General features: G+C 62.4%; 55 protein-coding genes and 2 tRNA genes (1 of these 57 only partly in view). 25 read left to right on the top strand and 32 right to left on the bottom strand.

Going from position 1 to position 55635, the window contains the following annotated elements; all coding sequences use genetic code 11:
• The 3 genes in view from BM136_RS02415 to BM136_RS02405 are tightly spaced (at most 22 nt apart) and all read right to left on the bottom strand, a layout consistent with a single transcriptional unit that may run on beyond the window.
• Window positions 1–184: the 5' portion of a 3-hydroxybutyrate dehydrogenase gene (locus BM136_RS02415; protein WP_092969967.1), read on the bottom strand. The gene continues 596 nt to the left of window position 1, outside the view; the window shows 184 of its 780 coding nt (coding positions 1–184); its start codon is at window positions 182–184; its stop codon lies beyond the left edge, outside the window.
• A gap of 22 nt (window positions 185–206) precedes the next feature.
• Entirely contained in the window at window positions 207–842 is a 636-nt protein-coding gene (locus tag BM136_RS02410; protein ID WP_024975498.1) for a 3-oxoacid CoA-transferase subunit B, read from the bottom strand.
• A 10-nt stretch (window positions 843–852) separates the two neighbouring features.
• Window positions 853–1554, bottom strand: coding sequence for a CoA transferase subunit A (locus BM136_RS02405; protein ID WP_092969965.1), 702 nt, complete (start codon window positions 1552–1554; stop codon window positions 853–855).
• Window positions 1555–1707: 153 nt separating this feature from the next.
• On the opposite strand from BM136_RS02405, the gene BM136_RS02400 reads away from it, so the two are divergent.
• Complete coding sequence (locus tag BM136_RS02400) at window positions 1708–2253, top strand: LuxR C-terminal-related transcriptional regulator (RefSeq protein ID WP_004636022.1); 546 nt, start codon at window positions 1708–1710, stop codon at window positions 2251–2253.
• Window positions 2254–2264: 11 nt separating this feature from the next.
• Here the strand turns inward: BM136_RS02400 and BM136_RS02395 are convergent, their stop codons facing one another.
• Window positions 2265–3050, bottom strand: a complete 786-nt coding sequence (locus tag BM136_RS02395; protein ID WP_045203199.1) for an SDR family oxidoreductase — start codon at window positions 3048–3050, stop codon at window positions 2265–2267.
• 210 nt (window positions 3051–3260) lie between these two features.
• Here BM136_RS02395 and BM136_RS02390 point away from each other — a divergent pair, with 210 nt between their 5' ends.
• Complete coding sequence (locus BM136_RS02390; RefSeq protein ID WP_092969963.1) at window positions 3261–4946, top strand: electron transfer flavoprotein-ubiquinone oxidoreductase; 1686 nt, start codon at window positions 3261–3263, stop codon at window positions 4944–4946.
• A 68-nt stretch (window positions 4947–5014) separates the two neighbouring features.
• Here the strand turns inward: BM136_RS02390 and aroC are convergent, their stop codons facing one another.
• The 4 genes from aroC to BM136_RS02370 all read right to left on the bottom strand — a co-directional run bounded on the left by aroC (window position 5015) and on the right by BM136_RS02370 (window position 9153).
• On the bottom strand, window positions 5015–6115 hold the full coding sequence (aroC, locus tag BM136_RS02385) for a chorismate synthase (RefSeq protein ID WP_092969962.1): 1101 nt from the start codon (window positions 6113–6115) through the stop codon (window positions 5015–5017).
• An 85-nt stretch (window positions 6116–6200) separates the two neighbouring features.
• Window positions 6201–6614, bottom strand: coding sequence for an FKBP-type peptidyl-prolyl cis-trans isomerase (locus BM136_RS02380; RefSeq protein WP_092969960.1), 414 nt, complete (start codon window positions 6612–6614; stop codon window positions 6201–6203).
• A gap of 92 nt (window positions 6615–6706) precedes the next feature.
• Window positions 6707–8614: an MFS transporter gene (locus BM136_RS02375; RefSeq protein WP_092969958.1), complete on the bottom strand. Its 1908-nt coding sequence runs from the start codon at window positions 8612–8614 to the stop codon at window positions 6707–6709.
• Between the two features lie 83 nt (window positions 8615–8697).
• Window positions 8698–9153, bottom strand: a complete 456-nt coding sequence (locus BM136_RS02370; protein WP_009240853.1) for a CBS domain-containing protein — start codon at window positions 9151–9153, stop codon at window positions 8698–8700.
• Between the two features lie 239 nt (window positions 9154–9392).
• Here BM136_RS02370 and BM136_RS02365 point away from each other — a divergent pair, with 239 nt between their 5' ends.
• From BM136_RS02365 to BM136_RS02355, 3 genes are read left to right on the top strand one after another with little or no spacing between them, the layout of a single operon-like run.
• Complete coding sequence (locus tag BM136_RS02365; RefSeq protein ID WP_092969956.1) at window positions 9393–10727, top strand: O-acetylhomoserine aminocarboxypropyltransferase; 1335 nt, start codon at window positions 9393–9395, stop codon at window positions 10725–10727.
• A complete protein-coding gene (locus BM136_RS02360; protein ID WP_092969954.1) occupies window positions 10727–11551 on the top strand; it encodes an alpha/beta fold hydrolase in 825 nt (274 codons plus the stop codon). Before BM136_RS02365 ends, BM136_RS02360 begins: the two co-directional genes overlap by 1 nt.
• 21 nt (window positions 11552–11572) lie before the next feature.
• Window positions 11573–11890 carry an Mpo1-like protein gene (locus tag BM136_RS02355; RefSeq protein ID WP_092969952.1) on the top strand — a complete coding sequence of 106 codons (318 nt, stop codon included), beginning with the start codon at window positions 11573–11575 and terminating at the stop codon, window positions 11888–11890.
• A gap of 4 nt (window positions 11891–11894) precedes the next feature.
• On the opposite strand, the gene BM136_RS02350 is transcribed toward BM136_RS02355, so the two are convergent.
• Window positions 11895–13220, bottom strand: a complete 1326-nt coding sequence (locus BM136_RS02350) for a YihY family inner membrane protein (RefSeq protein WP_092969950.1) — start codon at window positions 13218–13220, stop codon at window positions 11895–11897.
• Window positions 13221–13288: 68 nt separating this feature from the next.
• Here BM136_RS02350 and wrbA point away from each other — a divergent pair, with 68 nt between their 5' ends.
• Genes wrbA through BM136_RS02335 form a run of 3 tightly spaced genes read left to right on the top strand, consistent with a single transcriptional unit; the run spans window position 13289 to window position 15690 of the window.
• A complete protein-coding gene (gene wrbA / locus BM136_RS02345; RefSeq protein ID WP_045203206.1) occupies window positions 13289–13882 on the top strand; it encodes an NAD(P)H:quinone oxidoreductase in 594 nt (197 codons plus the stop codon).
• Window positions 13879–14271, top strand: coding sequence for a DUF2069 domain-containing protein (locus BM136_RS02340; protein WP_092969949.1), 393 nt, complete (start codon window positions 13879–13881; stop codon window positions 14269–14271). Before wrbA ends, BM136_RS02340 begins: the two co-directional genes overlap by 4 nt.
• Window positions 14272–14277: 6 nt before the next feature.
• Complete coding sequence (locus BM136_RS02335; RefSeq protein WP_092969947.1) at window positions 14278–15690, top strand: FAD-binding oxidoreductase; 1413 nt, start codon at window positions 14278–14280, stop codon at window positions 15688–15690.
• Window positions 15691–15707: 17 nt separating this feature from the next.
• On the opposite strand, the gene BM136_RS02330 is transcribed toward BM136_RS02335, so the two are convergent.
• Window positions 15708–15911, bottom strand: a complete 204-nt coding sequence (locus BM136_RS02330; protein WP_092969945.1) for a hypothetical protein — start codon at window positions 15909–15911, stop codon at window positions 15708–15710.
• 663 nt (window positions 15912–16574) lie between these two features.
• Between BM136_RS02330 and BM136_RS02320 the strand changes: the two genes are divergently transcribed.
• Window positions 16575–16651 (top strand) — tRNA-Arg (locus BM136_RS02320).
• Window positions 16652–17526: 875 nt separating this feature from the next.
• Here the strand turns inward: BM136_RS02320 and BM136_RS02315 are convergent.
• Window positions 17527–18441: a M48 family metalloprotease gene (locus tag BM136_RS02315; protein WP_139219334.1), complete on the bottom strand. Its 915-nt coding sequence runs from the start codon at window positions 18439–18441 to the stop codon at window positions 17527–17529.
• Between the two features lie 268 nt (window positions 18442–18709).
• Here BM136_RS02315 and BM136_RS02310 point away from each other — a divergent pair, with 268 nt between their 5' ends.
• Both BM136_RS02310 and BM136_RS02305 read left to right on the top strand, forming a co-directional pair.
• Complete coding sequence (locus BM136_RS02310) at window positions 18710–19291, top strand: hypothetical protein (RefSeq protein ID WP_254775598.1); 582 nt, start codon at window positions 18710–18712, stop codon at window positions 19289–19291.
• Window positions 19292–19617: 326 nt separating this feature from the next.
• On the top strand, window positions 19618–20763 hold the full coding sequence (locus tag BM136_RS02305) for a GGDEF domain-containing protein (RefSeq protein WP_254775597.1): 1146 nt from the start codon (window positions 19618–19620) through the stop codon (window positions 20761–20763).
• Window positions 20764–20815: 52 nt separating this feature from the next.
• Here the strand turns inward: BM136_RS02305 and BM136_RS02300 are convergent, their stop codons facing one another.
• Complete coding sequence (locus BM136_RS02300; protein ID WP_024975461.1) at window positions 20816–21286, bottom strand: Lrp/AsnC family transcriptional regulator; 471 nt, start codon at window positions 21284–21286, stop codon at window positions 20816–20818.
• A gap of 145 nt (window positions 21287–21431) precedes the next feature.
• Between BM136_RS02300 and BM136_RS02295 the strand changes: the two genes are divergently transcribed.
• Entirely contained in the window at window positions 21432–22931 is a 1500-nt protein-coding gene (locus BM136_RS02295) for an aminotransferase class V-fold PLP-dependent enzyme (protein WP_092969937.1), read from the top strand.
• On the opposite strand, the gene BM136_RS02290 is transcribed toward BM136_RS02295, so the two are convergent.
• Window positions 22928–23449 carry an Lrp/AsnC family transcriptional regulator gene (locus BM136_RS02290; protein WP_175537059.1) on the bottom strand — a complete coding sequence of 174 codons (522 nt, stop codon included), beginning with the start codon at window positions 23447–23449 and terminating at the stop codon, window positions 22928–22930. The genes BM136_RS02295 and BM136_RS02290 overlap by 4 nt on opposite strands.
• Window positions 23450–23594: 145 nt before the next feature.
• Here BM136_RS02290 and BM136_RS02285 point away from each other — a divergent pair, with 145 nt between their 5' ends.
• From BM136_RS02285 to BM136_RS02275, 3 genes are all read left to right on the top strand, one after another.
• The gene (locus tag BM136_RS02285; RefSeq protein WP_027681185.1) at window positions 23595–24611 is read left to right on the top strand and encodes a 1-aminocyclopropane-1-carboxylate deaminase; all 1017 of its coding nucleotides are present in this window, start codon (window positions 23595–23597) and stop codon (window positions 24609–24611) included.
• Between the two features lie 91 nt (window positions 24612–24702).
• Window positions 24703–27402: an alpha-ketoglutarate dehydrogenase gene (gene mdeB / locus BM136_RS02280; protein ID WP_092969935.1), complete on the top strand. Its 2700-nt coding sequence runs from the start codon at window positions 24703–24705 to the stop codon at window positions 27400–27402.
• A 471-nt stretch (window positions 27403–27873) separates the two neighbouring features.
• Entirely contained in the window at window positions 27874–28293 is a 420-nt protein-coding gene (locus tag BM136_RS02275) for a hypothetical protein (protein ID WP_092969934.1), read from the top strand.
• 4 nt (window positions 28294–28297) lie between these two features.
• Here BM136_RS02275 and BM136_RS02270 read toward each other — a convergent pair whose 3' ends face one another.
• The gene (locus BM136_RS02270) at window positions 28298–29131 is read right to left on the bottom strand and encodes an aldo/keto reductase (protein ID WP_027681182.1); all 834 of its coding nucleotides are present in this window, start codon (window positions 29129–29131) and stop codon (window positions 28298–28300) included.
• An 89-nt stretch (window positions 29132–29220) separates the two neighbouring features.
• On the bottom strand, window positions 29221–30456 hold the full coding sequence (locus tag BM136_RS02265; RefSeq protein ID WP_092969932.1) for an NADH:flavin oxidoreductase/NADH oxidase family protein: 1236 nt from the start codon (window positions 30454–30456) through the stop codon (window positions 29221–29223).
• A gap of 88 nt (window positions 30457–30544) precedes the next feature.
• Here BM136_RS02265 and BM136_RS02260 point away from each other — a divergent pair, with 88 nt between their 5' ends.
• Window positions 30545–31003, top strand: a complete 459-nt coding sequence (locus tag BM136_RS02260) for a MerR family transcriptional regulator (protein ID WP_092969930.1) — start codon at window positions 30545–30547, stop codon at window positions 31001–31003.
• Between the two features lie 9 nt (window positions 31004–31012).
• Here BM136_RS02260 and BM136_RS02255 read toward each other — a convergent pair whose 3' ends face one another.
• Window positions 31013–31363, bottom strand: a complete 351-nt coding sequence (locus tag BM136_RS02255; protein ID WP_092969928.1) for an avidin/streptavidin family protein — start codon at window positions 31361–31363, stop codon at window positions 31013–31015.
• Between the two features lie 301 nt (window positions 31364–31664).
• On the opposite strand from BM136_RS02255, the gene BM136_RS02250 reads away from it, so the two are divergent.
• Entirely contained in the window at window positions 31665–31898 is a 234-nt protein-coding gene (locus tag BM136_RS02250) for a hypothetical protein (protein WP_092969926.1), read from the top strand.
• An 11-nt stretch (window positions 31899–31909) separates the two neighbouring features.
• Here the strand turns inward: BM136_RS02250 and BM136_RS02245 are convergent, their stop codons facing one another.
• Window positions 31910–32551 (bottom strand): LysE/ArgO family amino acid transporter, encoded by a 642-nt coding sequence (locus BM136_RS02245; RefSeq protein WP_092969924.1) that lies wholly within the window; start codon window positions 32549–32551, stop codon window positions 31910–31912.
• A 74-nt stretch (window positions 32552–32625) separates the two neighbouring features.
• Here BM136_RS02245 and BM136_RS02240 point away from each other — a divergent pair, with 74 nt between their 5' ends.
• Window positions 32626–33522, top strand: coding sequence for a LysR family transcriptional regulator ArgP (locus BM136_RS02240; protein ID WP_092969922.1), 897 nt, complete (start codon window positions 32626–32628; stop codon window positions 33520–33522).
• Window positions 33523–33525: 3 nt separating this feature from the next.
• Here the strand turns inward: BM136_RS02240 and BM136_RS02235 are convergent, their stop codons facing one another.
• Window positions 33526–34386 carry an MBL fold metallo-hydrolase gene (locus BM136_RS02235; RefSeq protein WP_092969920.1) on the bottom strand — a complete coding sequence of 287 codons (861 nt, stop codon included), beginning with the start codon at window positions 34384–34386 and terminating at the stop codon, window positions 33526–33528.
• Between the two features lie 100 nt (window positions 34387–34486).
• On the opposite strand from BM136_RS02235, the gene BM136_RS02230 reads away from it, so the two are divergent.
• The 5 genes from BM136_RS02230 (at window position 34487) to BM136_RS02205 (ending at window position 37768) form a co-directional block, all read left to right on the top strand.
• On the top strand, window positions 34487–34852 hold the full coding sequence (locus BM136_RS02230; RefSeq protein ID WP_092969918.1) for an ArsR/SmtB family transcription factor: 366 nt from the start codon (window positions 34487–34489) through the stop codon (window positions 34850–34852).
• A 2-nt stretch (window positions 34853–34854) separates the two neighbouring features.
• Window positions 34855–35676 carry a sulfite exporter TauE/SafE family protein gene (locus BM136_RS02225; protein ID WP_092969916.1) on the top strand — a complete coding sequence of 274 codons (822 nt, stop codon included), beginning with the start codon at window positions 34855–34857 and terminating at the stop codon, window positions 35674–35676.
• A gap of 35 nt (window positions 35677–35711) precedes the next feature.
• Window positions 35712–35788, top strand: a tRNA-Pro gene (locus BM136_RS02220).
• 544 nt (window positions 35789–36332) lie between these two features.
• Complete coding sequence (gene sixA / locus BM136_RS02210) at window positions 36333–36806, top strand: phosphohistidine phosphatase SixA (RefSeq protein WP_092969912.1); 474 nt, start codon at window positions 36333–36335, stop codon at window positions 36804–36806.
• Window positions 36807–36934: 128 nt separating this feature from the next.
• Window positions 36935–37768: a GNAT family N-acetyltransferase gene (locus tag BM136_RS02205; protein WP_092969910.1), complete on the top strand. Its 834-nt coding sequence runs from the start codon at window positions 36935–36937 to the stop codon at window positions 37766–37768.
• A gap of 80 nt (window positions 37769–37848) precedes the next feature.
• Here BM136_RS02205 and ppx read toward each other — a convergent pair whose 3' ends face one another.
• Window positions 37849–39372, bottom strand: coding sequence for an exopolyphosphatase (ppx, locus tag BM136_RS02200; protein ID WP_092969908.1), 1524 nt, complete (start codon window positions 39370–39372; stop codon window positions 37849–37851).
• Between the two features lie 169 nt (window positions 39373–39541).
• Here ppx and ppk1 point away from each other — a divergent pair, with 169 nt between their 5' ends.
• Window positions 39542–41713 carry a polyphosphate kinase 1 gene (gene ppk1 / locus BM136_RS02195; protein WP_092969906.1) on the top strand — a complete coding sequence of 724 codons (2172 nt, stop codon included), beginning with the start codon at window positions 39542–39544 and terminating at the stop codon, window positions 41711–41713.
• A gap of 80 nt (window positions 41714–41793) precedes the next feature.
• Here ppk1 and phoR read toward each other — a convergent pair whose 3' ends face one another.
• From phoR to BM136_RS02140, 11 genes are all read right to left on the bottom strand, one after another.
• Window positions 41794–43122, bottom strand: a complete 1329-nt coding sequence (gene phoR, locus BM136_RS02190) for a phosphate regulon sensor histidine kinase PhoR (RefSeq protein ID WP_092969904.1) — start codon at window positions 43120–43122, stop codon at window positions 41794–41796.
• Between the two features lie 84 nt (window positions 43123–43206).
• Window positions 43207–43920 carry a phosphate regulon transcriptional regulator PhoB gene (phoB, locus tag BM136_RS02185; RefSeq protein WP_045203227.1) on the bottom strand — a complete coding sequence of 238 codons (714 nt, stop codon included), beginning with the start codon at window positions 43918–43920 and terminating at the stop codon, window positions 43207–43209.
• Window positions 43921–43943: 23 nt separating this feature from the next.
• Window positions 43944–44657 (bottom strand): phosphate signaling complex protein PhoU, encoded by a 714-nt coding sequence (gene phoU / locus BM136_RS02180; protein WP_092969902.1) that lies wholly within the window; start codon window positions 44655–44657, stop codon window positions 43944–43946.
• 40 nt (window positions 44658–44697) lie between these two features.
• Window positions 44698–45483: a phosphate ABC transporter ATP-binding protein PstB gene (pstB, locus tag BM136_RS02175; RefSeq protein ID WP_024541705.1), complete on the bottom strand. Its 786-nt coding sequence runs from the start codon at window positions 45481–45483 to the stop codon at window positions 44698–44700.
• 2 nt (window positions 45484–45485) lie between these two features.
• Window positions 45486–46370, bottom strand: a complete 885-nt coding sequence (gene pstA, locus BM136_RS02170; RefSeq protein WP_092969900.1) for a phosphate ABC transporter permease PstA — start codon at window positions 46368–46370, stop codon at window positions 45486–45488.
• A gap of 38 nt (window positions 46371–46408) precedes the next feature.
• The gene (pstC, locus tag BM136_RS02165; RefSeq protein WP_092969898.1) at window positions 46409–47383 is read right to left on the bottom strand and encodes a phosphate ABC transporter permease PstC; all 975 of its coding nucleotides are present in this window, start codon (window positions 47381–47383) and stop codon (window positions 46409–46411) included.
• Window positions 47384–47500: 117 nt separating this feature from the next.
• Window positions 47501–48535 carry a phosphate ABC transporter substrate-binding protein PstS gene (pstS, locus tag BM136_RS02160; RefSeq protein ID WP_092969896.1) on the bottom strand — a complete coding sequence of 345 codons (1035 nt, stop codon included), beginning with the start codon at window positions 48533–48535 and terminating at the stop codon, window positions 47501–47503.
• Between the two features lie 191 nt (window positions 48536–48726).
• Window positions 48727–50070 (bottom strand): phosphoglucosamine mutase, encoded by a 1344-nt coding sequence (glmM, locus tag BM136_RS02155; protein ID WP_092969894.1) that lies wholly within the window; start codon window positions 50068–50070, stop codon window positions 48727–48729.
• Window positions 50071–50178: 108 nt separating this feature from the next.
• Window positions 50179–51042 (bottom strand): dihydropteroate synthase, encoded by an 864-nt coding sequence (gene folP / locus BM136_RS02150; RefSeq protein ID WP_139219345.1) that lies wholly within the window; start codon window positions 51040–51042, stop codon window positions 50179–50181.
• Window positions 51043–51187: 145 nt separating this feature from the next.
• Window positions 51188–53074 (bottom strand): ATP-dependent zinc metalloprotease FtsH, encoded by a 1887-nt coding sequence (gene ftsH / locus BM136_RS02145; RefSeq protein ID WP_092969891.1) that lies wholly within the window; start codon window positions 53072–53074, stop codon window positions 51188–51190.
• A 130-nt stretch (window positions 53075–53204) separates the two neighbouring features.
• Entirely contained in the window at window positions 53205–53870 is a 666-nt protein-coding gene (locus BM136_RS02140; RefSeq protein WP_092970705.1) for an RlmE family RNA methyltransferase, read from the bottom strand.
• 108 nt (window positions 53871–53978) lie between these two features.
• Between BM136_RS02140 and BM136_RS02135 the strand changes: the two genes are divergently transcribed.
• Window positions 53979–54479: a YhbY family RNA-binding protein gene (locus tag BM136_RS02135; RefSeq protein ID WP_092969889.1), complete on the top strand. Its 501-nt coding sequence runs from the start codon at window positions 53979–53981 to the stop codon at window positions 54477–54479.
• Between the two features lie 66 nt (window positions 54480–54545).
• Here BM136_RS02135 and BM136_RS02130 read toward each other — a convergent pair whose 3' ends face one another.
• Window positions 54546–55004: a DUF4149 domain-containing protein gene (locus BM136_RS02130; protein WP_092969887.1), complete on the bottom strand. Its 459-nt coding sequence runs from the start codon at window positions 55002–55004 to the stop codon at window positions 54546–54548.
• 20 nt (window positions 55005–55024) lie between these two features.
• Window positions 55025–55501 carry a transcription elongation factor GreA gene (gene greA / locus BM136_RS02125; protein ID WP_024975432.1) on the bottom strand — a complete coding sequence of 159 codons (477 nt, stop codon included), beginning with the start codon at window positions 55499–55501 and terminating at the stop codon, window positions 55025–55027.
• Window positions 55502–55635: the final 134 nt, after the last annotated feature.

The following is a 55635-nucleotide window of genomic DNA, read 5'->3' as shown; positions in this document are numbered from 1 at the left end:
CGGCGCCGTGGTATCCGATACGGATGGCGTTCTTGCCTGCCGCCGCGATCTGCGCCTTGGGCGCTTCCACATCGCCAAAGCCGTTCATGATGATGTTGGCGCCCTGCGCGGCCAGCGAACAGGCGATACCCAGACCGATCCCGCTGGTCGAGCCCGTAACGAGGGCAGTTTTTCCTTGCAGCATGCGTGTCTCCGAAGGTCAGCGATTACAGCAGGTTGACGCCAGTCTTGGCTTGGATCTCTTCACGCGAAACGCCCGGCGCGGTTTCAACCAACTTCAGGCCCTGCTCGGTCACGTCGATCACGCCGAGGTCCGTAATGATGCGATCGACGACACCCACGCCCGTCAGCGGCAGAGTGCACTTGGGCAGCAGCTTCAGGTCTTCGGTGCCATCCTTCTTCTTGGCGGTATGTTCCATCAGCACGATCACGCGCTTGACGCCGGCCACGAGGTCCATCGCACCGCCCATACCCTTGACCATCTTGCCGGGGATCATCCAGTTGGCGAGGTCGCCCGTCTCACTCACCTGCATCGCGCCGAGAATCGACAGGTTGATCTTGCCGCCGCGAATCATCGCAAAGCTCTGGTCGCTGCCGAAGATGGCGCTGCCGGGCAGCGTGGTCACGGTCTGCTTGCCCGCGTTGATCAGGTCGGCGTCAACTTCGTCTTCCGTGGGGAACGGGCCGATACCGAGCATGCCGTTTTCGCTTTGCAGCCAGACTTCCTTGTCGCCGGTGTGGTTGGCTACCAGCGTCGGGATGCCGATGCCGAGGTTGACGTAGAAACCGTCTTGCAACTCCTGGGCAGCGCGCGCCGCCATTTGGTCTTGTGTCCAGGCCATGTCGGTCTCCTTAGTTGGCTGCTCGGATGGTGCGCTTTTCGATGCGCTTCTCGGGCGTGGCATTAAGCACGATGCGGTGCACGTAAATGCCAGGCAGATGAATGTCGTCCGGTGCCAAATCGCCCACTTCAACAATCTCTTCGACTTCAACGATGCAGATCTTGCCGGCGGTGGCCGCAGCCGGATTGAAGTTGCGTGCGGTCAGGTTGAAACGCAGGTTGCCGGACTTGTCGGCCACCTGCGCCTTCACCAGCGCCACATCGGGCACCAGCGAGCGCTCCATGACGTACGTCTCGCCGTCAAACTCGCGCAGCTCCTTGCCCTCGGCTACCAGCGTACCGACGCCGGTCTTGGTGAAGAATGCCGGGATGCCGGCTCCGCCGGCGCGTAGCTTTTCGGCCAGCGTGCCTTGCGGCGTGAATTCCAGCTCGAGTTCGCCAGCCAGGTACTGGCGCTCAAACTCCTTGTTCTCGCCCACATAGGACGAAATCATTTTCTTGATCTGGCGCGTTTCCAGCAGCAGGCCCAGGCCAAAGCCGTCAACGCCCGCGTTGTTGGAGATGCATGTCAGGCCCTTGACGCCCGAGTCGCGCAGTGCGGCAATCAGCGCTTCCGGAATGCCGCACAGGCCGAAGCCGCCCACGGCAATGGTCTGGCCGTCCTTGACGACGCCCGCGAGCGCCTCGCTCGCGTTGGCGAAGATTTTGTTCATGCGTGCTCCTTCCTTGGTGGTCCAACAAATCCGGCAGGGTTTTGACCGATCACACAGTTGGGGTTTGTGCGATGCAGCGCCGGAAAATAGTAACGATACAATCTGGCGAGAATACGCAAGCGTCGCGCGACGCAGCAATACGTACGAATACATATGCCCGCCCTCGACTACCAAACTGCGTTCCAGCTTGCCCCTGTCGGCATGGTGATGTCCCGCGAGCGGGTGATGCTCGACGTCAACGACGAAGCCGCCCGCATCTTCGGCCACGCGCGCACGACGATGATCGGGCAGTCGTTCGAGCTGCTCTATCCGACGCACGACGAATACGAGCGCACCGGCGCGCGCATCATTCCCGTCATGAACGCACGCGGCAGCTATTCCGACGAACGCATCATGAAGCGCGCCAATGGCGAACTGTTCTGGTGCCACGTCACGGGCCGGGCGCTAGACCGCGCCAAACCGCTGGGCGAAGGCATCTGGACGTTTGAAGATCTGTCAGCACATCGCCCCGTTACCGCAGCGCTCACGCCGCGCGAACGCGACATCGCTGCGCAACTGGTCGAGGGTAAGACCAGCAAGCAAATCGGCAAGCAGTTGGAGATCAGCCCGCGCACGGTGGAAATCTACCGCGCGCGGTTGATGAAGAAGTACGCCGCCAACACCTCGCTCGAACTTGTGCAGCGGCTGATGGGGCACTAAGCCCCAGCGCCTTACACCATGCCGTCGTCGGCGTTGATAACGGCACCGTTGATGAAGTCCGACTGATCCGACGCCAACAGCAGAATCAGCCCATCCAGGTCTTCCGGTTTGCCGACGCGCTTGCGCGGCAGCATCTGCACGAGCTTCTGGCCAGGCTCGGTTTCCCAGTGGTGATGATTGATTTCGGTATCGATATACCCCGGGCAGATCGCGTTGGTATTGATGCCATAACGCCCCCACTCCAGCGCCATGGCCTTGGTCATGTGCACCACGGCCGCCTTGCTCATGCAATACACGCCGATCTGCGACAGCACCTTCAAACCCGCCACGGATGCAATGTTGACGATGCGCGACTGCGGCAGCGGCGAGCCGTTCTTCTCAGCGCCCTTGGCCCGCGCAATCATGCGCTTGGCCGTTTCCTGCGCCACAAAGAAGGCGCCGCGCGTGTTGGTGTCGAATACGAAATCGAAGTCGTCCGGCGTGACGTCCACCATGCGCTGCGTGGTTGAAACGCCCGAATTGTTGACCAGGATGTCGATCGTGCCGGCTTCGGTTTCAGCGTGGGCGATGGCCGATCGGATGCTGTCCGGGTCAGTCACGTCCAGCCGGATGACATGGGCGCTGCCGCCCTTCGATTCGATGTCGGCGCGCAGTTCTTTCAGTCGCTCGACGCGGCGCGAAGCCAGCACGACCTTTGCGCCGGCCGCCGCCAGCGTGTGCGCGAAACGCGCGCCCAGGCCGCTCGACGCGCCCGTGATCAGCGCGACCTTGCCTTCCAGATTGATCGACAGACCCATGATGCGTGTTCCCCGTGTGTTGGTTTGACATGCGCCGGGCTGCTCCGAAGCAACACCGGCATGTGATTTGGGCGCAGCTTAGCAAAAAATCGAACGATCGTTCAGAAATTTCCCTTGCCGCATTCAGGCGTGTCCCGGACAATGCGGAAAATTCTAATGCAGCAATCCGTCATACCAATAAGCAAACGCCCTACAAGCGAAGAGACACTTATGAACCAGCAACAGCTCCTCGAACAATACGGCCCGCGAGAGTCCATGGAGTATGACGTCGTTGTCGTCGGCGGCGGCCCCGCCGGCTTGGCGACAGCGATTCGCATCAAGCAACTGGCTGCCGAGACGGGCAAGGACGTGTCCGTCGTCGTGCTGGAGAAGGGTTCCGAGCCGGGTGCACACATTCTTTCGGGCGCGGTGATGGACCCGCGCGCCATCAACGAACTCCTGCCGAACTGGAAGGCCGACGGCGCGCCGCTCAACCAGGCAGTCACCGGCGACGACGTGCTCTTCCTGAGCGAGACCGACGCCAAGCGTACGCCCGACTGGCTCGTGCCGCGTAACTTCCACAACGACGGCTGCTACGTTGTCTCACTGTCGAACGTGGTCAAGTGGATGGCCACGCAGGCCGAAGCCATGGGCGTGGAGATCTTCCCGGGTTTTGCCGCTGCCGAAGTCCTGTACGACGACAAGGGTGCGGTGCGCGGTGTCGCAACGGGCAACATGGGCATCGGCAAAGACGGCGAGCCAACAGAGAACTTCCAGCTCGGCATGGAATTGCTCGGCAAATACACCATCTTCGCGGAAGGCGCGCGCGGCCATCTCGGCCGACAGCTGCTGGAAAAATTCAAGCTCAACGCCGGCAAGGACCCGCAGACCTTCGCCATCGGCATCAAGGAACTCTGGGAAATCGACCCGGCAAAGGCCAAACCTGGCCTCGTTGTGCACACTGCCGGCTGGCCGATGGAAGACGACACCTTCGGCGGCGGCTTCCTGTATCACCTGGAAGACAACAAGGTCACGCTCGGCTTCGTGATCGGGCTGGACTACAAGAACCCGTGGATGAGCCCATTCGAAGAAATGCAGCGCTGGAAGGCCCACCCGGCCATCCGCGCGCACATCGAGGGCGGCAAGCGCATCGGCTACGGAGCCCGCGCCATCAACAACGGCACGCCGCAAGCACTACCGAAAACCGTGTTCCCCGGTGGCGCGCTGGTCGGTTGCGACGCCGGTTACCTGAATGCGGCACGCATCAAGGGCAGCCACGCGGCCATCAAGAGCGGCATGATGTGCGGTGAAGCCGTGTTCGAAGCCGTGACGGCCGGCCGTTCCGCTGACGAGCTGTCTGCCTACCCCGCAGCCTTCGAACAGAGCTGGCTGAAGGAAGAACTGGATCAGTCGCGCAACTTCAAGCTGTGGTTCAAGAAGAGCCCGACGCTGGGGAAGATCATGACCGGCATCGAACAGTGGCTGCTGCCAAAGATTGGCGTCAGCAACCCGCCTTGGACGCTGCACGGCACGAAATCGGACAATCAGTCGCTCAAGCCGGCATCGGAGTGCCCGAAGATCGAGTATCCGAAGCCGGACGGCAAGATCACGTTCGATCGGCTGTCGTCGGTGTTCATCTCGAACACGAACCACGAAGAGAACCAGCCGGCTCACCTGACGCTGAAAGACCCGACCGTTCCGACGCGCATCAACCTGACGCAGTTTGCCGGCCCCGAGCAGCGCTATTGCCCGGCAGGCGTGTATGAGTTCGTCAAGAACGACGAGGGCACCGAGCGCCTGCAGATCAACGCGCAGAACTGCGTGCACTGCAAGACCTGCGATATCAAAGACCCGACACAGAACATCGTGTGGGTCACGCCGGAAGGCGGCGGCGGGCCGAACTACGTCGGCATGTAAGTACCGGGCGAGCACCCAACAAAAAAGACGGCTTGAAGCCGTCTTTTTTGTTGCCTGAGCGAATCGATTCAGGAAGCTTTTGCCGCGATGGCTGGGGTCTGCACCGACACATCTCCGCATTGCGCGCGATGGCGCAGCGCGTGGTCGATCAGCACGAGTGCCAACAGCGCCTCGGCGATTGGCGTAGCACGAATGCCGACGCACGGGTCGTGGCGGCCGAACGTCTCGACCACAGCCGGATCACCCGCCTTGTCGATCGAACGACGCGGCGTGCGAATGCTCGAGGTCGGCTTGATCGCCAGCGACACGGAGATGTCCTGCCCTGTCGAAATCCCACCCAGGATGCCCCCGGCGTTGTTGCCGACGAAACCCTCCGGCGTCAGTTCATCACCATGCTCGGAGCCGCGCTGGCTGACCGCGTGGAAGCCTGCGCCAATCTCAACACCCTTCACGGCGTTCAGGCCCATCATCGCGTGTGCAATATCGGCATCCAGACGATCGAACAGCGGTTCACCCCAGCCGACGGGCACGCCCGTGGCCACCACCTCAATGCGCGCGCCGACGGAATCGCCGTCCTTGCGCAGTGCATCCATATAGGTTTCCAGCTCGGGAACGATCTCGGCATTGGGCGCGAAGAACGGGTTGTTCGGCACCTCGTTCCAGTCCATGAACGGGATGTGAATATCGCCCAGCTGCGACATGAAGCCGTGGATTTCGATGCCGAACTTTTCACGCAGCCACTTCTTGGCGACGGCACCCGCAGCCACCGTCGGCGCCGTCAAACGTGCGGAAGAACGGCCGCCACCGCGCGGATCCCGAACGCCATATTTGTGCCAGTAGGTGTAATCGGCGTGGCCGGGACGGAAGGTCTCGGCGATGTTGCTGTAATCCTTGCTGCGCTGATCGGTATTGCGGATCAGCAGGCAAATCGGGGTGCCCGTGGTCTTGCCTTCGTACACGCCGGACAGGATCTCGACGAGGTCCTCCTCCTTGCGCTGCGTGACGTGGCGCGAGGTGCCGGGTTTGCGACGGTCCAGATCGGGCTGGATGTCTTCTGCCGACAGCATCATGCCGGGCGGGCACCCGTCGATGACAGCGCCGATGGCCGGGCCATGCGACTCGCCGAAGGTGGTGACGGAAAACAGCAGGCCCAGGGTATTGCCAGACATGATCGAGCTCGGGAAAGCGCCGCGACCGCCGCGGCGCGAAACATCAGGAAAACGCTATTGTAAGGCCGATCTATCGGCCCTTTGGTCAGCCGCCGATACCAAGCAGTTCGACCTCGAAGTTCAGCGTCGAATTGGGCGGAATAGTGCCGGGAACGCCGCGCTCGCCGTAAGCGGTGGTCGCCGGGCACGTCAGCTTGGCCTTGCCGCCCACCTGCATCTTCTGCACGCCTTCGGTCCAGCAGGGAATCACGCGATTCAGCGGGAACGAGATCGGCTGGCCGCGCTTGTAGGAGCTATCGAATTCTTTGCCGTCGGTCAGCGTGCCACGGTAGTGCACCTTGACCGTGTCGCTGGCCTTGGGCGACGGGCCGGTGCCCTTGGTCAACGTCTGGACGATCACACCGGAGGGCAGCGTCTCGGATGCCGGCGATGCGGCTTGCACGGTAGCGGCAGCCAGGGCAAGCAGCGAGGCGCACAGCAGCGGGGAAACGTGTTTCATGGCAGGTAATGGGAGAGTTGGGGGTCAGAGAAAGCATCATGGCCGATGCAGGCCAACCGGCAGTGTATCGAAGTCCGGAGGCGAGCCCGGCGCTAGAGCCGCTCCCCGCGCAGCGCCAGCACGGCGGCCTGCATCGCTTCCGGCGATACGGCATGCGCCGGCACCGGCGTGCCGATGCACAGCTCCAGCCTGTTGAGGAAACCGCGACGGAACGGGCGCGACATCGCCGCCCCGCCCTTGCGGGAGAAAAAGCTGCCCCAGAGCCCGCGCAGCGCCATCGGCACCACCGGCACAGGTGTGCGCTCGATGATGCGGCGCATGCCTTCCTTGAACGGGTTCATCTCGCCCGTGGCGGTGATCTTGCCTTCGGGGAAGATGCAGACGACCTCGCCTTCCGCCAGTGCAGCCGCAATGGTGTCGTAGGCGCGCGTGAGCATCTCCGGGTCTTCGTGCATCGGCGCGATCGGAATCGCCTTGACCGTGCGGAAGAACCACGACAGCACTGGCACCTTGAAGATACGGTGGTCCATCACAAAGCGCACGGGCCGGCGCACGAACGCGCCCACCACCACGGCATCGACGAAGCTCACGTGGTTGCAGACCAGCAGGCATGGGCCTTCATCGGGAATCTGCTCGGAACCGTCCACCTTCACGCGGTAGACGGTATGGATCAGCAGCCACATCACGAACCGGATCAGGAATTCCGGCACCAGCGTGTAGATGTAGATCGCCACCACGGCATTGAGGATGCCGGTCACCAGGAACAACTGCGGGATCGTGAATCCGGCACGCGTGAGCACCATCGCCAGCACCGCGGAAGCGATCATGAACAGCGCGTTGAGAATGTTGTTGGCGGCAATGATGCGTGCGCGGTGCGTCGGTTCGCACCGGCTCTGGATCAACGCGTACAACGGCACGCTATAGAAGCCGCCAAACATCGCCAGCAGGAACAGATCGGCCAGCACGCGCCAATGGCGGTGGTTCTGCAGGAAGCCGGAAATGCCCGTCAGCACGTCGTGCGCAACCAATGCCTCGGCGTGCGACGCAAAGTACAGATCCACTGCAAACACCGTCATGCCGATCGAGCCAAACGGCACCAAGCCGATTTCCACCCTGCGCCCCGAGAGCTTTTCGCACAGCACAGACCCCAACCCGATGCCGACTGAAAACACGGCCAGCAGCAGCGTCACAACGTTCTGATCGCCGCCAAGCACGTTACGCGCAAAGGCAAAGAACGACGTCAGGAACGTCGCGCCCACGAACCACAGCCACGAAATGCCCATCAGGCTCAGGAACACCGCGCGCTGGTTGCTTGCCAGCTTCAGGTTGCGCCAAGTCTCGGAGATGGGGTTCCAGTTGATGCGCAAGTCCGGCTGCGACGCCGGCGACACCGGCACACCACGCGCGGTCAGCCAGCCGGCCACGGCAATGACAATGCATGCGATGCCCGTGAACATCGGGCCGATCAGCTCGCCGTTGCGCGTGTAATTGGCCAGCTCGCCACCGCCGATGGTGCCGATCAGGATGGCAACGAAGGTGCCCATTTCCACCAGCCCGTTGCCGCCCACCAGTTCTGTCGATTGCAGATGCTGCGGCAGATACGCGTACTTCACCGGCCCAAACAGCGTCGAATGCACGCCCATCAGGAACGTGCACAGGTAGAGCAGTTCAACGTGACGCAGCGCGAAACCCGCGCAGCCGATCGCCATGATGGCGATTTCCAACGTCTTCACCAATCGGATCAGCCGCGCCTTGTCCATGCGATCGGCGATCTGTCCGCTGGTGGCCGATAGCAGCACGAAAGGCGCAATGAAGATCGCAGAGATCAGAAACGCTGCCGAAGCCGGGTCAGCATTGCCGAACAGCGCGGCGTGGTACGTGACCAGCGAGGAAAACGCCACCTTGAAAACGTTGTCGTTCATCGCGCCCAGGAACTGGGTCCAGAAAAACGGTGCAAAACGACGCTGCTTCAGCAGGGAAAACTGGCTCGATTGGCTCATCGGCAGGAGGCTGTTGGTTCAACAAAAAAACCCGCTCGCAATGGCGGGCGGGTTTCATGAATGCGGTAAAGAGATCGCGCAGATCAGTCTTCGTTGGCCTTTTCTTCCGGCCAGTCGCGAATGTACGCCTTGAGCATCTTGTTTTCGAAACTTTGATCTTCCAACACGGCTTTGGCCACGTCGTAGAAGGAAATCACGCCCATCAACGTGCGGCTGTCGAGCACAGGCAGGTAGCGCACATGGTGCTCCAGCATGATGCGACGCACTTCGTTGACCTCGGTTTCGGGCGTGCAGGTGACGGGATGATCGTCCATCACCTTGCGGATGGTGGTGCCGTCGCCCACGGAACCGTGGTTCTTGGCGACAACCTTGATGATTTCCCGGAAGGTCAGCATGCCGACCAGTTCACCGTACTCCATGACCACGAGCGAGCCGATGTCTTTTTCCGCCATCGTCTGCACGGCCACCTGGAGCTTGGTTTCAGGTGCCACGGTGTAGAGCGTGTTGCCCTTCACGTGGAGGATGTCGCTGACTTTCATATTGCGTCTCCCAGAGTTCGGGGTGCCGGTCTGCCGGGGGGCGACCGCGCGCGGGTTGTGGTTATGGTTGTGCTCTGATCCTAGCCCAAACCGGATCGCTTCGACAAGCATGCAGCGCAGAAAAAACCTGTCAAAAACCGCGCCCGCTCGGCGTTTGCCCGGAATGCGCTGCAACAGGCAGCAGTGCTAGCATGGCCCGTCCAAACCCGCTCCCGCTCCCTTTCGGGGTGCTTGAATCCATGTCCAAAGCCCGCTTCGACACGCTGGCCCTGCATGCCGGTGCCGCGCCCGACCCGGCCACCGGCGCGCGCGCCACGCCCATTCACCTGAGCACGTCCTTTGTGTTCCGCGACAGCGAACATGCGGCGTCATTGTTCAATATGGAACGCGCGGGCCACGTCTACTCGCGCATCTCCAACCCGACCGTTGCCGTGTTCGAGGAGCGCATGGCAGCGCTGGAAAACGGCGTAGGCGCCATCGCCACGGCTTCGGGCCAGGCGGCACTGCATCTGGCCATCGTCACGCTGATGGGTGCCGGCTCGCATATCGTCGCGTCTTCGGCGCTGTATGGCGGCTCGCACAATCTGCTGCATTACACGCTGCGCCGCTTTGGCATTGAGACGACTTTCGTCAAGCCGGGCGACATCGATGGCTGGCGCGCTGCCATCCGCCCGGACACCCGGCTGCTGTTTGGCGAGACGCTCGGCAACCCAGGGCTGGATGTGCTGGACATCCCGACCATTGCATCGATTGCCCATGACGCGGGCGTTCCGCTGCTGGTCGATTCGACCTTCACCACGCCGTGGCTGCTGCAGCCGTTCGCGCATGGCGCAGACCTCGTCTATCACTCGGCCACCAAGTTCCTGGGTGGGCACGGCACGACCATCGGCGGCGTGCTGGTGGACGGGGGCACATTCGACTATGTGGCCGCCGGCAAGCACCCCGAGCTGACCGAGCCGTACGCGGGGTTCCACGACATGGTGTTTGCCGAGGAAAGCACCATCGCGCCCTTCCTGCTGCGCGCGCGACGCGAAGGCCTGCGCGACTTCGGTGCCTGCATGAACCCGATGGCCGCGTGGCAACTCCTGCAAGGCATCGAGACACTGCCGCTGCGCATGGCGCGGCATGTTGACAATGCCCGCCGGGTCGTCGCCTTCCTGGCCAGCCACCCGATGGTGGCGTCGGTCGCCTACCCTGAGCTGGAATCGCACCCCGATCACGCGCTGGCCAAGCGCCTGCTGCCGCGCGGCAGCGGTGCGGTGTTCAGCTTCGACCTGCGCGGCGACCGGCGTGCCGGCCAGCAATTCATCGAGTCGCTCGGCCTGTTCTCGCACCTCGCCAACGTGGGCGATGCACGCTCGCTGGTCATCCACCCCGCATCGACAACGCACTTCCGCATGGACGCCGACGCGCTGGCCGCAGCCGGTATCAGCGAAGGCACGATCCGCCTTTCCATCGGCCTGGAAGACGCCGACGACCTGATCGACGATCTCAAGCGCGGCCTGAAAGCCGCCGAGCGCGCGATGTCCGCCGCGCCGGGCAAAGCCGCCTCCAACGCAACGGGAGCCCGCTGATGGAATGGACCGTACAAGGCGAGCGCGCCTACGCCTACACCGGCGACAAGCCGTTCAACGCCGAATTGCCATGCGTCGTGTTCGTGCATGGCGCGCAGAACGATCATTCGGTCTGGGGGCTGCAGACGCGCTGGTTTGCGCACCACGGCTTCAGCGTACTGGCGGTGGATCTGCCCGGACACGGCCGCAGCGCCGGGGCCCCGTTGCAGACGGTGGAAGCCATGGCCGATTGGGTGATGGCGCTGGTGCAGGCGGCTGGCGTCATGCAACCGGTCATCGTCGTCGGCCACAGCATGGGCTCGTTGATTGCACTGGAGTGCGCGTCACGGTACGCAAGTCGCGTGCGCCGCATCGCCCTGGTGGCGACGGCTTGGCCGATGAAGGTGTCGGATGCGCTGCTTGATGCGGCGCTCAACAACACGGCCAGCGCCATTGACATGGTGAATACGTGGTCGCATTCCAGCCTCGCGAACAAGCCATCGTCCCCTGGGCCGGGCTTCTGGATGCATGGCGGCAGCCAGCGGCTGATGGAGCGGATTGCGCACGGTACCGAGGCGCCCGTCTTTCACACGGACTTTGCCGCCTGCAACGCCTATGCACGCGGCGCCGAAGCCATGGCGGCCGTGCAGTGTCCGTCACTCGTCATCGTCGGGGAGAAAGACCAGATGACCCCAGCGAAAGCTGGACGTCAGGTTGCGGCAGGATTGACCGGCAGCCGCGTTGTCGGGCTCCCAGGCGGGCACGCGATCATGGGAGAATGCCCCGACGGCACACTCGACGCGCTGATCGCCTTTGCGCGAGAACGAGACCCGGTCGCCGCATAAGTCGCCTCCTGGAGACGCATCATGGCCACCACTGACACCCGGAGCTTCGGCAGCTTTGCCGAGTTCTATCCGTACTACCTGAACGAGCACCAGGACCGCACCTGCCGGCGTTTGCACTTTGCCGGCTCGACGGTGGCGCTGGTATGCCTGATCCTGCTTGTCCTTACGGGCAACCTGTGGTGGCTGCTCGGAGCGGCGGTGAGCGGTTACGCGTTCGCGTGGGTCGGGCACTTCGGATTCGAGAAGAACCGGCCCGCCACGTTTCGCCATCCGTTTTACAGCCTGATGGGCGACTGGGTGATGTATCGCGACATCTGGACCGGCAAGATCCCTTTCTGAAGCGTCAGGCGCCGGCGCTGGCGGCGGCCATTGCGGACGCCGCGGGTGCCGTAGCCGCCTGCGCTGCCGCCGCCACGCCGCGTTCGCCAGTCGTGAAAATGCTCTCCAACGTGGCATCGAGCGCAGGATTCTGCAGTTGGCTGACCAGCGTGTGCGTGTCCCCCAGATGGCGTGCCAGCGAGGTGCGCGGCAAGCGCGGCAGACTCAGCACCAGCCTTTCATAGAGCGGTCGCAGCGTGGTCGTGTGCGCATCGCAAAGCAGCGCCCAATGGGTCTCACCGCGATCCTGCTGCAGCTTGCCGATCAAATGCAGTGCCTTCAGCTTGGTCAGCAGGTCAGCCAGGTAATCGGCTTCCAATTGCAGGCGCCGGCCGATATCACGCTCGGCCACCGTACGTGGTGCCTGTTCGCGGGCGCGATACAGCAGCAGCAGAACACCCAGCGCATCGAAGAACTCGCTGCCCGGAAACGTGCGCCGTTGCCAATAGCCCTGGCGGATGATCGGCAGCGTCGACGCGATGGTCGCACCGAGCAACGTCACCAGCCAGCTCACGTAGATCCACGTCAGGAAGATCGGTAGCGTGGCAAATGCGCCGTAGACGGCCGTGTACGTCGGGATATGCGCAACGTAAGCGCCAAAAACGCGCTTGGCAATTTCAAACGCCGCCGCGGCAATCAGGCCGGCAATGAAGGCATCGCGCCGCTCCACATTGGTGTTCGGCACGAACACGTAGAGCATCGCAAACGCAATCGCCGAAAGCAGGATCGGGACCAAGCCCACAATCACACCCAGGCCGAACGGCAGCTTGTGCACATAACCCGCCGAGATCGACACGAGGTACGAACTAACCGACAGGCTTGCGCCAATCAGCACCGGCGCGAATGTCATGAGAGCCCAGAACACCAGAACGCGCTGCGCGAGCGGCCGTCGATGGCGCACGCGCCAGATGGCGTTCAACGCGTTCTCGATGGTGAGCATGGTCATCACCGAGGTCACGACCAGGCCGATCAGGCCTGCTGCCGTCAACCCCTTGGCGTTGCTTGAAAACTGGTTGAGATACGTCAGGATCGGCCGGCTGATGTTGCCCGGCACGAGATTGCTGAACATGTAGCCCTCGATGTCCGCCCGGAAGCTCTTGAACATCGGGAATGCCGTGAACAGCGCAAACGCCACCGTCAGAATGGGAACGAGCGACAGCACCGTCGTGAACGTCAGGCTGCTGGCCACTTGCGGAAGGCGATCTTCACCGGCGCGGCGCAAGGCGTAACGCGCCAGCGCACGCAGCTTGGCGGCATTCCATTGACGAAGCGCACGGGTGTCAAAAAGCATGAAAAATGAGGCTGGAGGCGGGGTTGGGGGGCGCAACTATAATACCGCGACGCTCTCAACGCTTTGTTATGAAAGATATCCTGGTCTTGTACTACAGCCGTCACGGCAGCACGCGCGCATTGGCCGAAGCCATTGCGCAAGGCATTGAAAGCGTCGACGGCGCTCAGGCGCGTGTGCGCACAGTGCCCGCCGTCTCCACCGTCTGCGAAGCCACGCAGCCCGACGTGCCCGACAGCGGCCCGCCCTACGTGGAAGTACGCGACCTGGAGGAATGCGTGGGCCTGGCGCTGGGTTCGCCCACGCGCTTTGGCAACATGGCCGCGCCGCTCAAGTACTTCCTGGATGGCACCACACCGCAATGGCTGGCGGGCGCGCTGGCGGGCAAACCGGCATGCGTGTTCACCTCCACGGGCAGCATGCATGGCGGGCAGGAAACCACCCTGCTCTCGATGATGCTGCCGCTGCTGCACCATGGCATGGTCGTGCTCGGTCTGCCGTATCAGCACAGCGAACTGCTTTCCACCGATGCCGGCGGCACACCGTACGGACCGTCACACGTCGCGCATCGCGGCGATACCGCACCGCTTACCGCCCACGAACGCACGCTCGCCACGGCCATGGGCCGGAGGCTGGCGCAGACTGCTCTGAAGCTCGCCGCATGACTCCCGCCGACAACGCCGTCACCGAATCCCGCGCACTGGCTCTGCTGAGTGCAGGCAGCCTCATCGCACTGATCGTGCTGTGCGCCGCGTGGGAGTTGTGGCTCGCGCCCGTGCGCCCGGGCGGCTCGTGGCTGGCGCTGAAGGCGCTGCTGCTGGCGTGGCCACTGCCCGGCGTGCTGCGCAAGAACCGCTACACGATGCAATGGGCGTCGATGTTCATCCTGCTGTTCTTTACCGAAGGCATCGTGCGGGCGACATCGGACGTTGGGCTTTCGCGCTCTCTGGCATGGGGCGAGGTGGCGCTCAGCGTGGTGTTCTTTACCGCAACCATCTTCTACCTGCGCCCGTTCAAGCGCGCTGCAAAAGCCCGCGCCGGCCACAGCACCTGACCCGTCATGACTCACGATGCCTTCCTGCAAGCCTGCGTTGATGCCATCGGCGCAACACACGTCCTGACCGCGCCGGAAGACCTGGCGCCCTACCTTACCGATTGGCGCAAGCGTTTCACGGGGCGCGCACGCGCAGTGTTGCGCCCGGCCAGCCCCGACGAGGTGGCAACACTCGTACGCCTGTGCGGCGAATACGGCGTGCCCATCGTTCCGCAAGGCGGCAACACCGGCCTGTGCGGCGGCGCCACGCCCGACATGGAAGGCAGCGCAGTCGTGATTTCGTTGCAGCGCATGCAGCGCGTGCGCGCCGTCGACCCCATCAACAACACCATCACCGCGGATGCCGGCTGCATCCTGGCCAACGTGCAACAAGCCGCCGCAGATGCTGACCGCCTCTTCCCACTCAGCTTGGCGGCCGAAGGCAGTTGCACGATCGGTGGCAATCTTGCGACCAATGCGGGCGGCACCGCCGTCCTGCGCTACGGCAACGCGCGCGAGCTCTGCCTGGGCATCGAAGCGGTCCTGCCCAACGGCGAACTGTGGAATGGCTTGCGTGGCCTGCGCAAAGACAACACAGGCTATGACCTGCGGGACTTGCTGATCGGCGCGGAAGGCACGCTCGGCATCATCACCGGGGCGATGCTGAAGCTGTTTCCGCAACCGCGCGCCAAGGTGACGGCGCTGGCGGCGCTGCAATCGCCGCGGCAAGCGCTGGAGTTTCTATCGCTGGCGCAAGGCCATGCAGGGACGCTGCTGACAGGCTTCGAGCTGATGTCGGCGTTTTGCCTGGAGCTGGTGCACAAGCATTACCCGCAGCTGCGCGTGCCGTTTACGCAGGCATATCCGCAATATGTGCTGCTGGAATTGTCCGATCTGGAAAGCGAAGCGCACGCGCGCACGCTGTTCGAATCGCTCATGGAAGACGCGCTCGCGCGCGGCGTGATCGACGATGCGGCGGTGGCGGGATCAGTGGCGCAGTCGCGCGACTTCTGGAGCCTGCGCGAACATATTCCGCTGGCGCAGGCCGATGAAGGCAAGAACATCAAGCACGACATTGGCGTGCCCATTTCGCGCATTGCGGACTTCATTGACGTGACCGACCGCGCGCTGGCCGCAGCCTATCCCAGCATCCGCATGGTGACGTTCGGCCATCTTGGCGACGGCAACCTGCATTACAACGTGTCGCCGCCAGAAGGCCATGCGCACGAAGCGTTCCTGGCCAACCAGGACGGCATCAACCGCATCGTGCATGACAGCGTGCATGCGCACGGCGGTTCTATCTCAGCCGAACATGGCATCGGCCAGCTCAAGCGCGAAGACAACGCGCGCTACAAGAGCCCCGTTGAACTGGCAGCCATGCGCGCGATCAAGCAGGCGCTGGACCCGCGCGGCCTGATGAATCCGGGGAAAGTGTTGTAAGGCGATCCGGCCTTGCTTCAGCCGAACAGCTTCAGCGTGTAGTTCGCCACCGCCAAGAGGACCGTTGCCCCCAGCAGCCACAACAGCATGCGTGGTACGCCGCTGGGCGGCAGACGATGATCGTTGGCGTTGGAACGGTCGCCAATGCGCCCGCTCTGGGCGCTACGGATGTAGGTACTGCGGGACGCCCCTGCCGGGCGTCGTGCATGACGCGTGCTCATTGTTGTTTCCTCCCTGCCCCATGGCTAGCGCCTCGCCCCGGCTCCCTGCAGCCATGGCGAAACACAGCAGCCCCATGGATCGCTCCATGGCTGCCCAAACAAGACTCCCTGATTTCCCGTCTGGCCGAACCCAAAAGGCTTCGTCACGCCCGTTTGGCGTGCATAGGCACAGTGTTCCGCGTCCTTGCACGGAATTTCGAATGAAACGTTATTGTTGTATGGCACTACCCGACGCCACGAAATGTATCAAAAATCCCCCCAATTGGGGGGTACGTATTTTAGGTATCACCTTTTGGATGATGCGCAGGAACGACGCTTGCGGGCTTGATCAGGGCAAACCCGAACTCGACCCATGTATGGAGGCAGCCCATGCCCGCTTTGCCCGACCTGACCAAGCGCGCCCACATCACGCCGCCGCAGCCGCCCGAACAGCCCCCGCACCCGCCGCCGGAAATGCCGCCGCCCGACGAACCGGCCCACGACCCGGTGCACGACCCTGAACCCCAAACGCCCCCAATCGAACTGCCGCCCGGGGAGCTACCGCCGGAAATCCCGCCCCAGCATTAGCGCGGCGCAACATCCCATCTGTTAGAATCGCGGCCTCCCAGGCACCCGGAGGCCGCGCGTTTTTGGTATGCCTGGGCAGCCTGCATATCTGCATATCTGCCCATAGCTCAGTTGGATAGAGCATCGGCCTTCTAAGCCGACGGTCGGGGGTTCGAATCCCTCTGGGCAGGCCAAAATTCTTTGCGAATCAGGCACTTAGAGAGTCGCCGCATCGGGCGATTTCTGGAAAACTGCCCGCGCAGTGTGCCAGAATTGCACCAAGGAAACCACCGCAAAACTAGGCCCAGAGCCGATTTGCGGCGCGGCCCATCCGAGCCAATTGCACCAACGCTCGATATCGGACCTTTAGAGGGATTCTCAAAGTAGGTCGCCAAACGGCCAGAGCCCCCCTCCCTGTCCGGCAAAACCGAACAAGTACGGCGTGGTGTCGGATGGCTTCTCTAAGCGTTATGGCCGCTTCCTGCGGGAAACGCTCAAGATCATGGATAGGCGCATCACGCTCCATTCCTGGCGGCATGGGTTCGCTGACATCTGCCGAGCCGCTGGTGTTGCTCCAGACGTGCGTATGGCCCAAATGGGTCATACCAAAAGCGGAGGTTTCCGGGACGGACGACCTGGGCGACGGAATGCCACCTAGGAGACTGATTAAGGCGGTGGCGGGGGCTCGCTACGCGGCAGTCCGTCGCAGTCTGCCGGGCCCAGCGTTGGAGTGGCGGGCTGGGCATCTCGCTGTTTTAATTTACGTCCGTAGATGGCATCTATGCTGGTTTTGAATTCGGCCCGTCGCCGAACTGGCGCGAGGGCCGGTCACATCGAAATTTCAAGTGTTTTCGCGCGCTCCTGAAAGGCGCTTTTCCAACTCAAGCCATACTAGATCGACTATTTTTGAATATTGCTTGGCTAGATGTTTTGCGGATTCAATGTCGTCGGAACCTATCGGCAATTGATTTAACAAACAAACCAAAAAAGACGCGCGATCACGATTACTTGGATGCGTCTCACTTTCTCGCGAAGAATATTGCGACAAATCTCCCCGCTCTATATAAAATTAGTAGCGATCTTGAAGATCCAAGGCAACAAAGAAGAGATAGGCCCCGATAAAAGACATTGAAACGTCAAAACCATCATCAGCACGAGCTTTGAGCGTCAAAATCAAGCCAATCGAGTCAGCCTCATACTCCTGGAAGTGCGAATCCGAAATTGACTCCCCGACAGCACTATCGATGACGGATTTTGAAACAAAACTCTCCAAGTGATTCGCGAACACATGGCCAAATTCGTGTGCCACCAAAAACACTTCCATTCCGACGCGGAATAGTGCAGCAAGTTGAAGGTGCGCATCTCCCGGAATATATGGCTTAACCATAGACGGCACTGCTGTCTCATCAATAACAGAAAGCAACTCCTCAAATTTTTCGATGCACTCTCGATTATTTTTTATATTCTCACAAACATCATCAAGATCGACGGAAAACCGATAGGCACCGTCCTCCGACTCTAAAATCGGGATGCATAGAGAAAAGGCTTTGGCGAACAGATTGCAATAGGTGAAAATCTGAGAGTCAAAGAGCAGAAATTTCTTTTCCGAGCAATCCAGTCGAACCGCCTGCGCATTTACAAGACCAGTTGGAATTGTGGAATACAAAGGAAAGTTCTCAGCATCCAATCCAATATCTTGAGTAGCTTTCTTGATTTTTTCGACAAGCCCATTAAGTATCGAATATTGAATCGGAGATTCAAACCGCGTTGGCAAAACAAGTTCCGCTGGGTACACATCATGGAACCCGATCTCCTCTCGCCTCACTTTAGAGGCAACTTCTTCGAATACCCCCCGAATCTCGTCAAAAATTTTGTGTGCCTCGTACACACCTCGATCAGACAACCCACCCAGATTGCCACTTTTCAGGTGCTTCTCCAGGCATGCGTAATTTTCATCGGAGTCAGATAGATATTTTATTTTCACGATTATTTTCTTTTATATAACCCGATGCTAGCCGAATTATATTGATGCATGATCAACTCCTGCCCGAGCAGCACGGAGACAATGGCCGGTTCCGCATAGCAGTTATTGCGGCCTTGTCATTCTTGTTCATGTTGGCAAGCGGAATGCCTTGAGGACTGAGCAGTCGGAGCTGCTCATCAAAGGCGCCGTTCATGTATGACAACGCATCTGTACCACTATCGGTGCCGGCATCTTGTTGCGCGCTTGATGCCGTTTGGCTCGGCACCACATGCGCCTTCAGATACGCGACATCGAGCGTGCGCTTGGCATGTCACGTCCAGCCGATGCGCTTGCACCGGCATCAGTGCATCAGCAACTGGAAGCCCTCCGTAGCCAAGGACTGCCTCAGATTGAGGCTATGCAGGAAGCCTGCGCGCTGGCGCAGTCCATTCAACTGTGGTCCGAAACTTCACTGCCCGATCACGCGCCAGATTTGAAGCCGTTGATACGGCTGCTGCAATTGGCCGGGCGTCCTGACTCGGCGCAGCCCGTGGCGATTGAATATGCGCCGGCAAGTGAAATACCCCCTGCTGCTGCACCGGCCCCAGCGCCCCCCCGCGCCAACAATGCCCCGTTGCCGCCAGCAGACGCGCAACCTGCCCCCTCCCAGAACGTCAACGCTATGCCAACCAGCCGTCACGCCGCTTTGACGCAAATCCGCTTCGCTCGCACTTGGTTTGAAGCGCACGAGCCAAGCAGTCCGGTCGCGCTGTTGCTTCGGCAGGCAGAGTCGCTGGTGGGGAAACCGTTTGCGGAGGTGTTTCAGGCGATTCCCGCGGATATCGTTGAAAGGTGGGCGCAGAACGAATAATGGTGCCGTGCGCAGGACGTACAACATCGGACAGCAACTGCCCTCTTCCCGGCGTTCCTGCGCACGTTGTGCCATCGGCGACACCCTATTGCAAAAATGAGCCTTAAGAGACGCACAAAACTGCCGATAGGCAGAGGTTGTGGGGAATGCTCTACACCCAAGCCTCGCCGCTTCAGAAGGCTTCCAGCAGTCGTGGCCACAGGTCGGCCCATCCGGCCTAGGCTCGGTTGCCGAATGCGCGCTTGTCTTGTTCCCATTCCTGTCGCCTGTCCGATCTCATGCTCAGCCCGCTCGCTCTGATAGGTATCGTGATGGTGTCCTGCTTGATGAGCGTCGCCATCCTTGGATCACTGCTTCGGACCGCCGTGCCGGGAATAGGCCGCTGGTGCGTGGCACACGCGCTATTGGCCACGGCTTCGGCGTGTGTGCTGACCGCGGGCAGTCTGCAAGCACGGTTCGTCACCCTGGCGGCTGCACTCATCACGCTGACGGCCGTCCTGTTGCTCATACAGGGGATGCGCCAGTTTTTCGGCAAGCCTTGGGCGGTGACTCAAGAGACGGGGGCGTTTGCCATCGCGTTCGTTGCGTTGGTGTATTTCACGCTCATATCGCCGAACGTCAGCGCAAAGATTGGGATCGTGTCGGTGTTCTTTGCCTATGCCCGGATTGCTGTCGGGACATTGGCCCTGCGTCACGCGCCGCATGCGGGCGCCCGCTATCCCTATCGATTCGTTGCCGCGGCCGCATACCTGGGCGCGTTGTTCCATGTCACCCGGGCGATCGCCGTTGCCTTCGGCCTGCCGCAATCGGCTTTTCCCGAACCGTCAGCGTGGAACGTTCTGTTTCTTGGGCTGGCGATCGTCACGTTCCCATGCATGTCGACCGGCATGGTGATGCTCGCGCACGATCAACTCGCCCGGAGGATGGAGCAGCTCGCGAATATTGACGAACTCACGGGCGTACTGATGCGGCGTGCGTTCATGGCAAGGGCAAGCGTCTTGCTTCACGACGCGGTGGCGAGCGGCAAACCGTTGTCGATTGCTGTTCTGGACATCGATAAGTTCAAAGCAGTCAACGACGGTTTCGGCCACGCGGTGGGCGATCGCATTCTCAAGCACGTCACGTCGGTGGTCTCCACGCGGCTGAAGCCAGGCGATCTGTTCGGTCGCCTCGGTGGCGAGGAGTTTGCGATTGTGATGGTCGACGCGGAAAAGACCGCCGCTGCGGCTGTCATGGATGAACTCCGGCTCGCAGTTGAGCATTCGCCAAGAGAAGGCGTGCGTTGCACCTTCAGCGCGGGGGTCGAGTGCGTCATGCCCGGAGACACATTGGCGGCCACCCTCGCCCGAGCGGACGCGGCGCTCTATCTGGCGAAAGAGAAAGGGCGCAACCGGGTCGTCATTGCCTCAGAGGCTCACGAACGCGACGTCGAAACGCATGAAGCGACCGCCACGTCAAAACTGGTCTGCTGATGCTGGGATAGCGGCCACGAAGCCCCTCCACAGTTCAGCCGCAAATACACCCTCAATCCCCCTGCCCCACATCCCGCACCGGCAGCGCAGTCGAATACTTGATCTGCTCCATCGAGAACGATGAACTCACATCCGACAGCGGCACGGACTTGATGAGGTGTTTGTACACGCGGTCATAGTCTTCGATGCCCGCCACCGCAACACGCAGCAGATAGTCCATCTCGCCGCTCATCCGGTAGACCTCCACCACCTCGGGCATATCGCGCACCACTTGCGTGAAACGCTGCGCCCATTTCTCGGTGTGTTGATCGGTGCGCACGGCCACGAACACCGTGGTGCCGACGCCCAGCTTGCGCGCGTCGCACAGCGCCACCTGGGCGCGGATGACGCCCGTGTCCTTGAGCCGCTGCACCCGCTTCCAGCACGGCGTTTGCGAAAGGTTCACGCGCTGCGCTAGCTCTGCGATGGGCAGCGTCGCATCGGCCTGCAACAGTCTCAGTAATTCGCGGTCAATGGCATCCATTTCGATAGAGAAATTTTCTTCTACAGAAGCTGAATTTTAGGGAATATTCCACGCCACATCCAGGAATTCACAGGGAACTTTGAATTATTTTTCTGAGCCGTCCGCCGTATCATTTTTCCTGCCTCTACCCCAGCACACAAACGACATGAGCGACAGCAACACCCTCCATTACCTCGACTACGCAGCCACCACGCCGGCCGACCCTCGCGTGATTGCGGCCATGACCGCCTGCCTTGGCATGGAAGGCGCCTTCGGCAACCCTGCGTCAAGTTCACATGCGACGGGCCGCTTCGCGCGGAACAAGGTCGAGCAAGCGCGCAAGCAAGTTGCAGCGCTCATTGGCGCCGATGCCGACGAGATCATCTGGACCTCGGGCGCAACCGAGTCCAACAACCTCGCGCTGAAGGGCTACGCAGACGCCGCCACCGGCAAGCGCCACCTCATCACGAGCCGCATCGAACACAAAGCCATTCTCGACACGATGGCGAACCTGTCGGCGCGCGGCTGTTCGGTGACGTATCTGTCACCAACACGCGACGGCGAAATGACGCCCGAAGCGGTCGCCGCTGCGGTGATGCCTGACACCGGGCTCGTCTCGCTCATGCTGGTGAACAACGAACTGGGCACGCTGACTGACGTTGGTGCGATCGCGCAGATCGTGCATGCCGCCGGCGCGCTGTTCCACGTCGACGCCGCACAGGCACTCGGCAAGACGCCGATCGATGTGCGCGCGCTCGGCATCGACATGCTCTCGATGTCCGCCCACAAGGTCTATGGGCCCAAGGGGATCGGCGCACTGTATGTCCGCCGCGACATCGCCTCACGCATTGCGCCGCAAATCCACGGCGGCGGCCATGAGCGTGGTCTGCGCTCGGGCACGCTGGCGACGCATCAGATTGTCGGCATGGGCGTCGCGTGCGAATTGGCTGCGGAAGAGCTGGAGCACGAAACCGCCCGCATTGCCGCGCTGAGCCAGCGGCTGAAGGCCGCGGTGCTCGCTCTCGGCGACGTGGTGCAGAACGCCGACGTGGCACGACGCATTCCCCACACCCTCAGCTTCACGGTCAACGCGCCCGGCTTCATGCCGATGATGCTGGGCGACGATCTTGCTGTGTCGTCAACGTCGGCGTGCAACTCCGCTGCGGGCATGCCCTCGCACGTGCTGACGGCCATTGGCCTGGATGCCGATGCCGCCGGCCGCACCGTGCGCATCAGCCTGGGCCGCTTTGCGACCGAACAGGACGTTGACTTTGCCGCTGCGTGCTTCCAGCGCGCGATCGAGCAATGTCGCGCCACCGCATCCAGCGGGTTGACGGCTTCGCGGCAAATCATGCCCGCCGATCTGAAGGCCATCTGCAATGCAGGTTTCCGCTCGGTGATCTGCAACCGCCCAGACGGCGAGAGCATCGACCAGCCCGCCTTTGAGGACATTGCCGCTGCCGCCCGCGAGCTGGGCCTGGAAGCGCGCTACCTGCCGGTCGAGCCGAACGGCATTGGCGATGCAGACGTCGCGGCATTTGGCGAACTGGTCGACACGTTGCCCAAGCCCATCCTTGCGTATTGCAGAAGCGGCAACCGGGCCGGCATGCTCTGGAACCGCCTGATGGATCAACGCAAGGGCTTAGCCGCTCGCACCGTCGGCTAAGCCACCGGCAGCTCCGTCGTCGACAGCACCTGCTTGAGCACCATGAACGTCCGGATCTGCCGCACGCCCGGCAGATACAGCAACTGTTCGGCATGGAGCCGGTTGTAGCCTTCGTTGTCTTTCGTGCGCACGAGCATGAAGTAATCGAATTCGCCCGTCACGACGTGGCATTCTAGGCAACCGGGCACCTTCTGCACCGCATTCTCAAATGCCGTGAACGATTCCGGCGTCGAGCGATCCAGCACGACGCCGATCATCACCAGCGACCCCAGATCCAGCGCACGCGGATCGAGCAGCGCAACAATCCCCTTGATCAGCCCCAGCTCCTTGAGCCGTTCCACGCGGCGCAGGCAGGCCGGCGGGCTGAGGTTCACCTTGGCCGCCAGGGCCACGTTGGAGATGGACGCATCGCGCTGGAGCGTCCTGAGAATCGCGCGATCGGTGCGATCCAAGGCGTGGCGCGCTGAAGCCGCCGACGCGTCAGCATCTTCCTGCAATTTTGTTTCGCTCTTTTTCATATTAAAGAAATAAAGAGATACATAGTTCGATATACAGCCCTCTACGTCCCGGATATTAGACGATCTTTGCAACCTCATTTCGCAGCGTTCTGCGTACCATTGGTTTCCGACATCCCGCCATTTGCGGCACTGAAGGAGCCACCTCATGAACCTGCAGCGATTTCCCCGTTATCCCCTGACGTTCGGCCCGACGCCCATCCAGCCGCTGAAACGGTTGAGCGCGCACCTGGGCGGCAAGGTGGAGCTGTTTGCCAAGCGCGAAGATTGCAACAGCGGCCTGGCCTTCGGCGGCAACAAGACGCGCAAGCTCGAATACCTGATCCCGGAAGCGCTGGAAGGCGGGTACGACACGCTGGTGTCCATTGGCGGCATTCAGTCGAACCAGACGCGCCAGGTGGCCGCTGTGGCCGCGCACCTCGGCCTCAAGTGCGTGCTGGTGCAGGAAAACTGGGTGAACTACTCCGACGCCGTGTACGACCGCGTCGGCAATATCGAGATGTCGCGCATCATGGGCGCCGACGTGCGCCTCGATGCCGCAGGCTTCGACATCGGCATCCGGCCCAGCTGGGAACAGGCCATGGAAGACGTGCGCAAGCGCGGCGGCAAGCCGTTCCCGATTCCGGCCGGCTGCTCCGAACACCCGCTCGGCGGCCTGGGCTTTGTCGGCTTTGCCGAAGAAGTGCGCCAGCAGGAAGCGCAGCTGGGCTTCAAGTTCGACTACATCGTCGTCTGCTCGGTCACGGGCAGCACGCAAGCCGGCATGGTCGTCGGCTTTGCGGCGGATGGCCGGGCCGACAAGGTGATCGGTATCGACGCCTCGGCCAAGCCGGAACAGACGCGCGCGCAGATCCTCCGCATCGCACAGCACACCGCCGAACTGGTCGACCTCGGCCGAAACATCACGGAGAAGGACGTGGTGCTCGACACGCGCTACGGCGGCCCGGAATACGGCTTGCCCAATGAAGGCACGCTGGAAGCCATTCGCCTGTGCGCACGCCAGGAAGCCATGTTGACCGACCCCGTGTACGAAGGGAAATCCATGCACGGCATGATCGACATGGTGCGCAACGGTGAATTTCCTGAAGGCTCGCGCGTGCTCTACGCCCACCTGGGCGGCGTGCCGGCGCTCAACGCATACAGCTTCATCTTCCGCAACGGTTGATGCAGCGCCGCCGCGGCGGCGCATCCGGGCGCGGGCGTGCATCGCATGATCACGGCCCGCCTTCCCATCCTTCCTTCAGGCAGGACCCGTCATGACGGATTTATCGACCGGCGCCGCGTCGATGCGCTCCCTCGCGCACCGCATCGAAGACAGCGACCCAGGGGAAACCGCCGAATGGCTCGACGCGCTGGAGGCCGTCGTCCAGCATGCCGGCACCGCGCGCGCGCAGTTCCTGTTCGACCGCCTGGCGGAACGCGCCGCAACGCTGGGCGTCGGCACCGCCCTCGCCCGCGTTACGCCCTACGCCAACACGATCCCCGTTGAAGCGCAGCCGCCGTATCCCGGTGATATCGATACCGAAGAGCGGCTGGCCGCCGCGCTGCGCTGGAACGCGCTCGCCATGGTCGTGCGCGCCAACCAGGCCTACGGCGAGCTGGGCGGGCACATCGCCAGCTACGCATCGGCCGCCGATCTGTTCGAAGTCGGCTTCAATCATTTCTTCCGAGCAGACAACGCGGCGCACGGCGGCGATCTCGTCTACTTCCAGCCGCACGCGTCGCCCGGCGTCTATGCGCGGGCGTATCTCGAAGGGTTTCTCGACGAGGCACATCTCGAACACTATCGGCGCGAAATCACGGGACCCGGGCTGTGCTCCTATCCGCATCCGTGGTTGATGCCCGAGTTCTGGCAGTTCCCCACCGGGTCGATGGGCATCGGGCCGATCAACGCGATCTACCAGGCGCGCTTCATGCGCTACCTGCAGAACCGCGGCCTGCTGCAAACCACCGAACGCAAGGTGTGGGGCTTCTTTGGCGACGGCGAAATGGACGAGCCCGAATCGATCGGCGCCCTCTCGCTGGCGGCGCGCGAGCGGCTCGACAACATCGTGTTCGTCATCAACTGCAACCTGCAGCGGCTCGACGGTCCCGTGCGCGGCAACGGCCGCATCGTCGACGAACTCGAAGCGCAGTTCACCGGTGCGGGCTGGAACGTCATCAAGGTGCTGTGGGGCTCGGACTGGGATGCCCTCTTCGCCCGTGACCATTCGGGGGCGTTGCTGCGTGCATTCGCGCAGACCGTGGATGGCCAGTTCCAGACCTTCTCCGCCAACGACGGCGCCTACAACCGCGAGCGCTTCTTTGGCCAGAACCCCGAGCTTGCCGCGCTCGTCTCGCATTTCAGCAACGAAGACATCGACCGCCTGCGCCGCGGCGGCCACGACGTGCGCAAGCTCCACGCCGCCTACGCCCGCGCACTGCAGCACACCGGCCAGCCCACGGTGATCCTCGCCAAGACGATGAAGGGCTTCGGCATGGGCAGCGTTGGGCAAGGCCGGATGACGACGCACCAGCAGAAGAAGCTCGATGTCGATCAGCTCAAGGCGTTTCGCGACCGCTTCCGCCTGCCGCTGTCGGACACCGATGTCGAGCAATTGAAGTTCTACAAGCCAGCGCCAAACAGCCCGGAGATGCAATACCTGCATGCACGCCGGGCTGCCCTCGGAGGCTATCTGCCCAGACGGCGGAAGGCGGCAACACAGGCGCTGACCGTGCCTGCGTTGCCATCCTGGGGACAATTCGCGCTGCAAGCCGAAGGCCGCGAGATGTCGACCACGATGGCCATCGTGCGGATGTTCGGCAACCTGCTGAAAGACGACACGCTGGGCCCGCGCATGGTGCCGGTGGTGGCGGACGAGGCGCGCACGTTCGGCATGGCGAGCATGTTCCGCCAGGTCGGCATCTATTCGCCGCTGGGCCAGCAATACGAACCGGAAGATCTGGGTTCGATGCTGTATTACCGCGAAGACACGAGCGGCCAGATCCTGGAGGAAGGCATCTCGGAGGCCGGCGCCATCTCGTCATGGATTGCCGCTGCCACCGCCTACAGCACGTGCGATCTGCCGATGCTGCCGTTCTACATCTACTACTCGATGTTCGGCTTCCAGCGCATTGGGGATCTGATCTGGGCGGCGGCGGACCAGCGGGCGCGCGGCTTCCTGATCGGCGCCACGGCGGGCAAGACAACGCTCGGCGGTGAAGGCCTCCAGCACCAGGACGGCGCCAGCCACCTTGCCGCATCCACGGTGCCGAACTGCCGCGCGTGGGATCCGGCCTTTGCCTACGAGGTGGCCATCATCCTCGACGAAGGCATGCGCGCGATGCTAGAGCGTCAGGAAGACACGTTCTACTACCTCACGGTGACGAACGAGAACTACGCGCAGCCGTCGATGCCGGATCGTGATCTGCGCGAGGGCATTCTCAAAGGGATGTATCCGCTGACGCCGCATAGCCTGCCGACAGCGCGCCTGCAGTTGCTCGGTTCCGGCGCCATTCTGGGCGAAGTCATGGCCGCCGCGCAGATGCTCAAGGAAGACTGGAACATCGACGCGGCCACCTGGAGCGTGACGAGCTTTTCCGAGCTGCACCGCGAGGCCATCGCTGCGGAACGCGTTGCCCGCCTGGGTGGGGAAGCCGCGCCGTCGTACGTGGAAACCGTCTTGCGCGCATCGCGCGGCCCCGTCGTCGCGGCCAGTGACTATGTGCGCGCCGTGCCGGAGCTGATCCGTGCGCATGTACCGCGCCGCTACGTCACGCTCGGCACCGACGGCTTTGGCCGCAGCGATTCACGCCGCGCGCTGCGCGAATTCTTCGAGGTTGACCGCGCGTCCATCGTCATCGCCGCACTGAAGGCGCTCGCCGACGACGGCGAACTGGATCACGCCGTGGTGCGTGAGGCGGCCGCACGCTACGGCAAACACGCGACCATGGCCGACGCGCCCTGGATGCGCTGAACAACCTGCACTCGCGAGACATTCAGCTCGGCTCGCGGAGATCGAAGCTCGACGTTTGAGGCTTTTTGCTCGGCGTGTGGCGCTAATTGCTCGACGTGCCGAGCTTTTTGCTCCACGTGCCGAGCTTTTTGCTCCACGTGTCGAGCTTTTTGCTCCGCGTGTCGAGCTTTTTGCTCGGCGGTTGAGGCTCAGAACTCGGCCCGCGAGGCTTTTTGCTCGACGGCCCGAGTTTTTTGCCTCGCGCGTCGTGCTTTGCCGTTGGTGCGTGGCGCGCTGAATCGCGGCGCTGGTTGTGGTCGATGCATCGGCGCAGCGAAATGGGCCGGGACGGGGTCTTCTGAAATCGCTCCGGCGGCAGATTCAGCCAAGGGCGTCGCGTCGGCGCCCTTTTTCGTTTCCAAATGTTACGGCGTGCATCCCGGTCGACTTCGCGTCGGGCAAGCAGCGAGACCGTGCAGTACAGTCCATGCCATGAAAAAAGCCCTCACCTGCCCGTCTCTCGTCCTGCTGGCCTTGCTCGGTGCGTGCGCATCGCACCCGCAACAGCAGCCCGTTGATTCGACCACCGCCGCTGCGGCCACCACCGACGCCAGCGCAGACAACGGCTGGCAGGTGCTGCGCGCCAACTACATGGCGTGCGTCCAGCGCCAGGCCGATAGCGGCGTGCCGGGCACCACGCAGACGAAGGCCGTGGTCGCCTCCGCGCTCGATGCCTGCGAGGGCGATCTGCGTACCATGCACGACGGTTTCCGCGACCACCTCAGCACGTCGATGTCTTCATCCGGCGCGCGCAAGGCCGCCGACCGCGTCACCAAAGACACCCGCGAGAAGGCCCGCGTCTACCTGATGGGCTACGTCGACCACGCGCGCTACCTGGCGAAGTCGCGCTGAGCGCTTAGAGCATCTCCAGCGCGCGCGGCCCCTTGGGCGGCGGGAAGATGCTGTCCAGTGTCGCAAGCTGCTCAGCCGTGAGCGTGTGCGACAGCGCCCCGATGTTCTCGCGCAAACGGTCACGGTGGCCGGTCTTGGGAATCGCGATGATGTCGTCATTCGCCAGCAGCCACGCGAGTGCCACCTGTGCCGGCGTCATGCCGCACGCCTGGGCGAAGCGCACCAGCTTCGGATGCCGAACGAGCCGCGCCTGCTCGATGGGCGAATAGGCCATCACCGGCACGCGGCGCTCGCGCAGCCAGGGCAACAGATCCCACTCGATGCCGCGCCGGCTCAGGTTGTAGAGCAGCTGGTTGACGGCGGTCTGATCGCCGCCGGGCGCGTCCCACCATTCCTCCATGTCGGACAGGTCGAGATTGCTCACGCCGTACTGGCGGATCTTGCCTTCGCGCTGCAGGGCCTGCAGGCCTTCCAACGTGTCTTCGAACGGCACATCGCCACGCCAGTGCAGCAGGTACAGATCGAGCCGGTCGGTGCCGAGGCGGCGCAGGCTGCGCTCGCACGCCGCGGCGATACCGCGCCGGCTGGCGTTGTGCGGATAGACCTTGCTGACGAGAAAGACCTCATCGCGCCGTCCGGCAATGGCCTCGCCAATCAGCGATTCAGAGCGGCCTTCGCCGTACATCTCGGCGGTGTCGATCAGGCGCAAACCCAGGTCGAGGCCCAAGCGCAGCGTGGCGATTTCTTCGGCGCGCGTGGCGCGGTCGTCGCCCATGTTCCAGGTGCCCATGCCGAGTGCAGGGACGCGTTCGCCGTTGGGCAGAGTGACGTGTTTCATGTCGTGCTTTCCGATCGTCAGGCAAAACATGAATCTACAAGAGACGCGGCGCGCCGTTAAGCTCGCGCCCGTCCGGTCAGAAAATACGGCTAGCGCGCCTGACGTTGCGCCGCCCACCGGCGATAGCGCCGCGACTGGCAGGCCGCGGCCAATTGCTGCTCGATCAGCGCCCGCAGGGGCGACACGCCAGGGGCTGTCGTGCGCCCCTTGCTCAACCGCCCGAGCTGAAACTTGACGACAGCCATGTTGGCGAGTGCGCCCAGCGCCTTGTTCTTCCACGTGATGGGTTGCAGCACCGGCGCGCTGTTCTTGCCGCCCGCCCAGTCGCGCGGCAGGTTCGGATCGATGGACAGCGCCGTCGCAATGCCGACCATATCGACACCGCTGTCGACCACCTGCTCCGCCACCGCGCGGCGCCGGATGCCGCCCGTGACCATCAGCGGCATGCGGGCAATGCCGGCAATGTCGCGGGCGAATTCCAGGAAATACGCTTCGCGGGCGAGTGTGCGGCCATCGCGCGCCTGCCCTTGCATGGCCGGCACTTCGTAGCTGCCGCCGGACAATTCAACGAGGTCGACGCCCAGCGGGTTGAGCAGCTCGACCACCTGCTTCGCATCGTCCGGACTGAAGCCGCCGCGCTGGAAATCGGCGGAGTTCAGCTTGACCGCCACGACGAACTGCGGCGACACGGCGGCGCGCACGCTGCGCACGATATCGAGCAGCAGGCGCGCGCGATTCTCGATCGGGCCGCCCCACGGGTCCTGCCGACGGTTGGAAATGGGCGACAGAAACTGGCTCAGCAGATAGCCATGCGCGGCGTGGATCTGCACGCCGGTAAAGCCGCTCTGCTCGGCCAGTTGCGCGCTACGCGTGAAGCGCTGCTGGACCTCGCGGATATCCGCCTCGGTCATCTCGCGCGGCACCGGAAACTGCTTGGACAGCGCGCCCAGCGCCAGCGGAACTGCCGAAGGCGCCACCGTCGGCTGCCCGAGCGATGCCGGCATCTGGCGCCCCGGATGGTTGATCTGCACCCACGCATGCGCACCATGCGCGCGCGCCGCCTGGGCCCAGCGGCGAAAGCGTTCGAGATGCGCGCCGTCTTCCAGCACGACGCCGTTCGGGCCCGTCATGGCGCGGTGGTCGACCATCACGTTGCCGGTCAGGATCAGGCCGGCGCCGCCTGCGGCCCAGGCCTCATACAGACGCAGCAACGCGTCGGAAGGCGCGTGATCGGCATCGGCCATGTTTTCTTCCATGGCGGCTTTGGCCAGGCGATTCGGGATCACCGCGCCATTGGGCAGGACGAGGGGCGTGAAGAGTTTCATGGTGGCATCCGCGGGGGATTTGACATTTGACGACACCTGAACCCTAAGCTTAAAGTCAACTTGAATGTCAAGTCTGCGGAGCACGCACATGAAGATTGGTGAACTGGCCCGCCTGAGCGGCGTGGCCGCCTCCCGCATTCGGTTCTATGAAGCCAGCGGCCTGTTGCAGCCCGCTGAGCGGCAATCCAATGGGTATCGGGAGTACGCGCCGGAATCGGTGACGCGGCTGCAGATCATCTTGCGCGCGCAAAGTGCGGGGTTCTCGCTGGAAGAGATTCGCGCCTTTTTGCCCGGACACCAAGGCGCGTGGTCACGCGAAGAACTGCTGCAGGCGCTGCGCCGCAAAGTCGCGGAAATCGATGTGCTGGAGCAGCACCTGGCGCAAAACAAGCGCGACTTGCTGGCGCTCATTCGCGAAGTCGACCACGAGGCCGACGGTGAAGACTGCGCCGAACGCGCCCGCCGCGTCTTCGACAAGATGAACCTGCGACCGCTCAAGCAGCCCGCTGCAGAACCTCCGGCGCGCCCGGCGAGAAAGCGCGGCTGAGGCGCGCGGCTATTCCGAGACACGCTCGAACGTGTCGGCGTTGGTCATGACCGCATGCGGCCAGACCCGCTTGCCGTCGCCCTCTGTGGCCCGGTCCGACACCACGTGCCAAACGGTCTCCAACCTGCCCGCGCGCAGCACACCGGTGAACGCACACACCATGTCGCCCTTGGGCGTCCCACCGGCAAAGGCGAATGCGATGCAATCGCCGTGGCAGGTTCCGACCACGTCGTAGTCCCGGCCGAAGAAGCCGCTGTCATCCAGCGCCGTGCGGAATGTGCCCGACAGCCGCTCGCCGTCTTCCTCCAATGTCACAACGGAGCCGTATTGGTTCCGCCAACTGCCCGTCCAGGTTGCCATTTCGCCTCCTCGCATCCTTCTCGTGCTGAACGCATGTCGCTCAGCAGGACACATACCTCTCCGCCAGCACCGCAGCGCTGACTCGGGAATGGCAATTGCGCCCTCCCCCCGCGCCCGATGCCGCAAACGCCCGCGTCAGGGCCAAAGGAAACGCACTTCAGATCGCCTGACAGCACATCGCGGAGCGGCTGTTGGCACTTCCGACGCAGGCTATGTGGTAACGCTTACGCACGGTTTTGTACAAAGGCCATCTGCGCGACAGAAGGGCCCTCCCCCTTACAAAATCAAGCTGGAGACAACGATGCTGAGTCCCCATGAAATTGCGACGCTGGTTTTGCTATGCGGCAACTCGCAACCGCGCGATCTGGACACGGTGGATGTTGAAACGCTGCTGGCGCTGCAACTCCTAACACTGGATCGTCCAAGCCCTGGCGTGAGCGAACCGCGCGTGACGCTGCAGGGGCATGCGTTATTGAAATCGCTGGGCGTACTCCGCGTGCGCAAGGGCATGCAGACAGCGGCGGCTTTACGGTAGACGCAATCGAATCAAAGCCCGCCCAGCGCGTGACGCAGCAGCACCGCAGACAGCACCAGCATCGTCACGCCAATCAAGCCGTCCAGCACCTGCCACGCCTTCGGCCGGGCAAACCATGGTGCGAGCCAGCGCGCGCCAAACCCGAGCGACACAAACCACAACAGGCTCGCCGATCCTGCCCCCGCTACAAACCAGCCGCGCAATGCCGAGGCTTGCTGCGCGCCAATGCTGCCCACGAGCAGCACCGTATCCAGATAGACGTGGGGATTGAGCAGCGTAAAGGCCGCCGCCTGCGCCAGCGCCGCGCCCCGGCTGAGGCCATCGCCACCTGCGGCGGCCCGTAACTGGCTGGAATGCCGCGCCCGCCACAGCGCCTGCACGCCATACAGCAACAGGAACGCGGCGCCCGCCAACGCAAGAAAACGCGCCAGGCTGGGTCGCTCACCCAACGCCTGCGCCATGCCAAGCACGCCCGCCAAGACCAGCAGCGCATCTGCCATCGCACAGAACAGCACGACACTCCCCACGTGCTCACGGCGCAGACCCTGACGCAGCACGAAAGCGTTCTGCGCGCCAATGGCCACGATCAGCCCCAGGCTCAGGGCCAAGCCCTGCAGGAAGACGGAAGAGGAAGTCGCAATCGATGTTGTCATGCGCGCAGCTTGCCGGGCCGATGCGATGAAGACAAACTATCTTTTCTTCACCTAATTCAGTTTTACTAACTATCGTGCTCGACTATTCCGCCTTGGCCGCTTTGGCTGCTGTCATCCGAGAAGGCAGCTTCGATCGGGCAGCCCGCGCACTCAATGTCACGCCGTCGGCCATTTCGCAGCGGATCCGGTTGCTGGAAGAACGCGTTGGCTGCGCGCTGGTGGTGCGTGATCAGCCGTGCCGCCCGACTGAAACCGGCCGACGGCTTTGCCAGCACGTAGACCGCGTTCGCCTGCTCGAACAGGAACTGCAAGGTGCGCTGCCAACGCTGGCGCAGGAGGGCGTTGCGCGCGTTGCGCTGCCCATTGCCGTGAATGCCGACAGCCTGGCGACGTGGCTCGCACCGGCAATCGCCACATTCGCAGCGGCGCATCCGGTGTTGATGGAGGTGGCTGTGGATGACCAGGATCACACCAGTGAATGGCTGCGCAGCGGCGCCGTGCTGGCTGCCGTTACCGCCACCGCGCGGCCGGCCACGGGCTGCAACAGCCGCCCACTCGGTGCCATGCGTTATCTGGCTGCGGCCTGCCCGGCATTCGTGCAGGAATATTTCGCAGACGGGGTCGGCGCAGGTGAACTGTCGAAAGCGCCCTGCCTCGTGTTCAACACCAAGGATGCGTTGCAGACCACCTGGGCAAGGCGCCTGTGCCATCGCCATGTGGAACTGCCGCGCCATCTGCTGCCTTCGTCACAGGCGTTTGTGACTGCGGCCGTGGCCGGCATGGGCTGGGGGCTGCATCCGCATGCGCTGATTGCGCAGCATCTTGAAGACGGTTCGCTGGTCGAGCTGGTGCCTGACACGTCGTTGGACGTGCCGCTGCATTGGCAGCACGCGCGGGCGGCATCGGCACTGCTGGACGAACTCAGCCGCGAGGTGCTGACTGCCGCGCGTGCCGCGCTGCTCCCGCCCTAGCTGTTACAGCGCGTTCAGCGGAATCTTGAGGTACTGCACACCGTTCGGCTCCGCTGGGGGCAACATGCCCGCGCGAATGTTCACCTGAATAGCCGGCAGGATCAGCGTGGGCATGCTGAGCGTGGCGTCGCGCTTCGTGCGCATCTGCACGAACTCGGCCTCGGTCACGCCATCGCGCACATGGATGTTGGCGCGGCGCTGCTCTGCCACTGTTGTGTGGCAGATGGCTTCGCGGCCGGCGGGCGGATAGTCGTGGCACATGTAGAGCCGGGTGTCCGGCGGCAGATCCAGCAGGCGGCGGATCGACTGGTACAGCGTGCCCGCGTTCCCGCCCGGAAAATCGCAGCGCGCAGTGCCCACGTCCGGCATGAACAGCGTGTCACCCACAAACACCGCATCGCCCACCTGATATGCCATGTCCGCCGGCGTGTGACCCGGCACGGCCAGCGCCTTGGCCTCCAGATTGCCGATATGGAACACTTCGTCGGGCGCGAACAGGTGGTCGAACTGCGAACCATCGAGCAGGAATGAGGGCTCCAGATTGAAGATCGGTTTGAACACGCCCTGCACGACGCGAATACGCTCGCCGATAGCGATGCGCCCACCGAAACGCCCACGCAGATACGGCGCGGCCGACAAGTGATCGGCATGCGCGTGGGTCTCCAGCAGCCATTCGATGCGTAAGTCCTGCGCTTCGATGAAGGCAGCAACGCGGTCGGCTGACCGGGTCGTCGTACGGCCGGATTTCGGGTCGTAGTCGAGTACCGAGTCGATCACGGCGCAAGGCGTGCCGGGGCCTGCGTGCACCACGTAGGTCATGGTGCAGGTTTCGGGGTCAAAGAAGGATTCGATCTGGGCATGCATGGTGGACGTTCCCGAACAATCTATATTTTTATAGAATATCGTCTGACATTCTGTCTGCCAATAGTGCAAACAGCGCGAATAGAATCCCGTGCCACGCCTCATGAGCCATTCCACAGCCAATCCCGACGTTGTGCCGCTGCCCGAGGCGGCCATTTCCATGCTGCGCGCCTCGGCGTCGCAGGCGTGTGCCGTGCTCAAGGCCATGGCCCACGAAGACCGTCTGCTGCTGCTCTGCCAACTTACGCAGGGCGAGCGCAATGTCAGCGAGCTCGAGGCGTTGGTGGGCCTACATCAGCCCAGCCTGTCGCAGCAGCTGGGTGTGCTGCGCGACGAGGGCCTTGTCACCACGCGGCGCGAGGGCAAATACATCTACTATCGGCTCGCCAGCTTCGAGGTCATCCAGGTCATGCAGACACTCTCCGAGCTGTACTGCGGCAAGGTCTTGAAAAAGATGGCGGGACATTGACCATGTCGCCAATCGAAGCGGGTTGGATCGTCAGCGCGGGGCTGGGCTCTGTGGTGGGGCTCATTCTGGCGCTCACAGGTGCGGGTGGGGCTATCGTCGCGGTGCCGCTACTGATTTTCGGATTGCATCTGTCGGTGCCACAAGCTGCGCCGATTGCGCTGCTGGCGGTGGGGCTGTCCGCCGGACTGGGCGCGATGCTCGGCTTGCGGGAAGGCAAGGTCCGCTACAAGGCCGCTGGGCTGATGGCGCTGTGCGGCGTGGTGATCTCGCCGTTCGGCATCTGGGCTGCGCACCGCGTGCCGAACACGCCGCTCACGCTGCTGTTTGCAGTGGTGCTCGCCTATGTGGCGCTACGCATGTTCCGGCAAGCGCGCGCGGCACCGTCAACCGAGGTCCAGCCGAGGCGAACCGCCCCGCCCTGCCACCTCGACACCACCACGGCCAAGCTGGTCTGGACGCTGCCATGCGCACGCGCATTGGCCGCGTCGGGCGTGGGCGCGGGCTTCCTGTCCGGATTGCTCGGCGTGGGCGGCGGCTTTGTCATCGTGCCCGCATTGCGCCGCGCGACCGATCTGCCGATGCAAACCATCGTCGCCACCTCGTTAGCAGTGATTGCGCTGGTGTCCATGGGGGGTGTGGTCGCCTCGGCCATTGGCGGGCATGTCGATTGGCATATCGCGCTGCCGTTTGCCGCCGGCGCCTTGACCGGCATGCTGGCGGGCCGGCGCTTTGCGCGGCATTTGGCAGGGCCGGCGCTGCAGCAAGGATTTGCTGCTTTTGCGGGCGTCGTGGCGTTGGGCATGATCGTTCGAACACTAATTTGACCAGCGTGTTGCGGAAGCGGTACAATCGCGGTCTTCGGGGCGTAGCGTAGTCTGGTAACGCGTCCGGTTTGGGACCGGAAGACCGCGGGTTCAAATCCTGCCGCCCCGACCAGAATTGAGCAGCAAACAAAACGGCTTACGTTCACTACGTAAGCCGTTTTTGTTTGGTGCCTATGCGGATGCGGCTCTACGTGCGCATCCCATGAAGGTCCTCGCCGCCTATGCCTATGACTTGAACCATCTGAAAACGGCGTTCTCGCAGTCTCCCTTCAAGCCATAGGCCTTCATATAGGCCCTACAGTTGGGCTCATTTGCCAACTGGTCGCTTACGTAGCCATAGCCGAACAGGGCCAGCAGCCCTGCTATCAAGGCCCACGTCGGAATGCGATTTAGGAAGGTTGCCAGCATCATTTCACCCGTCAATGTTGCCCCGTCAATGAACATAGACAACGGCAATGGCAACCTCAAGTCCTTGAAATGAATGGAACGCCCGCGCCACTCCGGAGCGTTTCAATAACAACGTGCCCGCGCATGGCGTCCGAGTTCAAATCCTGCCGCCTCGATCCGAATGAAGCGGCGGACAGAACGGCTCGTGGTGTCATTTGACGATGCTATAAAGACAGCGTCCGCATCACGCAATGCCACCGACTTTCCCCATGAACCTCATCCTGTGGCGCCACGCTGAAGCCGAAGACGTGGCCGCATCCTTGCGCATCCAGCGCAACACCGATCTCCAGCGGGAACTCACCAAGCGCGGTCACAAGCAGGCCGAGAAGATGGCCCATTGGTTGCGCCCTCGCCTGCCGGAAGACACGCTCATACTCGCCAGCCCCGCTGTACGTACGCAGCAGACTGCGCGCGCCCTCACCGAACATTTCCACACGCTCACCGCGCTGGCGCCCGGAGCCGATGTCAGCGCGATCCTCGATGCATTGGACTGGCCGTCCAATAAGAATCTGCTGCTGGTCGGCCATCAGCCGTGGCTGGGCCGCCTTGCCAGCTTGCTCATCGCCGGCGTGGAAATGGACTGGAGCGTGAAGAAAGCCGGCGTGTGGTGGCTCTGCCGCCGCATCCGCGAAGACGAAGCGCAGACCGTGCTGCGTGCGGTGGTCAATCCCGATCTGGTGTGACACATCGCCCTCGTCACAGCATCGCCACGCAAAATTCACGCAACGGTCACGATTGACACGCTTTTGTCGCGGATCTGTCACGCAGCGTCTCTAGAATCGCCTCGAAATCCACCCTTGGGGATCCACGAATGCGAGACCTGCCGACGCCGACCCAGCCATTGATTGACGCACTGCCGAGCCTGAACCTGGGCAACGCACGGAGGGGCCTTCCTCGCTCACCCGACGCTGTTCCGGCGCGTGACAAACCTGTTCTGGCCGTTTCGTGGGCGCGCCATCAGGATGAAGTAACGGAAGCACAGCGCCTGCGCTACAAGGTATTTGCCGAAGAAATGGGCGCCCGCCTGCCCTCGGCCCACACCGAACTGGACGTCGACATGTTCGACGCCGTGTGCGACCACCTGATCGTGCGCGACCAGAAGACGCTGCGCGTGGTGGGCACCTATCGCGTGCTGCGCCCTGACGCCGCCAAGCAGATCGGTTGCCTGTATTCCGAATCCGAATTCGACCTCGTGCGCCTGACGCACCTGCGCCCGAAGATGGTGGAGCTTGGCCGCTCGTGCGTGCACCGCGACTACCGCTCGGGCAGCGTCATCATGGCGCTGTGGGCCGGTCTGGGCGAATACATGCAGCGCTACGGCTTCGAATCGATGTTGGGCTGCGCAAGCGTGTCGATGGGCGATGGCGGTCACTTTGCTGCAAGCCTGTATCGCAGCTTCGTCGACGATGGCTCGCTCGCACCGATCGAGTACCACGCCTTCCCGCGCGTGGCCCTGCCGGTGGACGAACTGAACCAGGATCTCGAAGTCGAGCCGCCTGCGCTCGTGAAGGGCTATCTGCGCCTGGGCGCACGCATCTGCGGCGCACCGGCGTGGGACCCTGACTTCAACGTCGCCGATTTCCTCACGCTGCTGCGTCTGTCGGACATCAACCCGCGCTACGCACGCCACTTCCTGCGCGGCTGAGATCGCTCCGAACGGCACCACGCAAAACAAAACGGCCCGGGTCACTCCGGGCCGTTTTGCTTGGGATGCAGCGAGACGCCTTACACGTACACCACCTTGTAGCGGCGACCGATGCGCTGCCACTCATCGGCTTCTTTCGCCAGGCTGTATTCCACCAGCGGATTCTGCTCGATCCAGCTCTTGGGCAGCTCGACCTCGAAACCACCTTCATTCAGTTCGCCTTCGCTGTGGCGCACGCGCAGGCCGGGCAGTTGGATCGCTCCCCGACGACGGCACAGCACAAACGCCAGACGCAGGCTGAACAGCATCCGCCAATCGAGGAACTTGCCGCCGCCCGAGAGTTTGCCAAGCTTGCCGGCATGGCCCAGCAGCAGCGTCGCGAGGCGCGCCTGATCGGTCTTGGAGAAGCCCGGCATATCGGCATGGCTGGCGATGTACGCCGAGTGCTTGTGGTACCCGCTGTGCGAGATGCTCATGCCGATCTCGTGCAGGTTTGCCGCCCAACCCAGCAGCGCGAGATTGTCTTCGCGGCGCTCATCGGGCGGATCGGGAAACTGCGACAAAAGCGCCGTCGCCGCATCGCGAACGCGGCTCGCCTGCGCGCGGTCGACGCTGTAGCGGCGCATGAACTGTTCAATCGTCACCGTGCGCATGTCTTCGTGATGGGTACGGCCGAGCAGGTCATACAGCACGCCCAGGCGCAAAGCGCCATCGGTCACATCCATACGATCCACATCGAGTTCGGCAAACACGCCGAGCATGATCGACAGGCCGCCCGGCAGCACCGGAATCCGATCTGACTTCAGGCCGTTGAGCTTCAGACGATTGGTGTTCTCCGACTTGACGAGCGCGCGTTTCAGACGCTCGAGCCCTTCGCGCGTGATGCCGTGCTCGTTGCTCTTGTCATTGAAGCCGTTCAGCTCGATCAGCTCAGCCAGCGCACGTGCCGTGCCCGAAGACCCGACGGCCTGGTTCCAGCCAGCCGTGCGGTACTGCTGCACGAGCACCTGGATTTCGCGACGTGCGGCCAACTCGGCCTGCTTCATCGCATATTCGTCTACGTTGCCGTTCGGGAAGAAATGCCGGCTATGCGAAACGCAACCGATATACAGCGACTCCATCAGCTTGGGCTTGTAGCCGTTGCCGATGATGAACTCCGTGGAACCACCGCCGATATCGACGACGAGCCGGTTGCCCTGGCACGCCGGTGCGTCATGCGATGCACCGAGATAGATCAGCCGTGCCTCTTCGCGGCCCGCAATCACCTCGATCGGGAACCCCAGAGCGGCTTCCGCCTCGATCAAGAATTCCTGCGCGTTCTTGGCCACACGCAAAGTGTTGGTGGCCACGGCGCGCACATGCTCGGGGGCAAAATCGCGCAAGCGATCGCCAAAGCGGCGCAAGGCATCGACGCCGCGCCGACGCGCAGGCTGATCCAGGTATTTATCTTGCGTAAGCCCGGCGGCCAAACGGACCGGTTCGCGCAGCGCATCAACCTGGAATATCTGGGTGCCACCAGGGGTTTCGTCGACGCGGCCGATCATCAGCCGAAAGCTGTTGGAGCCCATGTCGACAGCAGCCAGCAGACGGGGGGTGGGACTCATGAATGAAAACGGTTGAGGAGCAGAATCAGGGGCGCGAAGTATTGTCGTTCGAAACAATGCGCAACAAAATATGTCTTTATTGTGTCCCGAACGTGACAAATCCAATGTGTCACAAATTTGACACCGAACTATGAAAAAGTGGCCGGATCGTCATCCGTCTGAACACAACATGTCGACATTGCCCGCGGGCGATCTGCTCAATCGCGAACTGGGCATCCTGGAATTCAACGCCCGTGTGCTCGCCCAGGCCGCTGACCCGGGTGTGCCGCTGATGGAGCGGCTGAAATTCATCTGCATCGTGTCGAGCAATCTCGATGAGTTCTTTGAAATCCGCATTGCCGGATTGAAGGAGCAGATGCGCGACAACCCTTCGTCGGTCACGCCCGACGGGCTGTCGGTGCAGCAGGCGTTTGGCGTGGTTTCGGAGCGGGTGCGGCAGCTGGTCTCGCAACAGTATGCCATGTTGCAGGATGAGATCCTGCCCCTGCTGGAGAAGGAAGGCGTCTTCTTCCACATGACTACCAACTGGAATGAAGTCCAGCGCGCCTGGTGCCGCAGCTTCTTCCAGCGCGAACTGGTGCCCATCCTGACACCGATGGCGCTGGACCCGGCGCACCCCTTCCCGCGCGTGCTCAACAAGAGCCTGAACTTCATCATCGAGCTGTCGGGCAAGGATGCCTTCGGCCGCGAGGCTGAACTGGCGATCGTGCAGGCGCCGCGCGCCCTGCCCCGGCTTGTGCAGATGCCGCCGGAGCTGTCGGGCTATCAGTATGGGTTCGTGCTGCTCTCGTCGTTCATGCAAGGCTTTGTGCACGAACTGTTTCCGCAGATCGACGTACACGGCTGTTACCAATTCCGCGTAACACGCAACTCCGACCTGTTCGTGTCGGAAGATGAAATCACGGACTTGCGCGAAGCGCTGCAGGGCGAACTTTCAACCCGTCACTTTGGCGACGCGGTACGCCTTGAAATCGCTCATGACACATCGCCGGCATTGGCACTACGCCTGCTGCAGGAGTTCGGTCTAGCCGAAACGGACTGCTACCGCGTCAAGGGCCCGGTGAACCTCGTGCGCCTGCTGCAGGTGCCGGACATGGTCGACAAGCCGGTGCTGAAGTACCCGCCGCATGTGCCAGCAACGGTCAGGCAGGTGGCTAACAGTTCGAACGTGTTCGACGCCATCCGTCAGGGCGACATCCTGCTGCACCATCCGTACGAGAGCTTCACCCCCGTGCTCGAACTGCTGCAGCAAGCTGCGCGCGACCCCGACGTGGTCGCCATCAAGCAGACTGTCTACCGCACCGGTAACGAATCCACGGTAATGGAAGCGCTCATCAAAGCGGCGCACAACGGCAAGGAAGTGACTGTCGTCGTCGAACTGCTCGCGCGCTTTGACGAAGAGACGAACATCAACTGGGCGGACCAGCTTGAATCGGCCGGCGCCCATGTCGTGTATGGCGTGGTGGGCCACAAGTGTCACGCAAAGATGCTGCTGGTGGTGCGCCGCGAGGTGTCCGGCAAGAGCAAGACCGTCAAGCTGCGCCGCTATGCGCACCTCGGCACGGGCAACTACCATCCCAAGACCGCCCGCCTCTACACCGACTTCGGCCTCATGACCGCCAACGAGCAGATCTGCGAAGACGTGCATCACGTGTTCCAGTTGCTGACAGGCACGGGCGCGCAGGTCAAGCTGCATCATTTATGGCACTCGCCGTTCACAATGCACGACAACCTGATCGAGCACATCCGGGCCGAAGCACGTGCCGCTCGTGCAGGCAAACGTGCGCGCATCATCGGCAAAATGAATGCGCTGCTGGAACCGGCCATCATCGACGAGCTGTACAAGGCATCGCGCGCGGGCGTGAAGGTCGACCTGATCGTGCGTGGAGTGTGTGCCCTCAAGCCGGGCGTGCCTGGGCTGTCGGAAAACATCAGCGTGCGCTCCGTCGTCGGGCGCTTCCTGGAGCACCACCGCGTCTATTACTTCCATTCTGGCGGCGAGGAAGTCGTCTATCTTTCCAGCGCCGACTGGATGGACCGCAACCTGTTCCGCCGTGTCGAAGTGGCCTTCCCCGTGCTCGACCGCAAGCTCAAGGCGCGCGTCATCAGGGAAAGTCTGCAGGTGCATCTGCGCGATAACGCGTCGGCGTGGGTCATGCAGCAGGATGGCCGCTACGTGCAGCGTCAGACGCGTGGCAAGCACGTGCGCGTCAGCCAATTGGAACTGCTGAACCACTTCTCGCCGCAGGCCGCTGCAGCGGCGGAGACGGCTGCCGCAGTGGCGGCGGCAACGGCTGCGGAACCGACGGTGCGCGCTCCGGTGGAGATCTCCGCAGGCTGATCCGGCCGCCTGCCGGCAAACGAAAACGCACGCTCAACAGCGTGCGTTTTTCATTGGATCAAGGGATGGAGAAAACCTGATCAGGCGACACGCTCATCGGTAACGCTGGCGCTGCGCACCACCGTGCGCTCCGGCGGGAACACAGCGCGGAAGGTGCTGCCCTTGCCGTGCTCGCTGGTCACCTGCAGTTCTCCACCGTGGCGCGATAGCACGTGCTTCACAATAGCCAAGCCCAGCCCGGTACCACCGGTGTCGCGTGAACGGCTGCGGTCCACCCGATAGAAGCGCTCGGTCAGGCGCGGAATATGCTCGGGCGCGATGCCGATCCCCGTGTCAGTGACGGAGTACACCGCGTGGCCGTCCCGCACGCCCCAATCGAGGCGGATCGTGCCGCCATCGGGCGTATAGCGCACTGCGTTGGACGCCAGGTTGCTGAACGCGGAAAGCAATTCAAGCTCGGCGCCACACACGCTCACGGCCGAGTCGCACGTCATGCTGACAGTGTGGCGGCCCGCAGAGAGCGCTTCGATATCGTGCTGAAGCTGCAGCATCATGCGCTGCATCGGCACCGGCGCCAATGACGGCGGCTCGGAATTCCCCTCCAGCGTGGCGAGCGCCAACAAGTCTTCCACCAGGTGCTGCATGCGCATGGCTTGCGTATGCATCATGTCCAGATAGCGCTTCTTGTCTTCTTCCGGCAGGGGAAGGTCGCGCACCGTCTCCAGAAAACCCGAGAGCACGGTCAGCGGCGTCTTCAGCTCGTGCGAGACGTTGGCCACGAAATCGCGGCGCATCGCTTCGGTGTTCTCCAGCTTGGTGATGTCCTGCGACACCAGCAGCTTGCGGTCTTCGCCATACGGCAAGATCTGGGCGGAGATGATGCTTTGCTTGTGCGGGCCCACGTCATGCATGGTGAGCGGCTCCTCGAACTCGCCGCGCGCAAGGTAGCGCACGAACTCCGGTCGGCGGATCAGGTGGGTAATACGTTGGCGCAGATCACGCCTGGCAGAGAGGCCAAAGTGCTCTTCAGCCACCGCGTTGCACCATTCGATCTGGTCTTCGCCGTCAAGCATGAGCACGCCGTTGGGCGAGGCCTGAATAGCCTGAATGAAGCGGCTGTGCTGTTGTTCAACCTGCAGCACCTGCGTGCGCCAGCCCTTCATCAACCGGTGCAGGCGGTAGTAGACCTCGCCCCACAGGCCCAACGCGCTGGGGATCTCGCCATAGGCCGGCGAGTCCAGCACGCGCCACAGGCGTTGGATCTGATAGACGTAATACAGGAGCATCGCCAACAACATTGCACTGAGAACGGCCAGTGCAACGACATGGTCGACGAAGAGATACAGGCATGCCGCGACGATGCCCATGAGGGCGGCAAAGACGGCAAAGCGGGTCCAGAAGACGTTCATGAAGGCATTCTAAGCGCTGGACCGCGACGGGCGTGTGAACGCGCGATCGGAAACCCCGCCTCGCGCGTTTGTCTGACTGCTGCGTTATTGCCCCGGATTGCGCGCCAGGCGATAGCCGCTGCCGCGCACGGTTTCGATCATGTTGCTGTAGCCACCCGGCGCGAGCGCTGCACGCAGACGCTTGATGTGCACATCCACCGTGCGCTCTTCCACGAACACATGGTCGCCCCACACCTGATCAAGCAGCTGCGAGCGGCTGTGCACGCGCTCCGGATGCGTCATCAGGAAATGCAGCAGTCGGAACTCCGTCGGACCGAGGTCCAGCTTGATCGGGTTTTCTGCCTCGAGGTTCGTAGCCGTTACACGGTGCGTGGCCGGGTCCAGCTTCAGGCCGTTGATTGCCACCACGTCATCGGTCAGCTGCGGCGCGCGGCGGCGCAGCACGGCCTTGATGCGGGCCAGCAATTCCTTGGGCGAGAACGGCTTCGTGACGTAATCGTCCGCGCCGCTGTCCAAGCCCATGATCTTGTCCTGCTCTTCGCTGCGGGCCGTCAGCATGATGATCGGGATCTGGCGCGTGCGCTCGTTGGCGCGCAGCTCCTTGGCGAACATCACGCCCGACTTGCCCGGCAGCATCCAATCGAGCAGAACGAGGTCGGGCAACACATCGCTCATCAACGACAACGCCTGCTCGGCGTTGTACGCGCGGATCGGGTAATGCCCTGCGTGCTGCAGGTTGACGGCGATCAGTTCAGCGATCGCCGGTTCGTCTTCTACGACGAGAATACTGCTCGGCATGCTCACGTCTCCAGTCCTGCCTTTTATTCGCCTTCGCCAAGGATCTCGCGTTCCAGCGTTTCGCGTGAAGCGTGCCGGACGTCGGTGCCCTTGACGATGTAGATAATAAACTCGGCGATGTTCTTGGCGTGATCGCCAATACGCTCAATAGCCTTGGCAATGAACAGCAGATCCAGCGCCACCGAAATCGTGCGCGGGTTCTCCATCATGTACGTGATGAGTTCGCGCATGAAGCCGCGGAATTCCTCATCAATGGCCTTGTCTTCCTGCAGGATCGACACGGCGGCAGCGGTATCCAGACGCGCGAAGGCGTCCAGCGCGTGACGCAGAATGGTCGCGGCCATCTCGCCCGAGCGCTCCACACCAGCGTAGTTCAACGCATGTGCCGACGGGTCCTGCATGATGCGCTTGGTGCGCTTGGCGATCTTCTCGGCTTCGTCGCCGGCACGCTCAAGGTTCGTGATGGTCTTCGAGATGGCCATCACCAAACGCAGGTCACGTGCGGTCGGCTGGCGGCGCGCGATGATGTTGTTGCAATCGCTGTCGATCTCGATCTCGAGCGCATTGATTTCCAGCTCCACCGCCATGACTTGATCGCACATGGCGGTGTCGAAGTTGGCCAGTGCGCGCATGGCGCGTGCAATTTGCGCTTCCACCAGCCCGCCCATCTGCAGCACCTTGGTGCTGATCGAGGTCAGGTCGGTATCAAACTGCGATGACAGATGCTTCTCAGACATCGGTTTCTCCTTGTCGCTTCAGCTTCAGCGTTGTTGCAGGTCAGCCGAAGCGGCCGGTAATGTAGTCTTCGGTTTCTTTGCGCTGCGGCTTGATGAAGATCTTTTCGGTATCGCCGAATTCGATCAACTCGCCCAGATACATGTACGCCGTGTAGTCAGAGCAACGCGCTGCCTGCTGCATGTTATGCGTGACGATGACGACCGTGTAGTCGTCCTTCAGTTCAGCGATCAGCTCTTCGATCTTGCCCGTGGAAATCGGGTCGAGCGCCGAGCACGGCTCATCCAGCAGTAGCACTTCGGGGCGGATGGCAATGCCGCGCGCGATACACAGACGCTGCTGCTGACCGCCCGACAGGCCGTAACCCGACTGGTTGAGCTTGTCCTTCACTTCGTTCCACAGCGCGGCCTTGGTCAGCGCCCATTCCACGCGATCGTCCATCTCAGAGCGCGATAGACGCTCGAACAACTTCACACCGAAAGCGATGTTGTCGTAGATCGACATCGGGAACGGCGTCGGCTTCTGAAACACCATGCCGACCTTGGCGCGCAGCAGGGCGATGTCCATGCGCGAGGTCAGCAGGTTCTCGCCGTCCATGTTGATCTGGCCCTCGGCTCGCTGCTCCGGATACAGCGCATACATCTTGTTGAACGTACGCAGCAGCGTCGACTTGCCGCAGCCCGACGGGCCGATGAACGCAGTCACCTGCTTTTCCGGAATCTGCAGGGAGATGTTCTTCAGCGCGTGGAACTTGCCGTAATAGAAGTTCAGGTCGCGAACATCGATCTTCGGGCTTTGCGTGCGCACTTCGAGGGACGTAGCAGTCATGGTCATTTCTTGGTGAACAAGGCACGCGCGAGGACATTCAGCCCCAGCACACCCAACGTAATCAGGAATACCCCGGCCCAGGCCAATTGCTGCCACTCGGGGAACGGGCTCATCGCAAACTTGAAGATCACGGTCGGCAGCGTGGCCACCGGCTGATTCAGATCCAGACTCCAGAACTGGTTGTTCAGCGCGGTGAAGAGCAGCGGTGCGGTTTCGCCGGCAATGCGGGCCACGGCCAGCAGCACACCGGTAATCACGCCGGCATACGACGCCTTCAACGTAATCGACAGGATCATCTTCCACTTGGGCGTGCCAAGCGCCATCGCAGCTTCACGCATCGCGTTGGGCACCAGGTTCAGCATGTTCTCGGTGGTGCGCACCACGATCGGAATCTGCAGCAGCGCCAGCGCAAGCACGCCGGCAATCCCCGAGAAGTGCTGCACGCGGGCCACCACGACGGCATACACGAACAGGCCGATCACGATGGACGGTGCCGACAGCAGGATGTCATTGATAAAGCGCGTGGCGCTCGCCAGCGGCGAAGTCTTGCCGTACTCGGCCAGATAGATGCCGGCCATGATGCCCAGGGGTGTGCCGACCAGCGTAGCCATGCCCACCAGCAGGAGCGACCCTGCGATGGCGTTGGCGAGGCCGCCTCCCGGCGTATTGGGCGCCGGTGTCATCTCCGTGAAGAGCGACATCGACAAGCCGCCCACACCCAGCGAGAGCGTGGTCCACAGAATCCATGCCAGCCACACCAAGCCGAAGGCCATGGCAGCCAGCGACAGCGCCAGCGCAATCCCGTTGACGTTGCGGCGGCGGGCCTGCAGGCGTGCCTTGATCTTTTCAGAGTCGGCGCGGACGGCAGGAATGGAAGACGTACGCATGGTGTTGGGTCTCATAGCGTCAGGCAGATCGCGTTGGTTCACTTTTGACCCTCGCTCTTCTGTAAGCGCAGAAGCAGCAACTTGGACGCCGCCAGCACGATGAACGTGATGACGAACAGGATCAAGCCAAGCTCCATGAGCGCCGCGGTGTGCAGACCCTGGCCTGCTTCCGCAAATTCATTGGCCAGCGCCGACGTGATGCTGTTACCCGGCGAGAACAACGACGGATCGGACAGCAGGTTGGTGTTGCCGATCACGAACGTCACGGCCATGGTCTCGCCCAGGGCGCGCCCCAGGCCAAGCATCACACCGCCGATCACACCCGCCTTGGTGTAAGGCAGCACCACGTTCCACATGACTTCCCACGTCGTGCACCCGACGCCGTAGGCGGATTCCTTAAGCAGCGTCGGCGTGATCTCGAACACATCGCGCATCACCGCCGAGATGTACGGGATGATCATGATCGCCAGGATCACCCCAGCGCACAGCAGGCCGATGCCAATCGGCGCACCCTGGAACAGCGCGCCGATGACCGGAATCTTGCCGACGGTCGCTGCCAGCGGTTTTTGAAAATATTCGCCGAAGATCGGCGCAAACACGAGCAGGCCCCACATGCCGTACACGATGGACGGCACTGCAGCAAGCAGCTCGATGGCGGTACCCAGCGGTCGGCGCAGCCAGGCTGGCGACAGCTCGGTCAAGAACAGGGCAATGCCGAAGCTGACAGGCACGGCAATGATGAGCGCGATCAGCGAGGTGACCAGGGTGCCGTAGACGGGCACCAGCGCGCCATAGATGTCAGAGGGCGGATCCCATTCCGAATTCCATAGGAACGACAAGCCGAACTTCTGAATCGTGGGCCAGGAGCTGATGATGAGCGAGATGATGATGCCGCCCAGCAGTAACAGCGTAACGATTGCGGCAAGGCGGGTCAGACCGCCGAACACCAGGTCGCCGAGGCGGCTGGGTGCTCGCATACGGGAAGCGCCAGAGGAATCAGAGAGCGTGGCCATGAGGGAAACCGGTCAGCCGTGAAAGAAGCATTTGAAATGGTGCGGACGGCCAATTCTTACCGCCCGCCCGCACCTTGTGCTGCACCTACTTACGAGCCTTTATGCAGCAGGCAACGATCAGTGGTTGTAGACAACCTTGCCCGATGCATCCTTCACGCTCGATTTCCACGTCGCACGGATCTGGTTCTTTACAGCGTCCGGCAGCGGCACGTAGTCCAGGCCCTTGGCAGCGTCGTCACCACCCTTATAGGCCCAGTCGAAGAACTTCATGACTTCAGCGCCCTGCTCCGGCTTGGCTTGCGTCTTGTGCAGCAGGATGAACGTTGCACCAGCGATCGGCCATGCATCCTTGCCCGGCTCGTCCGTCAGGATCTGGTAGTACGACTTGCTCCACTCGGCGCCGGCAGCTGCGGCCTTGAACGCTTCAGCGGTCGGTTGCACGGTGGCGCCCGACTTGTTCTGCAGGTTCACGTACGTCATCTTGTTCTGCTTGGCGTAGGCGTACTCAACGTAGCCAACTGCGCCACCCAGACGCTGCACGAAAGCGGCCACGCCTTCGTTGCCCTTGCCGCCCGTACCGGTCGGCCAGTTCACGGTCGTGCCTTCGCCAACCTTGCTCTTCCACTCGGTGTTCACCTTCGACAGGTAATTCGTGAAGATGAACGAGGTGCCCGAACCGTCAGCGCGGCGCACCACGAGGATGTCCTGGTCCGGCAGCTTAGCCTTCGGGTTCAGCTTGGCGATCGCCGGATCATTCCACTTCTTGATCTTGCCCAGGTAGATGTCGCCCAGCAATTGGCCGTTCAGCGTCAACTCACCCGGCTTCACGCCCGGCAGGTTGATCACAGGCACCACGCCGCCAATCACGGTCGGAAACTGGATCAGACCATCCTTGGCCAGCTCTTCGTCCTTCAGCGGCATGTCCGATGCACCGAAGTCGACGGTCTTGGCAGTGATCTGCTTGATGCCACCCGACGAGCCGATACCTTGGTAGTTCACCTTGGTTTGGGTCGCCTTGTTGTAGTCGGCCGCCCACTTGTTGTAGACGGGTGCCGGGAACGTTGCGCCTGCGCCAGTGATGTCAACAGCAAATGCGGCACCAGCGAAAGCCAGCGCGGCCACGCCAGCGATTGCGGTTTTGACCAGTTTCATGAGTTCTCCAGAGGAGCGGTTGAGCGATGACAGATTTTTGACATCCGAACTTTAGGCGGCTTGAATGACAGTTCTGTGACAACACGAAAACTTCTCATAACTGACCTGCAAGGCATGAAAGTCGACCTGTGCGCATAAAAAAAGCGGCCCAGAGGCCGCTTTTTTACTTACATATTTGATCGAGCAAGAACTTACTGCAACGTCGCTGCAAGACGCTCCGCGTGTTGGTTGGCCAGTTCAGCATCCTGCGCTTCCACCATCACGCGAACGACCGGCTCCGTACCCGACGGGCGAATCAACACGCGCCCCTTGCCGTCAAGCTCAGCTTCGCTGGTCTTCAGCGCCGCTTGCAAGCCAGCGTGCGACTTCCAGTCGAAGCCTTTCTCGACGCGCACGTTGATGAGCTTTTGCGGGAACAGGCGCACGCCGTCTAGCATCTGGTCCAGCGTCTGGCCACTGCGACGCAATGCCGCAAGCACCTGCAGCGCCGAGATGATGCCGTCGCCCGTGCTGTGCTTGTCAAGGCAAAGCAAGTGACCCGACCCTTCGCCGCCCAGCAGCCAACCATTCTTCTTCAGCTCCTCCAACACGTAACGGTCACCCACCTTGGCGCGTACGAATTCGACGCCCTGCGCCTTGAGCGCCAGCTCCACGGCGAGATTGGTCATGAGCGTGCCAACCGCACCCGGCACCGCCTGACCAGCCGCACGACGCGCCTGCACCATCACGTAAAGCAGTTCGTCCCCGTTGTAGAGGCGGCCGTTGCGGTCCACCACCTGCAGGCGGTCGGCATCGCCGTCGAAGGCCAGGCCAATGTCGGCACCATGCTCGCGCGTGGCCTCGACCAACTTGCCCGGCGCCGTCGCGCCATAGCCGTCGTTGATATTGCGGCCATTCGGCTGATTACCGATCGAGACGACATCCGCGCCCAGTTCATGGAAGACGTGCGGTGCGATGTGATAGGCCGCGCCGTGCGCGCTGTCCAGCACGACCTTCATGCCGAACAGGTTCAGATCGCTGGGGAACGTGCTCTTGCAGAACTCGATGTAACGGCCAGCAGCATCCTCGATACGGCGGGCGCGGCCCAGCGCGTCCGAGGCCGCGTACACCATCGGTTTTTCCAACTCGGCCTCGATCTGCAACTCGGTTTCGTCAGGCAGCTTGTCGCCGGTGGCGGAGAAGAACTTGATGCCGTTGTCGTAATACGGGTTATGTGATGCTGAAATCACCACACCCGCCGACAGCCGCAGCGCACGCGTGAGATACGCCACACCCGGCGTGGGCAGCGGCCCGCTCATCAAGACGTCAACACCGGCTGCGGTAAAGCCAGCTTCCAACGCGGCTTCCAGCATGTAGCCTGACAGGCGCGTGTCCTTGCCGATCAGCACGGTGGGACGACCATGGCCATGTGCTTCGCTGCCAAGGGCCAGCACACGCCCCGCTGCGTAGCCGAGGCGCAATACGAAATCAGGCGTGATCGGGCTTTCACCGACACGCCCACGGATGCCGTCGGTGCCGAAATACTTCCTGGACATTGGGAATCTCTCCTGGAGAATGTTTCTTTATTTGTTTGTAAGGCGCCGGCCATCGCCGGGCAATCCTCTATTCGCTTGACCCCCAGCCGCGTGAGGCCGGGGCGGCTCTCAGGCCACTGGCGGATTCACCCGTTCGTGGCGCATGGCCCACCAGAGTTGAATCGCTTCCACCGTCGGTTGTACGTCGTGCACACGCACAATGAACGCGCCCCGCTCTGCGGCCAGCAGCGCTGCCGCCACACTGGCGGTCACGCGCTCGGCCGGCGGTTTGCCACCCAGCACAGCGCCAAGCGTCGATTTGCGCGATAAACCGACGAGCAGCGGCAAACCGATCCGATTGAACTCCGCCAAGCGATTGAGCATGGTGAGATTGTGATCCGGCGTTTTGCCAAAGCCAAATCCCGGATCGAGTGAGATACGCTCGGCGGCCACACCTGCGGCCATCAACGCCTCCGTCTGCGAGCGCAGGAAGGTCTCCACCTCGCCCATCAGGTCCGCATAGCTGGGCGCTTCCTGCATCGTTTCCGGATCGCGCTGCATGTGCATGACGCACAGGCCCGCGTTGCCCTTGGCTACTGCCTCGATCGCGCCCGGCCGGCGGAAGCCCCATATGTCGTTGATCAGATCGGCGCCGGCATCCAGCGTGGCCCTCATCACTTCGGGCTTGTAAGTGTCAATGGACAGCGGTTTGCCGCATTCGCGCAGCGCCTCGACGAGGGGCATCACGCGGTCCAACTCGGCCTGCAGGCTCAGCGGCTCGGCACCCGGACGACTCGATTCGCCCCCGATGTCGATCATGTCCACGCCTTCGGCGATCAGCCTCTCAGCGTGGCGCAAGGCTGTATCGCGCGTGGCGTGTTGCCCCCCGTCGGAGAACGAATCGGGCGTGACGTTGAGAATGCCCATGACCAGGGGACGCCGATCGCGCGCGTAACGGAAACGTCCACACTGGAAGTGCGTTGTGGTGGAAATGGAAGCGGACAAGATAGATTGATGGAAATGCTGCGCAGGACCGGAATGCTACGCCAGGCATGCCAGAAAGCGCCAACAAAAAAGCCGGTGCGCTTGCACCGGCTCTTCTGCGTCGCTGCCAGAGCGACAAATCAACGCGTCATCATCAGGCCGTGGCAGGCACGTTGCCCGGGGTCACACCCGCCGGCGTCCCACCACCCGGCGGGGTGCTGCCACCACCAGTCGAGCCGTAGCGCGGCGGGCGCGGCGGCTTGCCGTCCATGATGTCGTTGACCTGATCGGCGTCGATGGTTTCCCACTCGAGCAGCGCGGCGGTCATGGCTTCAACCTTCTCGCGATTCGCTTCCAACAGCCCCTTGGCCAGGGCGTATTGTTCATCCACGATACGGCGAATTTCCGAATCCACCTTCTGCTGCGTCGCTTCGGACACCGTCTTCGATGCCATGCGGCCGAAGAAGCCATCCTGTTCCGTATCAACGTAGACCATGGTGCCGAGCGCGTCGCTCATGCCATAGCGCGTCACCATATCGCGGGCCATCTTGGTGGCGCGCTCGAAGTCGTTGGAGGCACCGGTACTCATCGCGCCCAGGAACACCTCTTCTGCAGCACGGCCACCGAACAAAATCGCGACCTCTTCGAGCATCGTGTCCTTGTAGGCGTAGTGCTTGTCGTGCTCAGGCAGCTGCCAAGTCAGACCGCCCGCCCAACCGCGCGGCATGATCGTGACCTTGTGCACCGGATCAGCCTTCGGCAGCAGCTTGGCCACCACCGCATGACCCGACTCGTGGTACGCCGTAGCGCGGCGTTCCTCTTCGCGGATCACGGCCGACTTGCGCTCCGGACCCATGTAGATCTTGTCCTTAGCGTCTTCGAAGTCCTGCATGTCGACCACGCGCTTGTTACGGCGCGCAGCAAACAGCGCAGCTTCGTTAACCAGGTTGGCCAGATCAGCGCCAGAGAAGCCCGGCGTGCCACGTGCCAGCACCGATGCATCAACGTCGTTGCCGATCGGCACCTTGCGCATGTGCACCTTGAGAATCTGCTCGCGGCCGCGGATGTCGGGCAGCCCAACGTAAACCTGACGATCGAAACGGCCCGGGCGCAACAGCGCCTTGTCGAGCACGTCGGCACGGTTGGTTGCGGCGATCACGATGACGCCCGAGTTGGCCTCGAAACCGTCCATCTCGACCAGCATTTGGTTCAGCGTCTGCTCGCGCTCGTCGTTGCCGCCGCCCATGCCGGCGCCGCGGTGGCGACCGACCGCATCGATTTCATCGATGAACACGATGCAGGGTGCCTGCTTCTTGGCGTTTTCGAACATGTCGCGCACGCGGGCCGCGCCCACGCCAACGAACATTTCAACGAAGTCCGAACCGGAGATGCTGAAGAACGGCACCTTGGCTTCGCCAGCAATGGCGCGAGCCAGCAGCGTCTTACCAGTACCAGGAGGGCCCACCAGCAGTACGCCGCGCGGGATGCGGCCGCCTAGCTTTTGGAACTTCTGCGGGTCTTTCAGGAAGTCGACCAGCTCAACGACTTCCTCCTTCGACTCGTCACAGCCTGCCACGTCAGCAAACGTGACGCTATTGTTGTTCTCGTCAATCAACCGCGCCCGAGACTTCCCGAACGAGAAGGCACCGCCTTTCCCGCCGCCCTGCATCTGCCGCATCATGTAGAACCAGAACACGATGATCAGCAACGTCGGGCCGAGGTAGTAAAGCGCGGTGAGAAGCACACCTTGCTCTTCTTCCGCCTTGCCGGTCACCTGTACGCCGTACTTCATCAGGTCGCCCACCATCCAGATGTCGCCGGGCGAGATGATGGAATATTTGTTGCCCTCGTTGGGCGTGACCAACAAAGTACGGCCCTGGACCTCCACGCGCTTGACCTTGCCGGCCTTCGCGTCGTCCATGAATTGCGAGTACGTCACACCCTCTTGGGCGCGCGGCTTGTCGAACTGCTTGAAGACGGTGAACAGCACCAAGGCAATCACCAGCCAGATGGCCGCCTTCTGAAACCAGTTGTTATTCAAGGCGAGACTCCTTTAGAAATGCCTTGACGGGATGCTTGGCATTGTAATGCACGGACACCGCCGCGGGTTGATTGCCCGCAAGACCGACAGACCGCCGCGCCAGCCGGGGGCCCTTCCTGAGTATCGTCCGTCAGCCGGGATGCTTGAACTGGCGGCCCAACAAGAATGTTTCGGACGATTTGTCGCGGGAGGCTTTAGGCTTGCGTGGCGCCACGATCTTGAAATGGCGCTTGAACATCTCGACGATCTGACTATAGCCGCTGCCGTGAAAACATTTGATCAGCAGCGCGCCCTCAGGTTTCAGGTGCGCCATGGCAAATTCCACAGCCAGCTCGGCGATGTGCTCCATGCGCGCGGCGTCCGCCGACGCCACACCTGAGAGATTGGGGGCCATATCGGACAAAACAAGGTCCACTTTGCCCCCGCCCGTGGCTTCCAGCACGATTTCTTCGAGTTGATGGAAAACGTCGTCCTCGCGGAAGTCGCCCTGGATGAAGGTGACGTCGGCGATGGCTTCCATCGGCAGGATGTCGATGGCGACGATTGCCCCATCGATACGGCCGTCCTTGGCGCGTGGCGAGGCGGCCAGCTTGTTGCGCACGTACTGGCTCCAGCTGCCCGGCGCGGCGCCCAGGTCAACGATGACCTGACCCGGCTTGATCAGCTTGTCCTGCTCGTCGATCTCTTTGAGTTTGTAGGCCGCACGTGCACGATAGCCTTCGCGCTGCGCCAACTTTACGTACGGATCGTTGATATGGTCGTGCAGCCACGACTGGTTGAACTTGTTCTTTGCCATCGAATTGGTTGCAATTTCGCCCGAACGTAGCGCCAAACATGGCGGCCGGGACTGGTTTTGGCGGATAATACGCGCCGTTTGTCTCTTTGCGTGATCCCGCCCTTATTTATGCCCGCCCTTATCCTCACCCCTGCCCAACGATCGGAACTGCGCTCCGAAGCGCACGCGTTGAACCCGGTCGTCATCATCGGTGCGGAGGGCCTGACCAAGGCCGTTCTGGCCGAAATCGACCGCTCACTGGCGGCCCACGGGCTGATCAAGATTCGCGTCTTCGGCGATGACCGCGAAGCACGGATCGAACTCTATGACACCATTTGCGCCCGCCTGCAGGCCGCGCCGGTGCAACACATCGGCAAGCTGCTGGTCATCTGGCGCGAGGGCCCGGCGTACCTGAAGGAAAACCAGCCGCGAGACCTCAAACCGTCGCGCAAGACTACCGTTGGCGCCGGTCCGCGCTCGGTCACCGTGCGCAAGCCGAACCCGAACAGCGCACGCCGCCCGAAGCCGGTCCGTCTGAGCGTGCTCGGCAACGAGCGCGTCACGGCCGGTGGCAACGTCAAGCGCGCCAAGCCGCGTCAAACCAGCCAGAAAAAGAAAGCGCTGTCCTGATCCAATTCGGGGCTGCACAAAAAACGACCGGCTTTTCAGCCGGTCTTTTTTTTGGCCTCAGGTGGCTTACCGAACGCCAGCCGCCTTCCAGATCAGCGCAACCCCCAGGAGGCTCTGCACCAAATAGAACACGCTCGATACGCCGTGCAGCATGCCGAACTGTGCACGGTACGGAGAATTTCCCACCGCCACGCCAAGCGCATCGGCCTGTTCGCGCAGCGAAGCCATGAACGGCTGCAGGCCGAAATAGCCCACCAGCACACACAGCAGCATCGCCAGCACAAGCCAACGCAGCCGCCGGTAACCGACCTCACCGCGACGCACCAGCGCCGTGGCAGCCAGCAGCAGCAAACACCCCGCCGCCAGGCCGATCCACGCTTGCGCATGAAACAACCGGCCTGCAATCGAGCCGGCCAGCTGGCGATCGTCCAGCATCGCAAACAGCGTCGGAGCGACGATGTAGCCGATAGTCCAGAGCGAACCGCACCATACCGTGGCAAGCAACTGGAAGATGCGCTGCGGCATGGCGGTTGTCTCGGATCGAGTTAAAGGTATTTGACAGCCAGGACTTCGTACTCGCGTTCGCCGCCCGGGGCGACCACGGTGGCGACGTCGCCTTCGAACTTGCCGATCAACGCACGAGCGATCGGCGAGCTGATCGAGATCTTGCCGGTTTCCAGATCGGCTTCGTCATCACCAACGATCTGGTACGTGACGGGCTTGCCCGAATCCAGATCTTCCAGGTCAATGGTTGCGCCGAAAACGATGCGACCGTCGGCATCCAGCGAAGCCGGATCGATGATCTGCGCGGCGGACAGCTTGCCTTCGATTTCCTGGATGCGGCCTTCGATGAAGCCCTGGCGCTCCTTGGCAGCATCATAGTCGGCGTTTTCGGACAAATCGCCCTGGGCACGTGCCTCGGCGATGGCGTTGACGACGGCCGGACGCTCCTTGGTCTTCAGACGTTGGAGTTCGTCTTTCAGCATCTCGGCACCGCGCTTGGTAATCGGAATGGTGCTCATCGTAAGTATTTCGGAATCACAAAAAAATCAGCCGCTGCGAAGCGGGAGGGCGCGTAGCGCACACCCGCCTGACGGCGGCTGTCGTTGTTTTGACACGGACGCTCTAGTTTAGGCGAAGCGTCCGGAGGCGGCAA

The sequence above is a fragment of the Ralstonia sp. NFACC01 genome (assembly GCF_900115545.1).
In the GTDB taxonomy this organism is placed as follows: domain Bacteria; phylum Pseudomonadota; class Gammaproteobacteria; order Burkholderiales; family Burkholderiaceae; genus Ralstonia; species Ralstonia mojiangensis.
Note: the sequence above shows the minus strand (reverse complement) of the source record. Positions and strands in the feature narration are given on the sequence as shown.

Bases quoted from the DNA above. Each gene is read 5' to 3' on its own strand.
- BM136_RS02255 (WP_092969928.1), bottom strand. From the start codon at position 31,363: ATGGCAACCTGGACGGGCAGTTGGCGGAACCAATACGGCTCCGTTGTG.
- BM136_RS02265 (WP_092969932.1), bottom strand. From the start codon at position 30,456: ATGAAACTCTTCACGCCCCTCGTCCTGCCCAATGGCGCGGTGATCCCG.
- ppx (WP_092969908.1), bottom strand. From the start codon at position 39,372: ATGAGTCCCACCCCCCGTCTGCTGGCTGCTGTCGACATGGGCTCCAAC.
- BM136_RS02275 (WP_092969934.1), top strand. From the start codon at position 27,874: ATGAAAAAAGCCCTCACCTGCCCGTCTCTCGTCCTGCTGGCCTTGCTC.
- BM136_RS02205 (WP_092969910.1), top strand. From the start codon at position 36,935: ATGCGAGACCTGCCGACGCCGACCCAGCCATTGATTGACGCACTGCCG.
- sixA (WP_092969912.1), top strand. From the start codon at position 36,333: ATGAACCTCATCCTGTGGCGCCACGCTGAAGCCGAAGACGTGGCCGCA.
- BM136_RS02300 (WP_024975461.1), bottom strand. From the start codon at position 21,286: ATGGATGCCATTGACCGCGAATTACTGAGACTGTTGCAGGCCGATGCG.
- BM136_RS02310 (WP_254775598.1), top strand. From the start codon at position 18,710: ATGCGCCTTCAGATACGCGACATCGAGCGTGCGCTTGGCATGTCACGT.
- BM136_RS02305 (WP_254775597.1), top strand. From the start codon at position 19,618: ATGAGCGTCGCCATCCTTGGATCACTGCTTCGGACCGCCGTGCCGGGA.
- BM136_RS02230 (WP_092969918.1), top strand. From the start codon at position 34,487: ATGAGCCATTCCACAGCCAATCCCGACGTTGTGCCGCTGCCCGAGGCG.
- greA (WP_024975432.1), bottom strand. From the start codon at position 55,501: ATGAGCACCATTCCGATTACCAAGCGCGGTGCCGAGATGCTGAAAGAC.
- BM136_RS02365 (WP_092969956.1), top strand. From the start codon at position 9,393: ATGTCCAAAGCCCGCTTCGACACGCTGGCCCTGCATGCCGGTGCCGCG.
- BM136_RS02405 (WP_092969965.1), bottom strand. From the start codon at position 1,554: ATGAACAAAATCTTCGCCAACGCGAGCGAGGCGCTCGCGGGCGTCGTC.
- BM136_RS02270 (WP_027681182.1), bottom strand. From the start codon at position 29,131: ATGAAACACGTCACTCTGCCCAACGGCGAACGCGTCCCTGCACTCGGC.
- glmM (WP_092969894.1), bottom strand. From the start codon at position 50,070: ATGTCCAGGAAGTATTTCGGCACCGACGGCATCCGTGGGCGTGTCGGT.
- BM136_RS02335 (WP_092969947.1), top strand. From the start codon at position 14,278: ATGACTCACGATGCCTTCCTGCAAGCCTGCGTTGATGCCATCGGCGCA.
- phoR (WP_092969904.1), bottom strand. From the start codon at position 43,122: ATGAACGTCTTCTGGACCCGCTTTGCCGTCTTTGCCGCCCTCATGGGC.
- pstC (WP_092969898.1), bottom strand. From the start codon at position 47,383: ATGGCCACGCTCTCTGATTCCTCTGGCGCTTCCCGTATGCGAGCACCC.
- BM136_RS02260 (WP_092969930.1), top strand. From the start codon at position 30,545: ATGAAGATTGGTGAACTGGCCCGCCTGAGCGGCGTGGCCGCCTCCCGC.
- BM136_RS02140 (WP_092970705.1), bottom strand. From the start codon at position 53,870: ATGGCAAAGAACAAGTTCAACCAGTCGTGGCTGCACGACCATATCAAC.
- BM136_RS02400 (WP_004636022.1), top strand. From the start codon at position 1,708: ATGCCCGCCCTCGACTACCAAACTGCGTTCCAGCTTGCCCCTGTCGGC.
- BM136_RS02370 (WP_009240853.1), bottom strand. From the start codon at position 9,153: ATGAAAGTCAGCGACATCCTCCACGTGAAGGGCAACACGCTCTACACC.
- pstB (WP_024541705.1), bottom strand. From the start codon at position 45,483: ATGACTGCTACGTCCCTCGAAGTGCGCACGCAAAGCCCGAAGATCGAT.
- BM136_RS02355 (WP_092969952.1), top strand. From the start codon at position 11,573: ATGGCCACCACTGACACCCGGAGCTTCGGCAGCTTTGCCGAGTTCTAT.
- BM136_RS02285 (WP_027681185.1), top strand. From the start codon at position 23,595: ATGAACCTGCAGCGATTTCCCCGTTATCCCCTGACGTTCGGCCCGACG.
- BM136_RS02295 (WP_092969937.1), top strand. From the start codon at position 21,432: ATGAGCGACAGCAACACCCTCCATTACCTCGACTACGCAGCCACCACG.
- BM136_RS02380 (WP_092969960.1), bottom strand. From the start codon at position 6,614: ATGAAACACGTTTCCCCGCTGCTGTGCGCCTCGCTGCTTGCCCTGGCT.
- BM136_RS02130 (WP_092969887.1), bottom strand. From the start codon at position 55,004: ATGCCGCAGCGCATCTTCCAGTTGCTTGCCACGGTATGGTGCGGTTCG.
- BM136_RS02330 (WP_092969945.1), bottom strand. From the start codon at position 15,911: ATGAGCACGCGTCATGCACGACGCCCGGCAGGGGCGTCCCGCAGTACC.
- mdeB (WP_092969935.1), top strand. From the start codon at position 24,703: ATGACGGATTTATCGACCGGCGCCGCGTCGATGCGCTCCCTCGCGCAC.
- BM136_RS02250 (WP_092969926.1), top strand. From the start codon at position 31,665: ATGCTGAGTCCCCATGAAATTGCGACGCTGGTTTTGCTATGCGGCAAC.
- BM136_RS02410 (WP_024975498.1), bottom strand. From the start codon at position 842: ATGGCCTGGACACAAGACCAAATGGCGGCGCGCGCTGCCCAGGAGTTG.
- BM136_RS02225 (WP_092969916.1), top strand. From the start codon at position 34,855: ATGTCGCCAATCGAAGCGGGTTGGATCGTCAGCGCGGGGCTGGGCTCT.
- wrbA (WP_045203206.1), top strand. From the start codon at position 13,289: ATGAAAGATATCCTGGTCTTGTACTACAGCCGTCACGGCAGCACGCGC.
- BM136_RS02340 (WP_092969949.1), top strand. From the start codon at position 13,879: ATGACTCCCGCCGACAACGCCGTCACCGAATCCCGCGCACTGGCTCTG.
- BM136_RS02245 (WP_092969924.1), bottom strand. From the start codon at position 32,551: ATGACAACATCGATTGCGACTTCCTCTTCCGTCTTCCTGCAGGGCTTG.
- BM136_RS02375 (WP_092969958.1), bottom strand. From the start codon at position 8,614: ATGAGCCAATCGAGCCAGTTTTCCCTGCTGAAGCAGCGTCGTTTTGCA.
- BM136_RS02135 (WP_092969889.1), top strand. From the start codon at position 53,979: ATGCCCGCCCTTATCCTCACCCCTGCCCAACGATCGGAACTGCGCTCC.
- BM136_RS02290 (WP_175537059.1), bottom strand. From the start codon at position 23,449: ATGAAAAAGAGCGAAACAAAATTGCAGGAAGATGCTGACGCGTCGGCG.
- BM136_RS02350 (WP_092969950.1), bottom strand. From the start codon at position 13,220: ATGCTTTTTGACACCCGTGCGCTTCGTCAATGGAATGCCGCCAAGCTG.
- aroC (WP_092969962.1), bottom strand. From the start codon at position 6,115: ATGTCTGGCAATACCCTGGGCCTGCTGTTTTCCGTCACCACCTTCGGC.
- BM136_RS02390 (WP_092969963.1), top strand. From the start codon at position 3,261: ATGAACCAGCAACAGCTCCTCGAACAATACGGCCCGCGAGAGTCCATG.
- ppk1 (WP_092969906.1), top strand. From the start codon at position 39,542: ATGTCGACATTGCCCGCGGGCGATCTGCTCAATCGCGAACTGGGCATC.
- BM136_RS02395 (WP_045203199.1), bottom strand. From the start codon at position 3,050: ATGGGTCTGTCGATCAATCTGGAAGGCAAGGTCGCGCTGATCACGGGC.
- pstS (WP_092969896.1), bottom strand. From the start codon at position 48,535: ATGAAACTGGTCAAAACCGCAATCGCTGGCGTGGCCGCGCTGGCTTTC.
- phoB (WP_045203227.1), bottom strand. From the start codon at position 43,920: ATGCCGAGCAGTATTCTCGTCGTAGAAGACGAACCGGCGATCGCTGAA.
- BM136_RS02360 (WP_092969954.1), top strand. From the start codon at position 10,727: ATGGAATGGACCGTACAAGGCGAGCGCGCCTACGCCTACACCGGCGAC.
- phoU (WP_092969902.1), bottom strand. From the start codon at position 44,657: ATGTCTGAGAAGCATCTGTCATCGCAGTTTGATACCGACCTGACCTCG.
- BM136_RS02235 (WP_092969920.1), bottom strand. From the start codon at position 34,386: ATGCATGCCCAGATCGAATCCTTCTTTGACCCCGAAACCTGCACCATG.
- pstA (WP_092969900.1), bottom strand. From the start codon at position 46,370: ATGCGTACGTCTTCCATTCCTGCCGTCCGCGCCGACTCTGAAAAGATC.